Annotated in this window: 60 protein-coding genes and 1 tRNA gene (1 of these 61 only partly in view); 18 read left to right on the forward strand and 43 right to left on the reverse strand. The window is 60.4% G+C overall.

All coding sequences use genetic code 11. The features are described from left to right. The 21 genes from V8J81_RS15075 to secE form a co-directional block, all read right to left on the reverse strand. Positions 1–219, reverse strand: a 219-nt coding sequence (locus tag V8J81_RS15075; protein ID WP_368476568.1) for a GTP-binding protein, incomplete at its 3' end; no start/stop codon positions are given. A gap of 74 nt (positions 220–293) precedes the next feature. Beyond that, complete coding sequence (fusA, locus tag V8J81_RS15080) at positions 294–2,411, reverse strand: elongation factor G (RefSeq protein ID WP_368476569.1); 2,118 nt, start codon at positions 2,409–2,411, stop codon at positions 294–296. Between the two features lie 66 nt (positions 2,412–2,477). After that, positions 2,478–2,948, reverse strand: coding sequence for a 30S ribosomal protein S7 (gene rpsG, locus V8J81_RS15085; protein ID WP_368476570.1), 471 nt, complete (start codon positions 2,946–2,948; stop codon positions 2,478–2,480). Between the two features lie 12 nt (positions 2,949–2,960). After that, the gene (gene rpsL / locus V8J81_RS15090; RefSeq protein WP_339978186.1) at positions 2,961–3,332 is read right to left on the reverse strand and encodes a 30S ribosomal protein S12; all 372 of its coding nucleotides are present in this window, start codon (positions 3,330–3,332) and stop codon (positions 2,961–2,963) included. Positions 3,333–3,607: 275 nt separating this feature from the next. Beyond that, entirely contained in the window at positions 3,608–4,438 is an 831-nt protein-coding gene (locus V8J81_RS15095; protein ID WP_368476571.1) for a putative rhamnosyl transferase, read from the reverse strand. Continuing rightward, on the reverse strand, positions 4,431–5,297 hold the full coding sequence (locus V8J81_RS15100) for a DMT family transporter (RefSeq protein WP_368476572.1): 867 nt from the start codon (positions 5,295–5,297) through the stop codon (positions 4,431–4,433). The genes V8J81_RS15095 and V8J81_RS15100 overlap by 8 nt, the downstream gene beginning before the upstream one ends. Beyond that, positions 5,294–6,193, reverse strand: coding sequence for a putative rhamnosyl transferase (locus V8J81_RS15105; protein WP_368476573.1), 900 nt, complete (start codon positions 6,191–6,193; stop codon positions 5,294–5,296). The genes V8J81_RS15100 and V8J81_RS15105 overlap by 4 nt, the downstream gene beginning before the upstream one ends. Before the next feature lie 71 nt (positions 6,194–6,264). Beyond that, entirely contained in the window at positions 6,265–6,582 is a 318-nt protein-coding gene (locus V8J81_RS15110; protein WP_368476574.1) for a DUF1801 domain-containing protein, read from the reverse strand. Then, positions 6,575–6,934, reverse strand: a complete 360-nt coding sequence (locus tag V8J81_RS15115; RefSeq protein WP_368476575.1) for a VOC family protein — start codon at positions 6,932–6,934, stop codon at positions 6,575–6,577. Before V8J81_RS15115 ends, V8J81_RS15110 begins: the two co-directional genes overlap by 8 nt. Positions 6,935–7,043: 109 nt before the next feature. Next, positions 7,044–11,267, reverse strand: a complete 4,224-nt coding sequence (gene rpoC, locus V8J81_RS15120) for a DNA-directed RNA polymerase subunit beta' (protein ID WP_368476576.1) — start codon at positions 11,265–11,267, stop codon at positions 7,044–7,046. A 14-nt stretch (positions 11,268–11,281) separates the two neighbouring features. Continuing rightward, positions 11,282–11,539, reverse strand: a complete 258-nt coding sequence (locus tag V8J81_RS15125; RefSeq protein WP_368476577.1) for a hypothetical protein — start codon at positions 11,537–11,539, stop codon at positions 11,282–11,284. An 11-nt stretch (positions 11,540–11,550) separates the two neighbouring features. Then, positions 11,551–15,708, reverse strand: coding sequence for a DNA-directed RNA polymerase subunit beta (gene rpoB, locus V8J81_RS15130; protein WP_368476578.1), 4,158 nt, complete (start codon positions 15,706–15,708; stop codon positions 11,551–11,553). Between the two features lie 243 nt (positions 15,709–15,951). Further along, positions 15,952–16,326: a 50S ribosomal protein L7/L12 gene (gene rplL / locus V8J81_RS15135; protein WP_368476579.1), complete on the reverse strand. Its 375-nt coding sequence runs from the start codon at positions 16,324–16,326 to the stop codon at positions 15,952–15,954. A 64-nt stretch (positions 16,327–16,390) separates the two neighbouring features. Then, positions 16,391–16,903, reverse strand: coding sequence for a 50S ribosomal protein L10 (gene rplJ / locus V8J81_RS15140; RefSeq protein ID WP_368476580.1), 513 nt, complete (start codon positions 16,901–16,903; stop codon positions 16,391–16,393). A gap of 294 nt (positions 16,904–17,197) precedes the next feature. Then, positions 17,198–17,968, reverse strand: a complete 771-nt coding sequence (locus V8J81_RS15145; RefSeq protein ID WP_368476581.1) for a hypothetical protein — start codon at positions 17,966–17,968, stop codon at positions 17,198–17,200. A gap of 53 nt (positions 17,969–18,021) precedes the next feature. Then, on the reverse strand, positions 18,022–18,450 hold the full coding sequence (locus V8J81_RS15150; protein ID WP_368476582.1) for a hypothetical protein: 429 nt from the start codon (positions 18,448–18,450) through the stop codon (positions 18,022–18,024). A gap of 93 nt (positions 18,451–18,543) precedes the next feature. Next, entirely contained in the window at positions 18,544–19,242 is a 699-nt protein-coding gene (rplA, locus tag V8J81_RS15155) for a 50S ribosomal protein L1 (RefSeq protein WP_368476583.1), read from the reverse strand. Between the two features lie 4 nt (positions 19,243–19,246). After that, positions 19,247–19,699, reverse strand: a complete 453-nt coding sequence (rplK, locus tag V8J81_RS15160) for a 50S ribosomal protein L11 (protein WP_368476584.1) — start codon at positions 19,697–19,699, stop codon at positions 19,247–19,249. Between the two features lie 169 nt (positions 19,700–19,868). After that, a complete protein-coding gene (locus tag V8J81_RS15165; protein ID WP_368476585.1) occupies positions 19,869–21,053 on the reverse strand; it encodes a hypothetical protein in 1,185 nt (394 codons plus the stop codon). Between the two features lie 6 nt (positions 21,054–21,059). Continuing rightward, entirely contained in the window at positions 21,060–21,593 is a 534-nt protein-coding gene (gene nusG / locus V8J81_RS15170; protein WP_368476586.1) for a transcription termination/antitermination protein NusG, read from the reverse strand. A gap of 140 nt (positions 21,594–21,733) precedes the next feature. Then, complete coding sequence (gene secE, locus V8J81_RS15175) at positions 21,734–21,958, reverse strand: preprotein translocase subunit SecE (RefSeq protein WP_439649901.1); 225 nt, start codon at positions 21,956–21,958, stop codon at positions 21,734–21,736. 35 nt (positions 21,959–21,993) lie between these two features. Here secE and V8J81_RS15180 point away from each other — a divergent pair, with 35 nt between their 5' ends. Further along, on the forward strand, positions 21,994–22,461 hold the full coding sequence (locus V8J81_RS15180; RefSeq protein ID WP_368476587.1) for a YdcF family protein: 468 nt from the start codon (positions 21,994–21,996) through the stop codon (positions 22,459–22,461). Positions 22,462–22,465: 4 nt separating this feature from the next. On the opposite strand, the gene V8J81_RS15185 is transcribed toward V8J81_RS15180, so the two are convergent. Then, on the reverse strand, positions 22,466–23,278 hold the full coding sequence (locus V8J81_RS15185) for an alpha/beta hydrolase (RefSeq protein ID WP_368476588.1): 813 nt from the start codon (positions 23,276–23,278) through the stop codon (positions 22,466–22,468). A gap of 104 nt (positions 23,279–23,382) precedes the next feature. On the opposite strand from V8J81_RS15185, the gene V8J81_RS15190 reads away from it, so the two are divergent. Continuing rightward, complete coding sequence (locus V8J81_RS15190; protein WP_368476589.1) at positions 23,383–24,360, forward strand: hypothetical protein; 978 nt, start codon at positions 23,383–23,385, stop codon at positions 24,358–24,360. A 19-nt stretch (positions 24,361–24,379) separates the two neighbouring features. Here the strand turns inward: V8J81_RS15190 and V8J81_RS15195 are convergent. After that, a tRNA-Trp gene (locus V8J81_RS15195) sits at positions 24,380–24,455 on the reverse strand. Between the two features lie 127 nt (positions 24,456–24,582). Here V8J81_RS15195 and V8J81_RS15200 point away from each other — a divergent pair. Together V8J81_RS15200 and V8J81_RS15205 are read left to right on the forward strand one after the other, a co-directional pair. Beyond that, positions 24,583–24,852 carry a hypothetical protein gene (locus V8J81_RS15200; protein WP_368476590.1) on the forward strand — a complete coding sequence of 90 codons (270 nt, stop codon included), beginning with the start codon at positions 24,583–24,585 and terminating at the stop codon, positions 24,850–24,852. Between the two features lie 168 nt (positions 24,853–25,020). Further along, entirely contained in the window at positions 25,021–25,647 is a 627-nt protein-coding gene (locus tag V8J81_RS15205) for a hypothetical protein (protein WP_368476591.1), read from the forward strand. 61 nt (positions 25,648–25,708) lie between these two features. On the opposite strand, the gene V8J81_RS15210 is transcribed toward V8J81_RS15205, so the two are convergent. From V8J81_RS15210 to parC, 5 genes are all read right to left on the reverse strand, one after another. Next, the gene (locus tag V8J81_RS15210) at positions 25,709–26,395 is read right to left on the reverse strand and encodes a hypothetical protein (protein ID WP_368476592.1); all 687 of its coding nucleotides are present in this window, start codon (positions 26,393–26,395) and stop codon (positions 25,709–25,711) included. A gap of 341 nt (positions 26,396–26,736) precedes the next feature. Continuing rightward, positions 26,737–27,912: an elongation factor Tu gene (gene tuf / locus V8J81_RS15215; RefSeq protein WP_368476593.1), complete on the reverse strand. Its 1,176-nt coding sequence runs from the start codon at positions 27,910–27,912 to the stop codon at positions 26,737–26,739. 122 nt (positions 27,913–28,034) lie between these two features. Beyond that, positions 28,035–28,682 (reverse strand): hypothetical protein, encoded by a 648-nt coding sequence (locus V8J81_RS15220; protein ID WP_368476594.1) that lies wholly within the window; start codon positions 28,680–28,682, stop codon positions 28,035–28,037. A gap of 194 nt (positions 28,683–28,876) precedes the next feature. Further along, a complete protein-coding gene (locus V8J81_RS15225; protein ID WP_368476595.1) occupies positions 28,877–29,548 on the reverse strand; it encodes a hypothetical protein in 672 nt (223 codons plus the stop codon). A 57-nt stretch (positions 29,549–29,605) separates the two neighbouring features. Further along, positions 29,606–31,909, reverse strand: a complete 2,304-nt coding sequence (gene parC / locus V8J81_RS15230) for a DNA topoisomerase IV subunit A (protein WP_368476596.1) — start codon at positions 31,907–31,909, stop codon at positions 29,606–29,608. Between the two features lie 149 nt (positions 31,910–32,058). Between parC and V8J81_RS15235 the strand changes: the two genes are divergently transcribed. Genes V8J81_RS15235 through V8J81_RS15250 form a run of 4 tightly spaced genes read left to right on the forward strand, consistent with a single transcriptional unit; the run spans position 32,059 to position 34,378 of the window. Continuing rightward, positions 32,059–32,652, forward strand: coding sequence for an SH3 domain-containing protein (locus V8J81_RS15235; RefSeq protein ID WP_368476597.1), 594 nt, complete (start codon positions 32,059–32,061; stop codon positions 32,650–32,652). 60 nt (positions 32,653–32,712) lie between these two features. After that, on the forward strand, positions 32,713–33,540 hold the full coding sequence (locus V8J81_RS15240; protein WP_368476598.1) for an SDR family NAD(P)-dependent oxidoreductase: 828 nt from the start codon (positions 32,713–32,715) through the stop codon (positions 33,538–33,540). Between the two features lie 52 nt (positions 33,541–33,592). After that, entirely contained in the window at positions 33,593–33,802 is a 210-nt protein-coding gene (locus tag V8J81_RS15245; RefSeq protein WP_368476599.1) for a twin transmembrane helix small protein, read from the forward strand. A 3-nt stretch (positions 33,803–33,805) separates the two neighbouring features. Further along, positions 33,806–34,378 (forward strand): cob(I)yrinic acid a,c-diamide adenosyltransferase, encoded by a 573-nt coding sequence (locus V8J81_RS15250; protein ID WP_368476600.1) that lies wholly within the window; start codon positions 33,806–33,808, stop codon positions 34,376–34,378. A 113-nt stretch (positions 34,379–34,491) separates the two neighbouring features. Here V8J81_RS15250 and V8J81_RS15255 read toward each other — a convergent pair whose 3' ends face one another. After that, on the reverse strand, positions 34,492–35,322 hold the full coding sequence (locus V8J81_RS15255; RefSeq protein ID WP_368476601.1) for a hypothetical protein: 831 nt from the start codon (positions 35,320–35,322) through the stop codon (positions 34,492–34,494). A 113-nt stretch (positions 35,323–35,435) separates the two neighbouring features. Here V8J81_RS15255 and trhA point away from each other — a divergent pair, with 113 nt between their 5' ends. The 3 genes from trhA to V8J81_RS15270 all read left to right on the forward strand — a co-directional run bounded on the left by trhA (position 35,436) and on the right by V8J81_RS15270 (position 37,961). Continuing rightward, a complete protein-coding gene (gene trhA / locus V8J81_RS15260) occupies positions 35,436–36,086 on the forward strand; it encodes a PAQR family membrane homeostasis protein TrhA (RefSeq protein ID WP_368476602.1) in 651 nt (216 codons plus the stop codon). Between the two features lie 187 nt (positions 36,087–36,273). Next, the gene (locus tag V8J81_RS15265) at positions 36,274–37,035 is read left to right on the forward strand and encodes an electron transfer flavoprotein subunit beta/FixA family protein (protein WP_368476603.1); all 762 of its coding nucleotides are present in this window, start codon (positions 36,274–36,276) and stop codon (positions 37,033–37,035) included. Continuing rightward, positions 37,035–37,961: an electron transfer flavoprotein subunit alpha/FixB family protein gene (locus tag V8J81_RS15270; RefSeq protein WP_368476604.1), complete on the forward strand. Its 927-nt coding sequence runs from the start codon at positions 37,035–37,037 to the stop codon at positions 37,959–37,961. The genes V8J81_RS15265 and V8J81_RS15270 overlap by 1 nt, the downstream gene beginning before the upstream one ends. Before the next feature lie 67 nt (positions 37,962–38,028). Here the strand turns inward: V8J81_RS15270 and V8J81_RS15275 are convergent, their stop codons facing one another. Then, a complete protein-coding gene (locus V8J81_RS15275) occupies positions 38,029–38,841 on the reverse strand; it encodes a DUF6473 family protein (RefSeq protein WP_368476605.1) in 813 nt (270 codons plus the stop codon). A 206-nt stretch (positions 38,842–39,047) separates the two neighbouring features. On the opposite strand from V8J81_RS15275, the gene V8J81_RS15280 reads away from it, so the two are divergent. Beyond that, on the forward strand, positions 39,048–39,923 hold the full coding sequence (locus V8J81_RS15280; protein ID WP_368476606.1) for a 3-hydroxybutyryl-CoA dehydrogenase: 876 nt from the start codon (positions 39,048–39,050) through the stop codon (positions 39,921–39,923). A 7-nt stretch (positions 39,924–39,930) separates the two neighbouring features. Here V8J81_RS15280 and V8J81_RS15285 read toward each other — a convergent pair whose 3' ends face one another. The 7 genes from V8J81_RS15285 to V8J81_RS15315 all read right to left on the reverse strand — a co-directional run bounded on the left by V8J81_RS15285 (position 39,931) and on the right by V8J81_RS15315 (position 45,391). Next, positions 39,931–40,818, reverse strand: coding sequence for a lysophospholipid acyltransferase family protein (locus tag V8J81_RS15285; RefSeq protein WP_368477660.1), 888 nt, complete (start codon positions 40,816–40,818; stop codon positions 39,931–39,933). Between the two features lie 66 nt (positions 40,819–40,884). Beyond that, positions 40,885–41,169: an HPr family phosphocarrier protein gene (locus tag V8J81_RS15290; protein WP_368476607.1), complete on the reverse strand. Its 285-nt coding sequence runs from the start codon at positions 41,167–41,169 to the stop codon at positions 40,885–40,887. Between the two features lie 15 nt (positions 41,170–41,184). Further along, the gene (locus tag V8J81_RS15295) at positions 41,185–41,577 is read right to left on the reverse strand and encodes a PTS sugar transporter subunit IIA (RefSeq protein ID WP_368476608.1); all 393 of its coding nucleotides are present in this window, start codon (positions 41,575–41,577) and stop codon (positions 41,185–41,187) included. Then, complete coding sequence (rapZ, locus tag V8J81_RS15300) at positions 41,574–42,479, reverse strand: RNase adapter RapZ (RefSeq protein WP_368476609.1); 906 nt, start codon at positions 42,477–42,479, stop codon at positions 41,574–41,576. The genes V8J81_RS15295 and rapZ overlap by 4 nt, the downstream gene beginning before the upstream one ends. Positions 42,480–42,493: 14 nt before the next feature. Beyond that, positions 42,494–42,952 (reverse strand): serine kinase, encoded by a 459-nt coding sequence (locus V8J81_RS15305; RefSeq protein WP_368476610.1) that lies wholly within the window; start codon positions 42,950–42,952, stop codon positions 42,494–42,496. A 3-nt stretch (positions 42,953–42,955) separates the two neighbouring features. Next, the gene (locus V8J81_RS15310; RefSeq protein WP_368477661.1) at positions 42,956–44,659 is read right to left on the reverse strand and encodes a sensor N-terminal transmembrane domain-containing protein; all 1,704 of its coding nucleotides are present in this window, start codon (positions 44,657–44,659) and stop codon (positions 42,956–42,958) included. Positions 44,660–44,689: 30 nt separating this feature from the next. Then, positions 44,690–45,391: a response regulator gene (locus V8J81_RS15315; protein WP_368476611.1), complete on the reverse strand. Its 702-nt coding sequence runs from the start codon at positions 45,389–45,391 to the stop codon at positions 44,690–44,692. A 369-nt stretch (positions 45,392–45,760) separates the two neighbouring features. Between V8J81_RS15315 and V8J81_RS15320 the strand changes: the two genes are divergently transcribed. Next, complete coding sequence (locus V8J81_RS15320; protein WP_368476612.1) at positions 45,761–47,356, forward strand: phosphoenolpyruvate carboxykinase; 1,596 nt, start codon at positions 45,761–45,763, stop codon at positions 47,354–47,356. Positions 47,357–47,438: 82 nt separating this feature from the next. Next, positions 47,439–47,987: a DUF3859 domain-containing protein gene (locus V8J81_RS15325; RefSeq protein ID WP_368476613.1), complete on the forward strand. Its 549-nt coding sequence runs from the start codon at positions 47,439–47,441 to the stop codon at positions 47,985–47,987. A gap of 51 nt (positions 47,988–48,038) precedes the next feature. Here V8J81_RS15325 and V8J81_RS15330 read toward each other — a convergent pair whose 3' ends face one another. Beyond that, on the reverse strand, positions 48,039–48,812 hold the full coding sequence (locus tag V8J81_RS15330) for a sulfite exporter TauE/SafE family protein (RefSeq protein ID WP_368476614.1): 774 nt from the start codon (positions 48,810–48,812) through the stop codon (positions 48,039–48,041). A 172-nt stretch (positions 48,813–48,984) separates the two neighbouring features. On the opposite strand from V8J81_RS15330, the gene V8J81_RS15335 reads away from it, so the two are divergent. From V8J81_RS15335 to thpR, 3 genes are all read left to right on the forward strand, one after another. Beyond that, positions 48,985–50,670 (forward strand): acyl-CoA dehydrogenase family protein, encoded by a 1,686-nt coding sequence (locus V8J81_RS15335; protein WP_368476615.1) that lies wholly within the window; start codon positions 48,985–48,987, stop codon positions 50,668–50,670. A gap of 76 nt (positions 50,671–50,746) precedes the next feature. Beyond that, positions 50,747–51,745, forward strand: coding sequence for an NAD-dependent epimerase/dehydratase family protein (locus V8J81_RS15340; protein ID WP_368476616.1), 999 nt, complete (start codon positions 50,747–50,749; stop codon positions 51,743–51,745). Further along, on the forward strand, positions 51,745–52,281 hold the full coding sequence (thpR, locus tag V8J81_RS15345) for an RNA 2',3'-cyclic phosphodiesterase (protein ID WP_368476617.1): 537 nt from the start codon (positions 51,745–51,747) through the stop codon (positions 52,279–52,281). Before V8J81_RS15340 ends, thpR begins: the two co-directional genes overlap by 1 nt. Here the strand turns inward: thpR and recO are convergent. Further along, complete coding sequence (gene recO / locus V8J81_RS15350) at positions 52,229–52,984, reverse strand: DNA repair protein RecO (RefSeq protein ID WP_368476618.1); 756 nt, start codon at positions 52,982–52,984, stop codon at positions 52,229–52,231. The genes thpR and recO overlap by 53 nt on opposite strands. Positions 52,985–53,088: 104 nt before the next feature. Here recO and V8J81_RS15355 point away from each other — a divergent pair, with 104 nt between their 5' ends. Continuing rightward, positions 53,089–53,706: a Pr6Pr family membrane protein gene (locus tag V8J81_RS15355; RefSeq protein ID WP_368476619.1), complete on the forward strand. Its 618-nt coding sequence runs from the start codon at positions 53,089–53,091 to the stop codon at positions 53,704–53,706. Between the two features lie 112 nt (positions 53,707–53,818). Here V8J81_RS15355 and V8J81_RS15360 read toward each other — a convergent pair whose 3' ends face one another. The 4 genes from V8J81_RS15360 to lepB all read right to left on the reverse strand — a co-directional run. Next, entirely contained in the window at positions 53,819–54,154 is a 336-nt protein-coding gene (locus V8J81_RS15360) for a DUF1491 family protein (protein ID WP_368476620.1), read from the reverse strand. Continuing rightward, positions 54,151–55,059 (reverse strand): GTPase Era, encoded by a 909-nt coding sequence (gene era / locus V8J81_RS15365; protein WP_368476621.1) that lies wholly within the window; start codon positions 55,057–55,059, stop codon positions 54,151–54,153. The genes V8J81_RS15360 and era overlap by 4 nt, the downstream gene beginning before the upstream one ends. A 66-nt stretch (positions 55,060–55,125) precedes the next feature. After that, positions 55,126–55,803, reverse strand: a complete 678-nt coding sequence (rnc, locus tag V8J81_RS15370) for a ribonuclease III (RefSeq protein ID WP_368476622.1) — start codon at positions 55,801–55,803, stop codon at positions 55,126–55,128. Then, positions 55,800–56,227, reverse strand: the 3' portion of a protein-coding gene (gene lepB / locus V8J81_RS15375) for a signal peptidase I (RefSeq protein ID WP_368476623.1). 352 nt of this gene lie beyond the right edge of the window; the window shows 428 of its 780 coding nt (coding positions 353–780); its start codon lies beyond the right edge, outside the window; it ends in the stop codon at positions 55,800–55,802. The genes rnc and lepB overlap by 4 nt, the downstream gene beginning before the upstream one ends.

Raw genomic sequence — 56,227 nt, forward strand, 5'->3', positions numbered from 1 at the left:
CGCGTAGTGGCGGTTGTCGGTCTCGTATTCCACGTGTGCCGTCGAGATCGTGATCCCGCGCGCTTTCTCTTCCGGCGCGCCGTCAATCTCGTCATACGCCTTGAAGTCGCCAAACTGCTTCGTAATCGCAGCCGTCAGCGTCGTCTTGCCGTGGTCAACGTGACCAATCGTGCCGATGTTCACATGCGGCTTCGTACGTTCAAACTTTTCCTTTGCCATGATGGCCTCCTTGAAGTTCTTCGGCACCCAAACGGATGCCTATGGGTGGGGCGGGCGGCGCGACCGCCCCGCCGTTATGCGTATTTCGCCTGGATCTCGTCCGAGATGTTGTTCGGAACCGGCTCGTAATGGTCGAACTGCATCGTGAACTGCGCGCGGCCCGAAGACATGGAACGCAGCGTGTTGATGTAGCCGAACATGTTCGCCAGCGGCACGAAGGCGTCGATCGCGATGGCGTTGCCGCGCGTATCCTGTCCCTGCACCTGACCGCGACGCGAGGTCAGATCGCCGATGATGCCACCCGTATACTCTTCGGGGGTGATCACCTCGACCTTCATGATCGGTTCCAGCAGCTTGGCACCAGCTTTCTTCATGCCTTCACGCATGCCCATGCGAGCTGCAATTTCAAAGGCCAGAACGCTGGAGTCCACGTCGTGGAACTTACCGTCAACCAGAGCCACCTTGAAGTCGATCACAGGGAAGCCAGCCAGCGGGCCGCTATCCATGACCGAGTTGATGCCCTTTTCCACACCGGGGATGTATTCCTTCGGAACGGCACCACCAACGATGCGGCTCTCGAACGAATAGCCTTCGCCAGGCTCGGTCGGGCTGATCTCCAGCTTGACCTCGGCGTACTGACCAGACCCACCCGACTGCTTCTTGTGGGTATAGGTGTGCTCAACCGCGTGAGAGATTGTCTCACGGTAAGCCACCTGAGGTGCACCGATATTGGCTTCGACCTTGAACTCGCGCTTCAGGCGATCGACGAGGATGTCGAGGTGAAGTTCGCCCATGCCCTTCATGATGGTCTGACCGGACTCAAGGTCGGTCTCCACACGGAAGGACGGGTCTTCGGCGGCAAGCCGCGCGAGGCCCTGGGACATCTTCTCCTGGTCGCCCTTCGTCTTGGGCTCAACCGCGATCTCGATCACCGGATCGGGGAAGGTCATCGTTTCCAGCACAACCGGATCGGACTTGTCGCAAAGCGTGTCACCGGTCGTGGTGTTCTTCAGACCACCCAGCGCGATGATGTCGCCGGCAAATGCCTCTTCGATCTCTTCGCGGTTGTTGGAGTGCATCATCATCATGCGGCCCACACGCTCGTTGTTCTCCTTGGTGGAGTTGAGCATGGAGTCACCCTTGGACAGGGTGCCGGAATAGATGCGCACGAAGGTCAGCGAACCAACGAACGGGTCGTTCATGATCTTGAACGCAAGGCCCGAGAACGCCATGGCGTCGTCGGCACGGCGGGCAATGTCGCGGGTTTCCGTCTCATCGCCGGGCTTGAAGCCCATGTAGTCGACCACATCGAGCGGGCTCGGCAGATAGTCGATCACAGCGTTGAGCAGCGGCTGAACACCTTTGTTCTTGAACGCAGAGCCGCCCAGAACCGGAACGAATGCCATTTCAAGCGTGCCCTTGCGCAGCAATGCGCGCAGGGTCGGCACGTCAGGCTCGTTGCCTTCGAGGTATTCCATCATTGCGTCGTCGTCCATTTCGACGGCCGCTTCGATCATCTTACCACGCCATTCGTCAGCCATGTCCTTGAGGTCAGCGCGGATCGGCGCTTTCACCCAGGAGGCACCAAGGTCTTCGCCCTGCCACAGCCACTCTTCCATGGTCACGAGGTCGATCAGACCTTCAAGCTCGGTCTCGGCACCGATCGGAATGCCAACAGGCACCGCGCGGGCGCCGGTGCGGTCTTCGATCATGTGGACGCAGTTGAAGAAGTCCGCGCCGATCTTGTCCATCTTGTTGACGAACACGATGCGCGGAACCTTGTAACGGTCGGCCTGACGCCAAACGGTTTCGGTCTGCGGCTCAACACCAGCGTTGGCGTCGAGAACACAAACGGCACCATCGAGAACCGCCAGCGAACGCTCAACTTCAATGGTGAAGTCCACGTGGCCGGGGGTGTCGATGATGTTCAGGCGGTGCTTTTCGGTGTCGGCAGTCTGGCCGTCCTCAGTGCGCTCCCAGAAGGTGGTCGTCGCAGCGGAGGTGATGGTGATGCCGCGTTCCTGCTCCTGCTCCATCCAGTCCATGGTGGCTGCACCATCGTGCACCTCACCGATGTTGTGGGATTTGCCGGTGTAATACAGGATGCGTTCGGAACAGGTGGTCTTGCCCGCGTCGATGTGGGCCATGATCCCGAAGTTGCGGTAACGCTCCAGCGGATATTCGCGTGCCATGTGAGGTATCCTCAGGCTTGAGTTTGAAAACGGATGGAGCCCCGGGGATGCGGGGCCGCCAAGGTCTTACCAGCGGTAGTGGCTGAACGCGCGGTTGGCGTCGGCCATCTTGTGGGTGTCTTCGCGCTTTTTGACGGCCGCACCACGGGAGTTCACGGCGTCGATCAGCTCACCGGCCAGACGCTCTTCCATGGTGTTTTCGTTGCGCGCGCGGCTGGCGTTGATCAACCAGCGGATCGCCAGCGCTTCGCGGCGCTCAGGGCGGACGTCGACGGGCACCTGATAGGTGGCACCACCCACGCGGCGCGAGCGAACCTCAACGGCGGGCTTCACGTTGTCGAGCGCTTCGTGGAACACTTCCACAGGCGCACGCTTCAGCTTGGCCTCGACGCGGTCAAACGCGTTGTAGACGATCTTTTCTGCGACCGACTTCTTACCGTCGATCATCAGGTTGTTCATGAACTTGGTCAAAACGGTGTCACCGAACTTGGCGTCGGGCAGCACCTGGCGCTTTTCAGCGGCGTGACGGCGGGACATAGATAAATCCTCTTACTTCGGACGCTTGGCGCCGTATTTCGAACGACGCTGGCGACGATCCTTGACGCCCTGCGTATCGAGAACACCCCGCAGGATGTGGTAGCGCACACCGGGAAGGTCTTTCACACGACCGCCGCGGATCAGGACCACCGAGTGCTCCTGAAGGTTGTGGCTTTCACCGGGGATGTAGCTGATCACCTCGTAGCCGTTGGTCAGGCGCACCTTCGCAACTTTCCGCATAGCGGAGTTCGGCTTCTTCGGCGTCGTCGTATACACGCGGGTGCACACGCCACGCTTTTGCGGGCAGCTCTCGAGGTGCAGCGACTTCGAGCGTTTCACTTTGGGCTGCCGCGGCTTGCGGATCAGCTGTTGAATAGTTGGCATTCGGGGTCCCCGTCTTGCTCTCTCATCATGTCGGCGGTGTTTCCTGCGGTGCGTGGCCATGGCACGCAACAAACACCAAAACCGCATGCATCCTTTCCCTACCTGGAGGACGCTGCGGAGGAATTTCCAGAGGATCGGGGCTGCAAAATCGCCCGGATCGTGGCCACTCAGATCTGTATTTCGGCCACGATGGCTGCGCAGGGGCAGCCGGGCCAAGTGGCGCGGGGTATAGGGGGTCGCTGATTGGCTGTCAACAGCGCCGGTATGGGGATCGCTTACGTTCGCGTCAAGGTCCGCCACTCAGCCTGAAATGCCGGCAGATCAATGCCGAAACGCCTTTGGATCATGGGTGCGATTTCCGCGTCCGGCACAGGCACCGGTTGGCCTGCCCCAAAGGGCGTGCGCGCGTCGTTATGGTCATGGTCGCCGCGGACGAACATGACCGAGTCGGTCAGGTTTACAAACGGCACCCGTGCCCAGATCTTGTGATGCGGGAAGTCCATCACGATCGCCTCGTCATCGGGCTTGAGGTAAATCGCCAGCCCCGCCGACCAGCAATGGGTATTCAGAACATGCGGCTTGATTGCGCCGCCTTCGACAGCCTCCAACACCACGCCCTTGCCATGGTCCAGCGCCACCCGGCCCGCGAAGTTGGCCAACCGCCCGACCCTGTTCCAACTGCGCCGAAGCTGTTGCATGTAATCGACGGCAACAGCGTCATCGTCATCCAACCGAAACTCCGCCACCACGGCCCGCGTTCCATCTCGCCCTCCCCACATCACATCGCGGCAGATCGCACGGTGATCGCCCGGTTCACGCCAATGGGCCTGCACCTGCGGACAATCCTTGATCGCAGCTTCAACACGGGCCCGCCACGGTTCGGGAAAATCCTCGCCCAACAGCAGATGCATGATGAAATCGCCATCGGACTGCGCGCGCAGGGGCGGCATGAACACATGCTCGAACCAGAGCGTTCGTTCATCGAGCCGCTTCGGTGCGTACAGCGCGGCACGGCGTTCCTTCAGGCTCTCATGGTACTTCTTGAAGCCACCCGTGCAAGGGAACGAAAACCGGCACAGCCCCTGGATCTGCACGCCCTCAGCCACGGGCCACCTGCCGTTCGCGGATCAGCGTGAACACGCCCGTCGCCACGACGATGGCCGCACCTGTCAGGGCCAGAGCGTTTGGGAATTCTGCAAACACGACCACTCCGAGGATCAAGGCAAAGACCAAAGCCGTATAGCGGAACGGAGACGTCACCGCGACATCGCCCACCCGCATGACGAAGATTGACAGAACATAGCCCCCAATGATGAACAGCGCGCTACCCGCGAGATAGGCGATTTCCCGGCCCGTCATCGGCACCCACTCGATGGTCAGCGACATGATCCCGCCGAACGCGCCGACGGACGCCGCCGTGAGAACCGCAATCGACATCAAGGGCACTTGGTTGGAAAACGCCCGCGTGGACAGGTCGCGCCCCGCCACGAGGAACACAGCCACCAAGGCCAGCAAGGAATAGGCGTTGAACCCGGCCGTCCCCGGCTGAACGATCAGAAACACGCCCGAGGCCCCGACCGCAATCGCGGTCCAGCGCCGCCAGCCCACGGGTTCCTTGAACAACAAAGCCGCACCAAGCGTCACCACAAGCGGCAATGCCGCGAGGATCGCTGTCGCATTCGCAAGCTCCATGTTCACCAGTGCGGTCAGGAAGGTCACGACCGTCAGCACCTCGAATACCGTTCGCAAGGCCACCTTCGCGCGGTCGCCGCGCGGGATGCGAAACGTCAGCTTGCCAAACGCCGCAACCGTCGCCGCCAGCAAGACCGTGGTCATAACCCCTCGCAAGAAGACGATCTGGAACAGCGGAACCGTCTCGGCCAACAGCTTCACGAACACATCGTTCATCGTGAACGCCGCCATCGAGCCCATCATCAGCAGTGCACCCTGAAGGTTCGGATTCATTCCTCGCCTTTGCTTTCCGCGATATCGGCCCGCGCCTCATCCGCCAGCTTGCGCGCCATGCCCGAGCCCTCTTCCTGCAGCTTCTCCATCATCGGTAAAAGGCGCTTGGGGTTCAGGCCAAACCGTTCGCGGAACAATTTCCGCGCCTGCCACAAAGGCAATTGGCGTGACCCCGGCGGGATGGACCGGTCGCTGTCATTATGACCATGCAACGTGCGGACAAACATGTATTCGTGTGGATCAATCCAGCACCGCGCATGGCAGGCGAGCTTTCGGTGGTTCCAGCGGTAGATGTTATGCTGGCTGTCGGGGTGATGGATCATCGCGGAGGCCAGCCCCAATGGCTGCGGCTCGGAATAATCCCAGAACTGATCGTCGTCGCGCTTCATGTCCCAGTAGATGCCGCGGTGAAAACAGACGGCGGCAGGCGTCTCTTTCGTCGCCCAGTTCAGCTTGATCAGGTTGTCGGAGACCTCGCGCGTGCGCTCGATATAGTCGCACCCCACGGCATCATCGTCATCGAGCCGGAAGCCGGTGATGAAATCCGCCTCTTCATCCAGACCGCGCCGGAACGCACGGCGGGTGGAGTTCAACGGCCCCGCCGCCTCCAACGTGCAGATGCGCAAGTAAGGGTGCTTTTCCGCCAGCCGTTTCAGGCGCTTGCGGAAGTGAAAGGGCATCGTGTCGCCGATCAGGGCAACCAGCACGAAATCAGGGTCCGTCTGCGCATCCAGCGACGGCAGGCAAATGTTCTCAAAATAAGCAAAGCGGCGCTGCATCCGGCCGGGTGCATAAAGCTCTGCCGCTGCCTCCTCCGGGCCCTTGTTCAGCGTGCGAAATCCGGCATCCCCAAGGTAGGAGAACCGACACACGCCTATGATCTTGTTCACTGCCATGGAGCTGCCCTTACCCGGCCCATGGGGCAGAAGTTAGGCCAAATCCTCGGGTTGGGGAATCCCCTTGGGGCTCAGGACAGGGCCTGACGAAGAAAGCCTTCGACAGACTTTGCATCGAGGTCCGCTGCGGATTCAAGCTTCACATGCCGACGCGCCTTGCCTTTCCCAGCCAGCAAGCCCCCCGGGTCATCGAAGGTCGCGCCATGCGAAAACTCGACTGAGACGTGGTCTTTGTAGATGAAGACACCACCAACGAATGCCTTTGGCTGATTGGGATCGGGCACGAAGACCTCGCCGCCATATTTGCTTTGAAAGGTGACGGTTGGCGCGATTTCTTGCGCAAGCCTCTTCACCCGGTCGGCAATGTCCAGCAACGTCGCATCAGCCATGATCTTGGTCCGCCACCGGCGTCCACACGGCCATTTCCGTTCCGCCGGGTTCGCGAAACTGGAACCTGCGCCCGCCGGGAAATTCGAAAATCTCCTGCGTGATCTCTGCCCCGGCGGCCTTCACCCGGTCCAGCATCGCCTCAAGATCATCCGCTTTCAAAACCGGCAGAGGCGGACGCAGCGCGCCCCGCTCGATCCCGCCGCCAAGCCCGGCACCCTGCACGTCGCGGTAATCGGGGCCGTAGTCGATGAAACTCCACCCGAAAGCTTCGGCGAAGAAGGCCTGCGTCTCTTCCAGCTTGGGGGATGTGAATTCGAGGTAGTCGAGCGGGGGGCGGGTGTCATTTGACATAGCGGTCTCCAAAGGGCTGAGAACATAACGTAAACAAATTATTGGAAAGCGCAAAAGAAAACGCCCCGCCGTTTCCAGCGGGGCGTTCCTATTTCAATCGGACGAAGGCTTACTCCGCCGCATCCCCTTCGGGCGCTTCGGCTTCGGCCTCGAACACCTCGGGCGCTGCAAGGGCGGCTGCTTCCGCTGCCGCGGCCTGCTGCTCCTCGATCACCACCATATCGCGCGACTTGGCGATGCGCTCCACCTTCTGGGTCGCGCCACCGGTCCCCGCCGGGATCAGACGGCCCACGATGACGTTCTCTTTCAGGCCAACAAGCTTGTCCTTCTTGCCCTGAACCGAAGCCTCCGTAAGGACGCGTGTGGTCTCTTGGAACGACGCTGCCGAGATGAACGACCGGGTCTGGAGCGAGGCCTTGGTGATCCCCAGAAGGATCGGCTCACCCTGTGCCGGACGACGACCATCTGCGATGGCCTTCTCGTTGGCCGCATCGAACTCGGCCTTATCGACATGCTCACCTTTCAGAAGCGTGGTTTCACCAGAATCCTGGATCTCCCACTTCTGCAGCATTTGCCGAACGATAACCTCGATGTGCTTGTCGTTAATCTTCACACCCTGAAGGCGATAAACGTCCTGCACCTCGTCGATCATGTAGTCAGCCAGCGCTTCCACACCCATGACCGCAAGAATGTCATGCGGGGCCGGGTTGCCGTCCATGATGTATTCACCCTTCTGGATGAAATCACCTTCGGCGACTGGGATGTGCTTGCCCTTGGGCACCATGTATTCCACCGGCTCCAAGCTCTCGTCCGCGGGCACGATGCCGATGCGGCGCTTGTTCTTGAAGTCGCGGCCGAATTTCACGTAGCCGTCGATCTCGGCGATGATGGCGTGGTCCTTCGGACGACGCGCCTCGAAGAGTTCGGCCACACGCGGCAAACCACCGGTAATGTCCTTCGTCTTCGCACCCTCACGCGGGATACGCGCGATCACGTCACCGGCTTCGACCGTCTGGCCATCTTCGATGGACAGGATGGCGTCGACCGACATCGTGTAGGTGACCGGGTTGCCCTGATCGTTGCGCATCGGCTCACCGTCTTCACCCGCGATGATGATCTCGGGCTTCAGCTCATTGCCTTTGGGGGCCGTGCGCCAATCCGAGACGATCTTCTGGGTCATGCCGGTGGCATCGTCGGTCTCATCCCTGAGCGAGATGCCCACGGTCAGATCAACGAACTTCGCGTTACCGGCGGCCTCGGCGATGATCGGCAAGGTATACGGGTCCCATTCGAACAGGCGGTCGCCGCGGGCGATATCAGCCCCGTCTTCCACCAGCACGTTGGTGCCGTATCCCAGCTTGAACGAGGCGCGTTCCGCACCCTGATCATCCACGATGGCCAGCTGCATGTTGCGCCCCATGACAACGGTCTGGCCGTCACGGTTCTTCAGCAGGTTGGCATTGCGGAACTCGATCTTGCCTTCGACATTGGCTTCCTGGAACGACTGCTGGCCACCCTGGGCAACACCGCCGATGTGGAACGTCCGCATCGTCAGCTGTGTGCCCGGCTCACCAATCGACTGCGCCGCGATGATGCCCACGGCTTCGCCTGTGTTCACTTTCGTGCCGCGCGCGAGGTCACGACCATAGCAGGTCGCGCAAACACCCTCTTCCGCTTCACATGTCAGCGGGGAGCGCATCTGCATCGTGGTCACACCAGCCGCTTCCACGGCGTCAGCCTTACGTTCGTCGATCAGCTCGCCCTTGGCGACGATCACCTCATCGGTGCCCGGCACAAGCACGTCTTCCCCGGCCGTCCGGCCAAGGATGCGCTCTGCCAGCGAGGCCACGACTTCGCCGTCATTGACGGCAGCCTCGGCTTTGATCGTCTTCTCGGTGCCACAATCGTCCATGCGCACGATGCAATCCTGCGCCACGTCCACAAGACGACGGGTCAGGTAGCCCGAGTTCGCCGTCTTCAAGGCCGTATCCGACAGACCCTTCCGGGCACCGTGGGTTGAGTTGAAGTACTCAAGAACGGTCAGACCTTCCTTGAAGTTCGAGATGATCGGCGTCTCGATGATTTCGCCGTTCGGCTTGGCCATCAGGCCGCGCATGCCGCCCAACTGCTTCATCTGCGTGACCGAGCCACGCGCACCAGAGTGGGCCATCATGTAGACCGAGTTCGGCTCCATCTCGGACCCATCGTCAGCGCGCTTGGCGGCCGAGATCGTGCCCATCATGGCGTCGGTGACCTTGTCGTTGGCTTTCGACCAGGCATCGATGACCTTGTTGTACTTCTCACCCTGGGTGATCAATCCATCCATGTACTGCTGTTCGAATTCCTTCACCTGACCACGGGTATCCTCAACGAGGTGCCACTTGTCATCAGGAATGACCATGTCGTCCTTGCCGAACGAAATGCCCGCCTTGAAGGCCTCTTTGAAGCCCATCGACATGATCTGGTCGCAGAAGATAACCGACTCTTTCTGACCGCAATAACGGTAGACGGTGTCGATGACCTGCTGCACTTCCTTCTTCCGCAGAAGACGGTTCACCAGATCGAACGGCGCTTTCGCGTTCAGCGGCAGAAGCGCACCCAGCAACACGCGGCCCGGCGTGGTTTCGAACCGCGTCAGAACCTCGTTGCCTTCCTCATCAATCTGAGGAAGGCGCGCGTGGATCTTGGCGTGCAGATGCACCTCGCCCGCGTCGAGCGCATGGCGAACTTCATCCACGTCCGAGAAGATCATGCCTTCCCCGACCATGCCCTCACGCTGAAGCGTGACGTAATAGAGACCCAGGATCATATCCTGCGACGGAACGATGATCGGCGCGCCGTTTGCTGGCGACAGAACGTTGTTCGTCGACATCATCAACACGCGGGCTTCAAGCTGTGCTTCCAGCGAAAGCGGCACGTGCACGGCCATCTGGTCACCGTCGAAGTCGGCGTTAAACGCGGAACAGACCAGCGGGTGAAGCTGGATCGCCTTGCCTTCGATCAAAACCGGCTCAAACGCCTGAATGCCAAGACGGTGCAACGTGGGCGCGCGGTTCAGAAGAACCGGATGCTCACGGATCACCTCGTCGAGGATATCCCACACTTCGGGACGCTCTTTTTCGACCAGCTTCTTGGCCTGCTTCACGGTCGAAGACAGACCCTTCGCCTCAAGCCGCGAGTAGATGAACGGCTTGAACAGCTCCAACGCCATCTTCTTCGGCAAGCCACATTGATGCAGCTTTAGCTCCGGACCGGTCACAATCACCGAACGACCCGAGAAGTCGACGCGCTTACCCAGAAGGTTCTGGCGGAAGCGACCCTGCTTACCCTTCAGCATGTCCGACAGCGATTTCAGCGGGCGCTTGTTGGCACCCGTGATCACGCGGCCACGACGGCCGTTGTCGAACAGAGCGTCGACGGATTCCTGCAACATCCGCTTCTCGTTACGGATGATGATGTCCGGCGCGCGCAGTTCAATCAGGCGCTTCAGGCGGTTGTTCCGGTTGATCACGCGGCGATAGAGGTCGTTGAGGTCCGACGTTGCGAACCGGCCACCATCCAGCGGCACCAGCGGGCGCAGCTCTGGCGGGATAACCGGAACAACGGTCAGAACCATCCACTCGGGCCGGTTGCCGGACTCGAGGAACGATTCAACGATCTTCAGACGCTTGATGATCTTCTTCGGCTTCAGCTCACCCGTCGCTTCCTTGAGGTCTTCACGCAGGTTCTGCGCTTCGGACTCGAGGTCAATCTGGGAAAGCATCTCGCGGATGGCTTCCGCACCGATGTTCGCCTGGAACGCGTCGGCGCCGTAAGCATCCTGCGCGTCCATGAACTCCTCTTCCGACATCAACTGACCGTATTGCAGGTCGGTGAGGCCAGGTTCGATCACCACGTAGTTTTCGAAGTAGAGGATCCGCTCAAGATCGCGCAGCGTCATATCCAGCATCAGGCCGATGCGGGACGGCAGCGACTTGAGGAACCAGATGTGCGCAACGGGTGCGGCCAGTTCGATGTGGCCCATCCGCTCACGGCGGACTTTCTGCAGCGTGACTTCCACACCGCATTTCTCGCAGACAACGCCGCGATACTTCATCCGCTTATACTTGCCGCACAGGCATTCGTAATCTTTGATCGGCCCGAAAATACGGGCACAGAACAGGCCGTCACGCTCGGGCTTGAACGTACGGTAGTTGATCGTTTCGGGCTTTTTGATTTCCCCATACGACCACGACAGGATGCGCTCGGGCGAAGCGAGCGAGACCTTGATCTCATCAAACGCCTTGGGCGGCGTCAGAGGGTTGAACGGGTTGTTGGTCAGTTCCTGGTTCATGGGAAGACCTTTCCTTAATTAGCGCATTCGAAGCGCACAAAATCGGCTCCACCGGCGACGGTGATGTTCTCTTCATAGACGGCGAGTTCACCGCCGTTGCAGATCGCAGTGGCAATCGCGAAATTATCGCGATTACCGAAGTGCTGAGGGATCACGCCTGACACGACGCCGTCGATCCATTCCATCCGAATGCTCGAATAGAACGTGCTGAGTTCGCTCCACAAGAAACCTCCTGCGGTGCAAATCGCCCCGAACAAAAGCGTTAGTGCCACACGCAGCCACCTCACTCTGCTGCGATCCCGCCTTCGTCTTCTTCGGCGTCGAGAAGCTCCATGTTGAGGCCCAGGCCGCGGACCTCTTTGACGAGAACGTTGAACGATTCCGGCACGCCGGCCTCGAAATTGTCCTCACCCTTCACGATCGACTCGTAGACCTTGGTCCGGCCAGCCACGTCATCCGACTTCACCGTCAGCATTTCCTGCAAGGTGTAGGCGGCGCCGTACGCTTCCAGCGCCCAGACCTCCATCTCACCGAAGCGCTGACCACCGAACTGCGCCTTACCACCCAGCGGCTGCTGCGTGACAAGCGAGTACGGCCCCGTCGAACGGGCGTGGATCTTGTCGTCGACCAAGTGGTGCAGTTTCAGCAGGTACTTCACACCCACCGTCACCTGACGGGCGAACTTCTCACCGGTGCGGCCGTCGAACAGGTCCGACTGCCCGGATTCCGAGAACCCGGCCCGCATCAGCGCGTCATTCACATCCGCCTCTTTCGCACCGTCGAAGACCGGGGTTGCGATCGGGACACCTTTGGTCACGTTGCCCGCAGCTTCCAGCAACGAGTCCTCGTCACGGTCCGCAAAGGCTTCACCGTAGACCTCGTCGCCATAAGCGATTTTCAGAGCGTCGCGCACCGGGGTCATGTCGCCCGAGCGGCGATATTCATCCAGCGCATCGTCGATCTTCAGGCCAAGGCCACGTGCCGCCCAACCCATATGGGTCTCAAGGATCTGACCCACGTTCATGCGCGACGGCACACCCAGCGGGTTCAGTACGAAATCAACCGGCGTACCATCCGCAAGGAACGGCATGTCCTCCATCGGAACCACCTTCGAGATCACACCCTTGTTGCCGTGACGGCCGGCCATCTTGTCGCCCGGCTGAAGCTTGCGCTTCACGGCGATGAAGACCTTGACCATCTTCATCACACCCGGGGGCAGATCGTCGCCGCGACGGACCTTCTCGACCTTGTCCTCAAAGCGGTGATCGAGCGCGCGTTTCTGCGCGTCAAACTGCTCGTTGAGGGCTTCGACCTGGGCTGCGTCCTGCTCATCTTCGAGGGCAAGCTGCCACCACTGGCCGCGCGACAGCTGCTCGTCGAGCAACTCTGCCGTGATCGGTGCGTTGGATTTAACACCTTTCGGACCCTTAACAGCGACCTTGCCTTCGATCATGCCGCGCAGACGGGCGTAGATGTTCCGCTCAAGGATCACCAACTCGTCGTCACGGTCACGGGCGAGGCGCTCCACCTCTTCCCGCTCGATCTGCAGAGCACGTTCGTCTTTTTCGACGCCGTGGCGGTTGAAGACACGCACTTCCACAACAGTTCCGAAATCACCGGGCGGCAGGCGAAGCGAGGTATCCCGCACGTCGGAAGCCTTCTCACCAAAGATGGCGCGCAGAAGCTTTTCTTCCGGCGTCATCGGGCTTTCACCCTTCGGCGTGATCTTACCCACAAGGATGTCTGCCGGGCCAACTTCCGCACCGATATAGACAATGCCCGCCTCGTCGAGGTTGCGAAGCGCTTCCTCACCGACATTCGGGATGTCGCGGGTGATCTCTTCCGGCCCAAGCTTCGTGTCACGGGCGGCGACTTCGAATTCCTCGATGTGGATCGAGGTGAAGACGTCATCCTTCACGATGCGCTCGGAGATCAGGATCGAGTCCTCGTAGTTGTAGCCATTCCACGGCATGAAGGCGACGATGACGTTCTTGCCGAGCGCCAGTTCACCGATATCCGTGGACGGGCCGTCTGCGATGACTTCACCCTTGCCAACCTTGTCGCCCACCTTCACCAGCGGACGCTGGTTGATGCAGGTGTTCTGGTTCGAGCGCTGGAATTTCCGCAGACGGTAGATGTCCACGCCCGCGTCACCCAGCTCGAGATCCTCGGTGGCACGCACAACGATACGCTGAGCATCGACCTGGTCGATGACGCCGCCACGCTTGGCCATGATCGCAGCGCCGGAATCCTGCGCCACGATGCTCTCAATCCCGGTGCCCACGAACGGAGCATCGGCCTGCAAGAGCGGCACAGCCTGACGTTGCATGTTCGACCCCATCAGCGCGCGGTTCGCGTCGTCGTTCTCAAGGAACGGGATCAGCGATGCGGCCACGGAGACCAACTGCTTCGGCGACACGTCGATCAGGTCAACGCTTTCACGGGCGTTCAGCGTGTATTCGCCGGACATCCGCGTGTTGACCATGTCGTTCACGAACTTGCCGTTTTCATCGAGGTTCGCGTTCGCCTGCGCCACGGTGTGACGCATCTCTTCCGTCGCGGACATGTAGACCACGTCATCAGAGACCACCGCGTCATTCACACGGCGATAGGGCGTTTCGATGAAGCCGTACTTGTTCACGCGCGCATAAGTAGCGAGCGAGTTGATCAGACCAATGTTCGGACCTTCCGGTGTCTCAATCGGGCACATCCGACCGTAATGGGTCGGGTGCACGTCGCGCACCTCAAAGCCCGCACGCTCACGCGTCAGACCGCCCGGCCCAAGCGCGGAAAGACGACGCTTGTGCGTCACTTCCGACAGCGGGTTCGTCTGGTCCATGAACTGCGACAGCTGCGAGGAGCCAAAGAATTCACGCACAGCCGCCGCAGCAGGCTTCGCGTTGATCAGGTCCTGCGGCATCACCGTGTCGATCTCGACCGACGACATACGCTCCTTGATGGCGCGCTCCATACGCAGCAGGCCAACGCGGTACTGGTTCTCCATCAACTCACCAACCGAACGCACACGGCGGTTGCCGAGGTGGTCGATGTCGTCGATGTCGCCACGTCCGTCGCGCAGTTCCACCAGCGCCTTGATGCAGGCGATGATGTCTTCCTTGCGCAGGGTGCGCATGGTGTCTTCTGCATCCAGATCGAGGCGCATGTTCATCTTCACACGGCCAACAGCCGAGAGGTCATAGCGCTCGCTGTCGAAGAACAGCTGGTCGAACAGGGTCGACGCCGCTTCAACGGTGGGCGGCTCGCCCGGACGCATGACGCGGTAGATGTCCATCAGCGCGGTTTCACGGTTCAGGTTCTTATCTGTCGCCATCGTGTTGCGCATGTACGGGCCGACCGTGACGTTATCGATGTCGAGCACCGGGATCTCGGTGATACCAGCATCCAGCAGCTCTTTCAGCGTGCCGCCGGTGACTTCACCGTCCTTGTCGACTTCCCACGTCAGCTCATCCCCGGCCTCGACGTAGATCGCGCCGTTTTCTTCGTTGATGATGTCCTTGGCGGCAAAGCGGCCCACGATACCGTCGAACGGCACCAGCAGGTTTTCGATCTCGCCCTCGTCGATCCACTTCTTGACCGCGCGTGGGGTGACCTTCTTGCCAGCCTCGGCAATGACTTCACCGGTCTTCGCGTCCACCAGATCAGCGGTCGGGCGGGTGCCGCGCACACGCTCGGGGAAAAACTTCGTGGCCCAACCCTTGTTCTTGACCATCTTGAAGGTGACGGTGTCGTAATAGGCATCCATGATGCCTTCCTGATCCAGACCCAGCGCATAAAGCAGGGTGGTCACAGGCAGCTTACGACGGCGGTCGATACGCGCGAAGACGATGTCCTTGGCGTCGAACTCAAAGTCCAGCCAGGAGCCGCGGTACGGGATGATCCGGCAGGCAAACAGCAGCTTGCCTGAGGAATGGGTCTTGCCCTTGTCGTGGTCAAAGAAAACGCCTGGCGAGCGGTGCATCTGGGATACGATCACACGCTCGGTGCCGTTCACGATGAACGTGCCGTTCGGCGTCATCAGGGGCATGTCGCCCATGAACACGTCCTGTTCCTTGATGTCCTTGACGGACTTCGCGCCTGTATCTTCGTCGATATCGAACACGATCAGGCGCAGCGTCACCTTCAGCGGCGCTGCGTATGTCAGGTCGCGTTGCTGACATTCCTCAACGTCGAACTTGGGCTGTTCCAGCTCATACTTGACGAATTCGAGGATCGCGGTCTCGTTGAAGTCCTTGATCGGGAAAACCGACTGGAACACGCCTTTGATGCCTTCGCCATCGCTCGGGTCGGGCTGATCACCTGATTTCAGGAACAGGTCATAAGACGACTTCTGAACCTCAATCAGGTTCGGCATTGCGAGGACTTCCTCGATTTTACCGTAAAATTTGCGGATACGTTTCTGGCCTGCGTAGGTCTGAGCCATGGTTGTCGCGCACCTTTCTGTCTCGCGCGGCACCCACGCCGCCGGGGCTCGGCGGGCTGCTCGCAAGAAAATAGACGTAACGGATCAATCTGTTTGCCGTCCCACCGACAAAGCCCGACCCTCTTGTCACCGTCTAAGAAAAAGCCTTTTCACCAAAGGCGCTTTCTAAGACGACGATAGCTGGACCCGGAATTCTCCGGATCCAGCCATATCTGATACGTCCGATTGGACGCTTTGGACCAATCAGGCCAGCTCGACCTCGGCGCCAGCTGCTTCCAGCTTGCCCTTGATCTCTTCTGCTTCTGCCTTGTCCACGCCTTCTTTGATCTTGCCGCCGGCTTCGACCAGGTCCTTGGCTTCTTTCAGGCCAAGACCGGTGATGCCACGCACTTCTTTGATCACGTTGATCTTCTGTGCGCCGGCGTTCTTCAGAACGACGTCGAATTCGGTCTTCTCTTCAGCTGCACCGCCGGCATCGCCAGCAGGTCCAGCCATCATCACGGCACCGCCAGCGGCGGGCTCGATGCCGTATTCGTCTTTCAGGATGGTCTTGAGTTCCTGGGCTTCCAGGAGGGTCAGACCAACGATCTCTTCTGCGAGTTTCTTAAGATCAGCCATTTTTCAGGTTCCGTATGTAGGTATGGGTTCCAACGCCGCAAGGGGCGGGTTCTCAACGGGTGCTTTACGCCGCCTTCTCTTCGATGGTCGAAAGGACGGAGGCGATGTTCGAAGCAGGCGCGCCAATGGCACCGGCGATGTTGGAGGCGGGTGCACCAATGCAGCCAGCGATGGAGGCAATAAGCTCCTCGCGGGACGGCAGCTTGGCGACAGCCTTAACACCATCAGTATCCAGAACGTTTCCGCCCATCGCACCGCCGAGGATGACGTATTTGTCATTCTCTTTGGCAAACTCGTCCGCGGCCTTAGCGGCTGCGACCGGGTCTTCCGAATAGGCAAGAACGGTCATGCCATCCATCAGGTCAGCGATGCCAGCGGCAGGCGTTCCATCAAGGGCAATCTTGGCGAGCTTGTTCTTGGCGACACGCACAGATCCACCGGCCTCGCGAACGCGACCACGCAGATCCTGCATCTCTGCAACCGTGAGGCCCTGGTAGTGTGCAACCACCACGACGCCAGAGCTTTCAAAGATCTGGCCGAGTTCCTCGACCACTTTCTCTTTCTGGGCTCTATCCACAGGTTTTCTCCAAATTGGAGGGTTTCCCCTCCGGCTCAGTTTCTACCGGATCGCTCCGGCGGTTTTTGGTCCGTATCGCAACGGAACCGAAACACCGCCAAGCGCTCAAACGGATCTGAGCCCTCAAACACATGTCTGATCCCGTCTCAGGCAGGATTTATTGGGGTTTTGAGGCCCCCACCCACCGTCTCGGACGAAACGCAAAAGAGCGTCCGACGAATCGCACGCTCTGCTGCATGGGCGTCCCTAAACGGATCAGTCCAATTTGCCAAGGGGGAACGCCAGATCTCGCGCCTAACCCGACGGGTGGATGACGTCTCCGAGATAGGTCAAAGACAGGCCATCGGCGACAAGATCGCGCGGCGCTTGGATCTGGCGGCGCGGTGTGCCCCCCGATGTCTCGTGTCCCATCATGATGAACGCATTGGCATCAAGCCAAACCGCCTCCGGCACAGTCTCGCGCACCACGGGGGCCCAATGGCCCACCCAGGAATGCCCTTCAAACTTGGTCTCCAACGCATCGCCCGGTTTCGCAAAGCCGTACTCAACAAAATCATGGTCGTACCATGCCCCGCCCATCAAATCGGCGAATTCGGACAATTCGATATAGGCATCCGTGCCCTCGGCCTCTTCGTTTTCCTCCGAATAATAGGCCGCGCGTTCGGCCATTACACGGTTCAAGGCCTCGGCACTCTCGGCGCGCCCCATCCACATCTGCTGCGTGATATTCTCTTTCAGCGTCGGCTCCGGCGGCGGCAGAGGTTTGCGACGCTCCTCGATAAGGTGCACCTGCGCCGCCTTGAACATCGCGAAAAGGCCGCGCGGGGCCACACTCTGCATCGACAGGCTCAGCACGTGATCATGCGGCAGCGTCACCTTGGTCTCCAACAAAGACGCATAGCCTTGGCGCAGCTCGATCCTGACGTCGGCCTGATCCCAAAACACCGATTTCAATTCATCGGGTGCCAGATCAAACACCTTCCGTTCGCCCATGATGACATCCACCGGCTGACCCGCATCGCCTACACCAGGCTCACGAATGATCTGCACCTTGCATCGGCTCATCTAGGGCCCCTCCAATAACACCACCTCCGGCAAGGCCAGCGTAACAGGGTGGTTCACTGAAACAGAACCCGCCCTTCAAATTCTTCGCCGCTTTGTTCATGCAGAACGACAATGTCGACCCCGTCCATCTCGACCCGATCGCACGCGCCTCTGAGATACAATTCTCGCAAATAGACCCGGGACAGCCGAAGGGCATCCGCGCCCTGATATTCCACCCCACAACTCCGGTCGTAGTTCTCGATGAAGGGAATGAACCAAACGCGAACCAGAGTTCCGTCTGGGTTTTGCACCCCAACTTGAACGCGCCAAGTCTGGTTCAGGCGCAAAACACGGCCCGCCTCACCCAAGGCGTCCAAATCCGAAAAGATCAGACCGCCAACTTCGATCGATGGGGCGTCGACCGTTTGTGCTTGAGCCCCAAACACTGCACTCAGCATCAGGATCACTGCGATCACGGCAGACCTCAGCATCGAAAATCTCATCACGCACGGTCTCCCAATAAGCTTAAGCAAGGTGTCAAAACACAAAGGGCAGGTCAAAGACCCGCCCTTCGCAAAACGTCATTTCACGCAGGCCTAGTTGCCCGTCGCGTTTTCCACGTTGATCGTCACGCCCGGACCCATGGTCGAGGAGATGGCGATCTTTTTCATGTAGGTGCCTTTGGCGCCCGACGGCTTGGCCTTGTTCACCGACTCGACGAACGCGCGGACGTTCTCGACCAGCTTGGCCTCATCAAACGACGCCTTCCCGATGCCTGCGTGCACAACACCGGCTTTCTCGGCCTTGTACTGCACCTGACCACCTTTGGCGGCTTCCACGGCTTCTTTGACGTCCATCGTCACCGTGCCGATCTTCGGGTTCGGCATCAGGTTACGCGGGCCAAGCACCTTACCCAGACGGCCGACGATCGGCATCATGTCAGGGGTGGCGATGCAGCGATCAAACTCGATGGTGCCGCCCTGGACGGTTTCCATCAGGTCTTCTGCACCCACGATATCCGCACCAGCCGCTTCGGCCTCTTCGGCCTTCGGGCCACGGGCGAACACGGCCACGCGGACCGATTTGCCTGTGCCGTTGGGCAGGTCGACCGTGCCGCGGACCATCTGGTCGGCGTGGCGCGGATCGACGCCAAGCGTCATCGCGATTTCAATGGACTCGTCGAACTTGGCGGTCGCGTTGGTCTTTACCAGTGCAACAGCTTCTTCAACCGTGACGTCTTCTTTGCCTTCGAACGCTGCGCGGGCTGCGGTCAGGCGTTTTCCCATCTTACCCATGGTCTTACCCCTTTACCTCGATACCCATCGACTTGGCGGAACCAAGGATGATCTGCATTGCGGCTTCCACGTCGTTGGCCGACAGGTCCACCATCTTGGCTTCTGCAATCTCGCGCAGCTGCTTGGCGGTGATCGTCGCGACGGTCTCGCGGCCCGGATTCTCGGCACCACGGGGACGGTTGCGCTTGCCCACGTTCTTCAGGCCAGCGGCCTTCTTGAGGTAGTAGGACGCAGGCGGCGTCTTGATGTCCATGGCGAAGGACTTGTCCTGGTAATACGTGATCACCGTGGGGCAAGGCGCGCCCTGTTCCATCTCCTGCGTCTTGGCGTTGAACGCCTTGCAGAATTCCATGATGTTGATGCCGCGCTGACCCAGCGCAGGGCCCACAGGGGGGCTTGGGTTGGCTTGACCTGCAGGGATCTGCAGCTTCATCGTGCCAGCAAGTTTCTTGGCCATGAGGCCTCTCCTTTATACCAACAGCCCGTCATCGCGTTTCAGGGCCTTTGTGGCCGTGGTCTGGTCCAGCAATCGCGATTGCTTCGCCTCCCACGGTTCGCGGTGCGCCTTGGCGCGCCCTATCGAAGGCCGCCGTATAGGACGAGATCGGGAAGGGCGCAAATGGATTCTACGCGCTGGCCTCAGCGCGTGCGATGAACGCCTTAGCGCCCTTTGCCAACTCCGCGGAACTCTCCGCCACGATCCGCTCCAGCACCGGGCGCACCAAGGCCAACTCCGCCCCCTCGGTCGCACACATGTAAGCGACCCAATCATGACCCGCATCCAGCAGACGATGCATGAAATCGACATCGCGCCAGTAGTATTCATGCAGGTAGAACCAGAACGCCTGCGCGCCGGGCACATAGGGCTCCCCCATCGGATGCGCGAGGATCGCCAGAACCCAGCCATCCAAGTCAAAATCCTTGCCCGCCTCCTCAAGAAAGATCCCGAACTCATCGAACCCGGCCACAAATCCGCCCGCCGCCGCCCGGCGGCACGATTGCAACCCGGTCAGATGCTCCAACATCTGCGCAAGCGACTTCGCCCCTTTCCCGCGCAGCCGCTCCGCGCCGTCGGAATAAGTCGCCCCCAATAGCTTGCCCGCACAGGCCGCAATCATCGGATGCGGGTCGTCCAGCTTCGGCAATATCTCCGCCTCCACGGTCTCCCACGACAAGACCTGCCGACCTCCATCCGCAATCTGCGCCAAAGCCTGAGAGACCGTCAGCGCGTGTAGGCTGTTCCCCGTTCCAATCCCCCGCGCGTCCAGATCAGCCAGCCAATTCTCGAAAACCGTATCAAACGGCGTCACCGGACGTTTCAGCACGTCCCATGACAGCTTGAGGTGGGAATACGGAGCCTTGGCAATGCCTGCCTCCAACCGCGCCAGATAGGGTGCCGCGAGGGCTGTCGCCTCCTCCAGATCAAGCGGCACATGCGGAAGCGGAGGGGCCGGTTTTGGCGGCTTGTCACCATGCATCAGGCCAAAGGCCAAATGCCGCGCCACACTCGTATTCATGAATGACCTGTGACGCGCGGCCTCGTCCGTAACGGTCCGCTCAATAAGTTCGACGCAGATCCAATGGGCCCGCCACCCGGGCCCCGGCGGAATTTCGATACGGGCCTCGGCAAAATGCTCCAACGCCCAATTGCAATTGGCAAACAACCGAACAAGATCATCACGTGTCGGGAGGGAGGGCCGGTGGTGCTTCAGCTCAGCCAGCGCGGCAACCACCTTGTCGCCATCGGGGGTGTCAGACGCCCTGAGGGCGTCCAACTCATCAAGCAGGGTACGGAACGTCGCCACACCCATTGCAGATCAAATCTGCTTGGACACCTGCGTGTATTCCAACTCCACAGGCGTTGCGCGGCCGAAAATCGACACCGTCACCTTCAGGCGCTGGTTGTCGTCGTCCACTTCCTCGACCATGCCGTCGAAATCCTCGAACGGGCCGTCGTTGACCTTGACCTTCTCGCCCACCTCGAAGGTGATGGTCGAACGTGGCGCGGCCTCGCCCTCTTCCACGCGGTTGAGGATCGAGTTCACCTCTTCGTCGCGCATTGGCATCGGGCGGCCCTGCGGCCCAAGGAAGCCGGTCACACGCTGGATCGAGTTGATGACATGATAGCCTTCGTCGGTCATCTCCATGCGCACCAGCACATAGCCGGGCATGAAGCGGCGGGGCACGGTGACTTTCTTACCGCGGCGGATTTCGATGACATCCTCTTCGGGAACCAGTACCTCTTCGATGACGTCCTGAAGGCCCTTCTCCTCGACCGCCGTGCGAATCTGCTCCGCGATGCGCTTCTCGAAGTTGGACAGCACTGAAACCGAATACCAACGCTTTGCCATGGCCTAATCCCCTTTGGCGGGCCGCCTGGGCCCTCAGATGGTCCCTGAACATCGGGTAGAGACCCTTCGGGCCGGTTCTACCATCATCATGTCAGGAAAGTTGAGGGTGCGTATCGCCCGCGCCCTCAAAAGGCAAGCAATTACCCGAACGAGGTCAGGATCAGCTCAAGGCCAGTGCGGATCAACCAATCCACACCGAAAAAGAAGATCGCGGCAAGAACGGCCATCACAAAGACCATACCCGTCGTCACAAGAACCTCGCGCCGCGTTGGCCAAACGACCTTCGCAATTTCAGAGCGGGTCTGCTGGAGGAACTGGAACGGATTGGTCATGATGCTGCCATTCGGGTTTGGATGAAGGGGCATATACGCATGGGGCTGGCAGCTTGCAAGGCGGCAACGTGACCGCAATCGTCATCCTCGGCGCAGCGGTCTGGCCTAATGGCCCCTCCCCCACGCTCCGGCGGCGCGTGCTGCACGGCGCGGCCCTCTATCATGCCGGGCGCGGAGCGTGCGTTGTCGTGTGCGGCGGGCTGGGGCGGCATCCCCCGACTGAGGCCGAGGCGATGGCCGCCCTATTGCGAGACGAGGGCGTGCCGGAGACGGCCATCCACCTCGAAGATCGCTCCACCAATACGTCTGAAAACCTGCGCTTCGCCCTGCCGATTCTGGAACGTCTTGGGCAGGATCATATCCTGGTCGTCTCCGACGCCTACCACCTGCCCCGGGCCAGCATGATCGCCCGCCGCCTTGGCCTGCACGTCACCGGCAGTGCGCCACCGATGCAGACCGCCCGCCTCTGGCCGCAGGTGAAGGGATGGCTCCGCGAAGGGCCGGGCCTTGTAGCGGTGCTGTTGCGCATCAGATAAGCTCCTATCGCGCCGCGCGCAGCTCCTGAATAAAGGCAATCTCGCCCTGCCACAGCATTGGGTCGAACAGCACCTCGTGCCCCGCCCCCTCAATCGCAACAAAGCGCGCCCCGTCAGGTGCCGCCCGGTGCAACAACTGGCCCGAGGCGAAGGGCACAACACGATCCTCCGTCCCGTGTTGGATCAGGATCGGAGCCTCAACCACACCGATATGGTCCACACTGCGGAACCGGTCTCGCATCAACAGGCGCACCGGCAACCAAGGATAAACATCCGCCGCCACATCATCCGTCGCCGAGTAGGGCGCGCCCAGAACCAACGCGCCCGCCTCTGCCCGCGCGGCCAGTTGAACCGCCACGCCTGTGCCAAGCGATCCGCCCACAATCACGATATCCTCAGGCGCGATCCCCTGATCCCGCAGCCATCCATATGCGGCATCGGCATCCATATGCAGCCCGGTCTCACTCGGCGCCCCCGTGCTACCACCATAGCCGCGATAGGACAGGAACGCGGCTCCAAACCCGGCCTCCTGATAGGCCGCCAACCGGTCCCACCGATGCGCCATCTCCCCGCCATTGCCATGGAAGAACAGAAGCGTGGGCTGGTCCGGTGCGGCCTCCGCATACCACATCACAAGCGCTTCGCCGTCTGCTGTCTCAACCAGTTCGACTGACACATCGGCCAGCCCAAACGCGGCAGGAGGCGGATTGTCGTTCGACGGAAAATACATCAACCGCCGTTGGCCGAAGTACATGGCCGCAACCACAAGCGCGTAAACAGCGACGGCCAGGATCGCCGTGATGACCAAAAACCGCATGGATGCCTTTCCCGAAGTTCAAGCCCCTGTACGAACGAGCCCTTGGCCCGGATATGTGGCTCCGCTAGCGTGAGCGCAACGTCTCATAACGGAATACAGGTCCCATGCTCAAATGCCTCATCCACGCGTGTTTCGCGCTTGCCCTGTCTGCCGGCCTTGTCTCAGCCCAAACCATCCCCGGTGGTACCGATCCGGCATTCCGATCCGCAGTGGCTGACTGGCTTACCGGTGAGGATGACCGCGCCGCCCTTCAAGCCCTAAGTGAGCTGGCGCAGGCCGACAATGCCGCCGCCCAAATCCTGCTCGCCCGCCTAGAGCGCGCTCCGCACCTGACCGCGCACGTTACCGAAGGCATGGCCCGTGCCGAGCGCATCGCCCTGCTACGGATGCCCGGAGGCCTATCGGGGCGCAGCTGGATGACCGCAGCAGCCGAAACCGTTCCACTGGCGCAAGCGTTCCTCGACAATGCCGGACAGAACACCCGGGTCGAAAGCCTGCGCTTCCTGTTCGAGGCTGGCGAACCCGCAGCCGCAATCCGCAGCCTGCCCGGCGCGCTCTCCTATGGAACGGAGGATCTCGTGCAGATCATGCAAGATCTCGACGCGATGCCGGATGAAGCACGTGTTTTGATCGCATCCCATGCCGCCAACGAACTCTACTGGCAAAGCGGCGCGGCCATTCAGATCACCAATCCCGTCTCAGAAAGACGCCCTCCGGAACTCGCGCTGATCTGGCGCCCGGTCTATCCGGCGGAATGGGCCGCAAACCCCGAGGCGCGCGAACTCGCGCTCGCCCATAGCATCAACATCGAAAGCCTGACGCCGCTGCGCACCTTCTGCAGCGCTGAATGCGGCGATCAGCTCAACGCCTGCATGGCCACCGGGGCTGCCCTTCTGAACGCCTTTGCGGCCACCCTGCCCTTCGCAAGCCCATCCGAGGCTTTGATCCCAACAACGGACTACTGGCAAAGTCCACGCATCGACACCGACGTCCGCCGTCTTCTCAACAGCATCGCAGACCCCGAGGAGCAATCAGGTTTCGTCGCGATGAACGCCTGCTTCATGCAAGCCGCCAGCAACTGAGGTTTGGAAGGTTTGGTCGTGGCAGGGGCGGAGAGACTCGAACTCCCGACCGTCGGATTTGGAATCCGGTGCTCTACCAACTGAGCTACACCCCTACGACCACGCGAGGGCTTAGGATGATTTCAAAACCGTGTCCAGACGTGAGCTACGGAAATCCCCACCGTGGATTAGCATAAGGATGTGATAAACCTGATTCATGACCCCTTCTGGAGACCCCTAACCATGCGTTCCCTTATTCTGACCCTCTCCCTTGCCATGGCCCTGCCGATGATCCCGTCCATCGCGTCGGCCGACAGCCATTCGTGCAACCAACTGCGCCAGACAATCTTCAACCAGGCCCCCGCGACCACGCGCAACCTGCCCTACGGCGCGCTGACCTGCGCAGGCGTCAGCGAAATCCATCTGCTGATCATCCGTCGCGCCACTTATTCCGGCACCCAGCTGGAATCACGCATCGAAGCCGTGTTTCGCGGCGAAGGCCTGATCCGCTAACCGGCCTCACACGCCTGTGACCAATAAATAAATCGTATTTTATCAATGCGTTAATGGCGATCCAGTGGCGGGTCGCCCTTTTTCTTGGAACTCCGGACGGGGGCTTTGCGTCGTCTCCCCGACCGCCGCGAAGACGTGGTGGAAACGGAAAAATGAAGGAGAATTCCTATGAAACGCCTGATGCTTGCCACAACCGCAGCCCTTGCTATCGCTGCCCCCGTCGCAGCTCAGACGAGCGCCGAAGCACGCGTCGAAAGTGAGTTGATGACGATGGGCTATGATGCAGCCACCATCGACATGCTAACCGATGCACAGGTGACCGAGCTGTTTGTCGCCATCTCTTCGGAAGATGAAAGCGCCGTGATGGAACTGCTGCGCGGCTATGAAGCCACGCAAAGCGATGGTCCCGATTTCCTCTACGACACGGCACGTGACGATGACACACGCGCCATCGTGGTGGAAGCTCTTGCCGAAAACGGCATGGCGCCGGGTGTCGCAGACCTTCTGTCGGACGGTGAATATACCGAGCTCTACCTGGCTGCATCTGGTGAAGACCAGACCGCCGTTGAGCAGGTCATCGCCAGCTTCGATTTCGGCAAAAACGACGATGGCGTGATGGAAATCGCGCAGTCGAGCGCCGAACGCCGCGTGATGTCTGCCCTCGAAGCCCGTGGTTACACGAGCGCCGAGCTGGCCGAAATCGAAGGCGCAGAGGTGACTGAGATCTTTATCGCAATGGTCTCCGGTGATGAAACCGAGATCGACAATGCGATCGAAAGCGCCCTGAACTCGTAAGAGCGTACTGGTCCGAACTGCAGCCCGGGGGAAACCCCGGGCTTTTTTCGTTGCAGCGGCCCTATGACCCGCCGCTGTCTATCGGCCCACTATCAAGCTTCGCATCCCGCGCCGCCTGTTGCTTCGCGGCCCGGCGCCGGCGCCAGCCTACGAACTTCAAAACCGTTACAAGGCCAAGCACGCCGGTCAGACCCCATGCGATCAGCACAACAATCCGATTGCCAGCGACCCAATCCGTCAGCGCCGCGTCGCGCTCCCCTTCCAGAAATTCCGCCATCAAGATCGGCCCTTGGGGGAAATTCGGGTCCTCTTCGCTCAGAAACGCGATCAGATCGTCCCGGTATGAGGTCGAATTGGTCAAAAGCCCGCGCACGACGCGGTTCTCCCAATCCTGCTCCAGCAACAACGCTTCGCGCTCGAACATCGTCTCCTCGAACGTCGCGGCGGTGAAGGCGATATAGACCGGCGGGGTGGAGAAGGACTCGATCACCAGGAACGAACGGCCACTGCGCCCCGCGTCGACCACGCCCACGTAATAACCTGCGAAATCACGCACCGCGAATTCGGAAAAGGGCGGATGGTCCGGCGCGTCAGGCAGCTCGCTCAACAAGATCGTCTCAGGTGGAGAGGCCAAAGCAGCGTCCAGATCGGCACGATCCGCGAGATAATCGCGGGTCATGCTGACGGCGACAGCCCCGAAGAGAAGCCCGGCGAGAAGGAAGACCCACCATGGAAGAAACCTCAACATCTCACTCTCCTGAACGTCGCTTTGCTCAACGCACCCGAACGGATTGAGGCGCGAAGCACAAGGGGGCGGGCGAAGAGAAGAGCGTCAAACCGTAGACCGGGCTTCAGCCCGGCGCACCGATGCGTGATGACCTGAATGCGCTTTCAGTAAGGCGGCACTTGTCCCGCGGTCCCCCCGATCATGGTTAAGCGTTCGTTACCAATATCGGGTTTTTCGTTTTGGATCAGAGGGATGACCCCTCTGCTCACGCGTGAGCAGCCATGGCCCGGACGCAAAAAGGCCCCGCCGGTGGGGCGGGGCCTTTCTTTGGCTCGGAGCGGTGGGGTTAGCCACCCATCCGATTATTCAATGATCTTCGACACAACACCTGCGCCAACGGTGCGGCCGCCTTCGCGGATGGCGAAGCGGAGGCCGTTTTCCATGGCGATCGGCGCGATCAGTTCCACGTTGAACTTCAGGTTGTCGCCCGGCATCACCATCTCGGTGCCCGACGGCAGCTCAACCGTGCCCGTCACGTCCGTCGTGCGGAAGTAGAACTGCGGGCGGTAGTTGGCGAAGAACGGCGTGTGACGGCCACCCTCTTCCTTGGTCAGGATGTAGGCTTCCGCCTCAAACTTCGTGTGCGGCGTCACCGAGCCGGGCTTGCAGAGCACCTGACCACGCTCAACGCCGTCACGGTCCACACCACGCAGCAGCGCGCCGATATTGTCGCCCGCTTCACCGCGGTCGAGCAGCTTGCGGAACATCTCAACGCCCGTGCAGGTCGTCTTCGACGTGTCGCGGATGCCGACGATTTCGATCTCGTCGCCCACGTTGATCACGCCACGCTCCACACGGCCGGTCACAACCGTACCGCGGCCGGAGATCGAGAACACGTCTTCGATCGGCATCAGGAAGGGCTGGTCCACCGCGCGCTCGGGCGTGTCGATGTACTCGTCGACAGCCGCCATCAGCTCGGCGATTTTCTCTTCGCCGATGTTCGCGTCACGGCCTTCCAGAGCGGCCAGAGCCGAGCCTGCAACGATCGGAATGTCGTCGCCCGGGTAGTCGTAGGAGGACAGCAGTTCGCGGATCTCCATCTCGACGAGCTCCAGCAGCTCTTCGTCGTCGACCTGGTCCACCTTGTTCATGAACACGACCATCTTCGGGATGCCAACCTGGCGGCCCAGAAGGATGTGCTCACGCGTCTGCGGCATCGGGCCATCGGCGGCGTTCACCACCAGGATCGCGCCGTCCATCTGAGCGGCACCGGTGATCATGTTCTTCACGTAGTCGGCGTGGCCGGGGCAGTCGACGTGCGCGTAGTGGCGGTTGTCGGTCTCGTATTCCACGTGTGCCGTCGAGATCGTGATCCCGCGCGCTTTCTCTTCCGGCGCGCCGTCAATCTCGTCATACGCCTTGAAGTCGCCAAACTGCTTCGTGATCGCAGCCGTCAGCGTCGTCTTGCCGTGGTCAACGTGACCAATCGTGCCGATGTTCACATGCGGCTTCGTACGTTCAAACTTTTCCTTTGCCATGCGTTGGCACCCCATAAGTTAGGGGCCTTGCACCGGGGAGCGGTGAAGGCCCGTTTTGCATTGCGCGCCACCTATTCGGGCGGCGCGGAAAAATCAAGTCATGTTGGTGGTCAGGCTGTCGATCAGTTGCCCAATGCGGCTTCATCCACAGCCTCTTCGACTGCGGCGGCTTCCTCGGCGGCCTCAGCCAGCGCTTCCACGCTGCCAAGTGCTTCGGCGGCTTCTGCATCGGAAATGTTGAACCATTCCGGGTTCTCCAGCATGAACAACTGCACGCGGCGCGCGGCGTTGCGGGCCAGAATCGCCATCTGTTCGTTGCGATTGCGCGCAATGCCGGAGCCGACCAAGAGCGTCTCAGGTGAGGCGCCTTCGAAGACGATGATCTGCTCAGGCTCTTCATGCAGCTTCCGACCGAGTGCGTCGTCCCAGATGTTCACGGACAAAACCAGCACCGAACGCGGGCTCAACACAATCGGAATGCCCGGAGGGGCCAGCGAATAGCCATCAACTGCAATACCGATGTGATACAGTCGGTCGCCTTCATACCCGCCGAAACGGCGATCGATTTCGGCCACCAAGATTTCTTCCCACTCTTCCGGCGTCGCATTCCGCGACGGGGGAACCTGCTGCATGTTGTCTGCGACCACGATGTTGTGGGCGAGGCGGAAGTCACCCATCGGGGGCAATTCTTCATCAAGCGGATCACCTGCGGCACAGGCCATAAGGGCGAGGGCTGGGGCAAGCGCGGCGAAGCGGGCTAGTCGAAGCATCTTGCGGACTCCTGAAATCAGCGTTTGAGGGAAGGTAAGGAAGGCAGGGGCGCGGGTAAAGGGGCGTTGAAAAGACTGGCGCGACTGCTGCGCGACACGTGGCCTGTGAGCGCCTAAATCGTTATTTTATAATGATTTTAGCACTCGGCACCCTCGCGCTTTAAAGGTTCTTTCCAATATCTCAGCAAGTGCGCTCAACGGACGCGGTCCGTGAATGATGCGACGCAAGCCTGTGCGAGCACGCCCATTTGGCGCGAGACGAACCCATTTGGTGCGGCCTCAACCTCGGCGCGGCGTGTACGGGTGTTCTCGCGGCATGTGGAGCGGGCTAAGACCTCGCCGGTGCTCACATCAATGAGAGAGAGGGTGGAGGTCAGCGCAACGACGACGCGGTTTCCGCCGACCTGGGTGGCGGCCCCGCTGCCGTAGATGCGCATTTCTGTCCCGCTGACCTCGACCACTACGCCGGATAGGCCCGCAGCGCGCGCGCGCGCCGCCGCGTCGCCTGATCCGGTTCCGAGTGTGCGGCCCGAGGATGCATTTGCGCCCGCGGCCAATGCTTGCTGTGCTGCACCAGCCAGTTGACGGGCGGGGTCGGTGGAAGGATTGGGCAATTGTTCCGCCAAGCGCTGCACGGCGGAGTTGGCTTGGGCAAGATCACCCAGACCACTTCCCAAAGCGATAGCTGGATCGGCGGAGACAAAGGTAGAGCCCCCTTGTGAGCGGCTATAGCCGGTTTGCCCTGTTACAACGGTGTGAACCGCACCACCCGCGAACGTTCCCCCAGAAACGTCAGAGGACGTTGGCGCACAGGCCGAAAGAAGCAAAACCGCAGCGAATGTAATGATCAAATGCAGGCGCAGCATAGCATTGCTTCCTTGTCTGTATTTCTGGGCGTGAAACACCGTTTACCAATTTAGGGTCTATGTGAACCGATTGTCCCGCGGAAACCCGCGCGGGGCCATGCGACCGGCGGAAGCGCGCTTTGCACTCCATTCGGCCAGTTCAGTCTCGGTCCGGGTGCGGCCCGCCGGATCCAGCCATGTGAGACCCTCTGCCAGATTGAAGGTGCGCGCGTCGCTGAGGCCCCCATCCTTGAACTTCTGCAGGCGCACGCCTTTCCCGCGTCCCATCTCGGGCAGTTCTTCCAGCGGGAAGATCAGTAATTTGCGATTCTCGCCTACGGTCGTCACATGGGTGTCGCCTTCGGCAATGGCGCGGCAGACAAGGGCGGTGACACCGTCCTTCACGTTCAGCACCTGTTTACCTGAGCGGGTTTGGGCGAGGATTTCTTCCTCAGCCACCACAAAGCCGTCGCCCGCACTGGACGCCATAAGGCGCTTGGTGCCAGGGGTGTGGGTGAACAGATCGACGATCTGCACCTCGTTCGGCAGGTCAACCATCAGGCGCACAGGCTCACCCAATCCGCGCCCACCGGGCAGGCCACTTGCACCCAGAGTGTAGACGCGTCCTTGGCTGCCGAGGATCAGGAGTTTGTCCGTGGTCTGTGCGTGGAAGGCGAAACGCGGGCCATCGCCATCGCGGAACTTCATTTCGCCCGACAGGTCCACATGGCCCTTCATCGCCCGAATCCAGCCCATCTGAGAACAGACGACGGTGATCGGCTCTTTCTCGATCATCGCCTCAAGGGGCACGTCTTCGACTTCGCCCGCTTCCGCAAAGATCGTACGGCGTGCGCCACCTTCGACCTTGGCACCGAACTTTCCACGAACTTCGCGCAGCTCTTCAGCGATCTTGTTCCATTGCAAACCTTCTTCGGCCAGCAGGTCGTCCAGATCGGCACGCTCTTCCATCAGGCGGTCGCGTTCGGCCTGAAGCTCCATCTCTTCCAGACGGCGCAAGGAGCGCAGGCGCATGTTGAGGATGGCCTCGGCCTGCACCTCGGTCAATTCGCCCTCACCCTCAGCGGGGCTGCGATAGTCGGCCTCGGACGTGGCGCGGACGAAATCCTGATCCCAGGTTTCGCGCATCAACGCGGCCTTGGGGGCATCATCGTAGCGGATAATGTCGATCACGCGATCGAGGTTGAGGAAGGCGATCAGGAAGCCTTCAAGGACCTCAAGCCGATGGTCGATCTGCGCCATGCGGTGTTTGGAGCGGCGGATCAGCACGACGCGGCGGTGATCGAGGAAGGCGCGCAGAACCTCTTTCAGCGAACAAACCTTGGGCGTGCGTCCGTCGATCAGCACGTTCATGTTGAGGCTGAAGCGGTTTTCCAGATCGGATTGTCGGAACAGCGTCCCCATCAGGACTTCGGGATCGACCGTCTTGGCGCGGGGCTCCAGTACGATGCGGATGTCATCGGCGGATTCATCCCGCACATCGGCGAGGATCGGAACTTTCTTCAGCTGGATCAGCTCAGCCAGTTTCTCGATCAGCTTAGACTTCTGCACCTGGTAAGGAATTTCGGTGACAACGATCTGCCATTGCCCGCGACCCAGGTCTTCGATCTCGTACCTCGCACGAACACGGAAGCCGCCTTTGCCTGTGCGATAGGTCTCGGCGATGGATTCCGGCGGCTCAACAATCACGCCACCGGTCGGGAAGTCGGGGCCCTGCACATAGTTCAGCAGCGTGTCATCGCGGGCATCGGGCGTTTTGATCAGGTGCAGGCAGGCGGCGATCAACTCGTCGAGGTTGTGGGGCGGTATATTCGTCGCCATGCCCACGGCAATCCCGGAGGACCCATTGGCCAGCAGGTTTGGCACCTGCGCAGGCAGAACCTCAGGCTCCGTCAGGGTACCATCGTAATTGTCACGGAAATTGACGGCGTCCTCGGACAAACCCTCAAGCAGCGCTTCGGCCATCGGCGTCATGCGCGCTTCGGTGTAGCGGGAGGCAGCCGGGTTATCGCCGTCGATGTTTCCGAAGTTTCCCTGCCCATCGACGAGCGGATAGCGGATCACGAAATCCTGCGCCAAACGCGCCATCGCATCGTAGATCGCGGCATCGCCGTGCGGGTGGTAATTGCCCATTACGTCGCCGGAGATTTTGGCCGATTTGCGGAAACCACCGTTTGAGGCCAACCGCAATTCACGCATCGCATAGAGAATCCGGCGATGAACCGGCTTCAGCCCATCGCGCGCGTCCGGAAGGGCGCGGTGCATGATCGTCGACAGGGCGTATTGCAGGTAGCGCGAGCCAATTGCACGGCTCAGCGATTCCTGTTCCTGCCGGTCATCTTGTGTGTCGTTATCACTGCTCATCTAGATCATGTGCATATCCTGCGGGCGCTTGCATCGGCAAGGGAACAAAGCCGCCCGATCAAGTTTTTCCCCCGAAGAATCACTATTTTCGAATCGGCAGAAGGCTTATCCACAGATTCTCCGGGGCAAATTGAAATGAGGGGCGCGGTATGATCCGCATGACCGTCACGTTGATCGTGGCCATCTATATCGTTTTGATTGTAGTTCCGGGTGAGGACCACGGTGCGCAGGTCGAAGTGACTCGCAGCGAGGGACAGAATTGGCTCGTAGCAATAATCAGTGACGCACAGGCCGGTGCACAGCGCCCGCCCCGTGTCGCCCCGCCCGATGCGTCGCGCACGCTGCGGCATGAGTTGACCGACGATCTTCTGGAAACCGATGATGGCTATGCGCTTGAGCGCGCCGATGGCGAGTTGCTAGAGATCACTGCCGTGATCGACCCGGTTGATCTAATGCCTGATGATGGAAGCAGCGCCGTAGCTGCCGTGTCCGTCGTGGACCCCGGCGCCGTCGAGATTGCGCAGGCACAAGCACGGGCAGAGCGTGTCATCTGGCGCGTCACGGGCAACAACGTAAACTTCCGTGCGGGCCCCTCGACCAACACCGCCGTTCTGGCCGGACTGGTACGCGGGGATGAGGTTGAATTCCTCGCCGACGCGCCCGACGGGTGGGCGCATTTGCGCGTGCTCAGCAGCGGTTTGGAAGGGTACATGGCGGCGCGGTTCCTTGAACCCGTGAACTGACTTGCGCGCCTTGCACGCTGTGCCTATCCCGTAAAGGCACGGAAAACGCGGGCAGGACCTTTGACAAAAAGCATATTGATTACAGGATCCTCCAGCGGGATCGGCTATGCAGCGGCCCACACATTGCAAGGGCGTGGCTGGCGCGTTTTCGCAAGTGTCCGCAAACCGGAAGACAAGGCCCGGCTGGAACAGGAAGGCTTTGAAAGTGTCCTTTTGAACTGTGCCGATACGACCAGCATCGACGGCGGGTTGGCCGAAGTGCTGGAACGCACTGGCGGAAGGCTGGACGCACTCTTCAACAATGCAGGCTTTGGGCTGCCGGGCGCTGTGGAAGACCTGCCCACCGACGGTCTGCGCGAAACGTTTGAGACCAACGTCTTCGGCCTGCACCATCTGACCCGCGCCGTGATACCGACGATGCGCGCGCAAGGGCATGGGCGCATCGTGCAGCATTCGTCGGGCTTCGGACGCCACGTGATGAAATGGCGGGGGGCCTACAATGCCTCCAAACACGCGGTTGAGGGGCTGACGGACACTTTGCGTTTGGAAATGCGTGGCACGGGCATTTTCATCTCGACCCTCAACACGGGGCCGGTGACATCCAAGTTCCGCATCAACTCCATCCCGCATTTTGAGCGCTGGATTGATTGGGAGAATTCAGCCGACCCGGACCGTTACAAGCGCGAGCTGTTCCATCACCTGTATGAAGACACCGGGCGCGCACCGTTTCAAAAGGAACCCGATGCCGTGGTGCGCCGGTTGATCCACGCCATCGAGTCGCCGAACCCGCGCCCGCGCTATCACATCACGGGCGCCACCCACATTGCCGAAGGCCTGCGCCGCTTTCTGCCGCAGCGCGCGCTGGACGCAATCGCGGCACGCCTCTAGCCTTTTGCGCCTGAGCCGCTAGGTAGGGCGCGAGGTATCGAGCGGAGAGACCATGACAGACGACCCCCTACTGATTGCGGCACTGGTGGCTTGCGCCGCCGTGTTGATCATCCTGCTTCTGGGCATCAACTCGTTCCGTAAGGGCGGGCAAGAGGCATCGAAGGAATCCAACAAGTTCATGCGCTGGCGGCTTGCGGCGCAGTTTGTGGCGATCCTGCTTATCCTCGCCTTCGTTTATTTCCGTCGCCAATCGGGGGGCTGATCCATGGTGGTACTGAACAAGATTTACACGCGCACGGGCGATGCCGGTGAAACAGCATTGGGCGATGGCAGCCGTGTGGCGAAGCATTCCGCGCGGGTCACGGCCTACGGCACCGTTGATGAGCTGAACGCGACGCTTGGCGTGGCCAAGTTGCATGCAGACGGGCAAATGGCCGAACGTCTGGCGATGATCCAGAACGATCTTTTCGATCTGGGCGCAGACCTTTGCACACCGAACATGGAAATGGACGGCGAACGCGAATACCCGCCACTGCGTATCGCAGACGCGCAGGTCGACCGGCTTGAGGCGGAAATTGACGAGATGAACGGCGCGCTGGAGCCTTTGCGTTCTTTCATTCTGCCCGGTGGATCAGCGCTTGCCGCGCATCTGCACATCTGCCGAACGGTCGCCCGTCGGGCAGAGCGTTTGAGTGTTGAACTTGGCGGAGTGGAATCGATCAATCCGGCGGGCGTGAAATACCTCAACCGCCTGTCCGACTGGTTCTTCGTTGCCGGGCGCATTGCCAACAACAACGGCAAGGATGACGTTTTATGGGTCCCCGGAGCGAACCGCTGAAGGCGGCGAAATCACTGATTTCGGCGGAGGGGAGAGCGAACCGCTGAAAGCGGCGAAGTAACCGATCGCGGCGGAGTGGAGAGCGGGCCGCTGATGACGGCGTTGTGCTCCCGTTAGAACTTCCCGTCTTTGTACGAGGAATAGCGGGTGGATAGGATCGTCGCTTCGCGCCACTCCATCAGGTTCGAGAGGTACTGCAACCACTCCTCATCTTTGGCGTGCACAGCATAGCGTTCCAATAAATCGCCGACCGTCTTCGACTCCAATGTCGCCAGCAACAGGTCCCGGTCGGATCGGGGCATCCCGCGGTAAAACAGATGAATGTCTTTGCCCCGGTGCATGGTGTTCGCCTCTTTCGTGGCAAAGCCACGCGCTAGAGCGGTCCACAAACGCAAGTGTTTTCGCTGCGGCCCTGATTGGTAACTTTCCAGAAAGCCGGGAAACCTATCGGTGAAAATCGTGAGGTAAGTGAGCGCCGTATCCACGAAACGAGAACCGGACGCGACGGCGTAATGTGCAACGTCCAACAAATAATCGTCGATCTGTGCACGCTGCTCCTGCGGCAGGTGGGAAAGCACATTGGTGGCCAACAGATCGGGCAGAAGGTAATCGGCATCGAAGTAAGACATGCTGCGCCGCGCGTTGTTCGGGTCGTCTGAAGGGCGCGCGACTGTCTTTCCAAATAGCGCGATCACGTGGGTCAGAATGACACGTGCCTCATTGCGCGTCTCGTCGTTTGCCTCGACCAGAACCGCGCCCACACCTCCGAAATACTGGCTGATGACACGCTCGGTCAGGTTCGGCGGTGACACGCGACGAAGCTGTTGGAGCGCGTCCGCGTTAATGCAATTGTCGCAATTGCAGGCCAGATAGATGGTGCCAAGTGGGGCAGTCGGAAGGTCAGCGACAAGCGCGGTCGACTGGGCCCGGATCCGGTCGACCAAGCCCCTTAATTCTCCTTTCGTGTACCCTGTTTTGACGGCCATGACGCAACGACACCAAATTGTTTACCAATCTTTACATGGTTGTTAACCGATCTTGGTCTACAGTTAATCTCATGTCGCACGTCAAACCGAACCGCGAGTACAGCAGGGCCGAATATATATCGGACGCTATCGTGCACGGTATTGGGATTGGCGGCACACTGATTGCCGGGCCCGTTCTCGTGACCCTCGTCGCCGTATGGATCGGCGACGCAGGCAGTGTCACCGCCGCCGTGATCTACGCCGTGACGATGCTGGCAATGTGGATCTGCTCCGCCCTCTACAATCTGGTGCAGCGGGAAGACCTGGTGCCGCGCCTGCGTCGGTTGGATCAATCGGCCATATCGTTGAAGATCGCGGGGACCTACACGCCGTTCATTGCATTGGCGTCAGGCTCACTTGGATTTCTCGCCGGCATTTGGGCTGTGGCTTTGGCGGGCGCGACCCTCATCTTGGTGTCGCGCCGTCAGTTTAGCGTTTTGACCATCCTTCTCTACCTCGGCCTAGGATGGGCCGGCGCCGTGCTAGGCGGCCCGCTTGTCAGCACCCTGTCGCCGGTAGCCTTCTGGCTTTTGGTTGCGGGCGGGCTGACCTACTCCGCAGGTGTCGTGTTCAACGTCTGGGACAGCCTACCCTTTCACAACACGATCTGGCACATCTTTGTGCTCGCGGGGACCGGCCTCTGCTACGCCGCCATCGCAGCCGAAGTCGCCTTCATAGCCTAAAAATCGCCGCGACAGATTCGCCTTTGATCGGCGTCTTGCGCCGTCATTCACGTTGACGCTCGCGTAACGCGGCGTCGGAACGCAGCCTCGTGTCGATTTTGGCCTATTTTCCCGCGCCGCTTGGGTCTATCTCTCCCAGCAAGATTATTGCTTGGGTCCGCCCCGGCTTGTGACAGAGGAGAACGCCATGAAGGTCCTGGTGCCTGTAAAGCGCGTGATCGACTACAACGTGAAGGTTCGCGTGAAAGCGGACGGTTCGGGCGTCGATCTTGCCAACGTGAAAATGTCGATGAACCCCTTTGACGAAATCGCCGTCGAAGAGGCCATCCGCCTGAAAGAAGCCGGAAAAGCCGACGAAGTCGTCGCGGTTTCCATCGGCGTGAAGCAAAGCCAGGAAACCCTGCGCACCGCTTTGGCCATGGGCGCTGATCGCGCGATCCTTGTGGTCGCTGCTGACGATGTGCACACCGACATCGAGCCGCTGGCCGTCGCCAAGATCCTTAAGGCTGTCATCGATGAAGAGCAGCCCGGCCTCGTTCTGGCGGGCAAGCAAGCCATCGACAATGACATGAACGCCACTGGCCAGATGCTGTCTGCGCTTCTGGGCTGGTCGCAAGGTACCTTTGCCTCCGAAGTTGATATCGACGGCGACACCGCAAAGGTGACGCGCGAGGTCGATGGAGGTCTGCAGACCATCGAAGTGAAGATGCCCGCCATCATCACCGTCGACCTGCGCCTGAACGAGCCGCGCTATGCCTCGCTGCCGAACATCATGAAGGCCAAGAAAAAGCCGCTGGATGAGAAAACGGCCACCGATTACGGCGTCGACGTCACTCCGCGCCTTGCGGTCGTCTCCACGACGGAGCCTGAGGCCCGCGCCGCTGGCGTCAAGGTTGGTTCGGTCGACGAACTTCTCACGAAACTCAAAGACGAAGCGGGGGTCATCTGATGGCTGTTCTTCTCCTTGCCGAAGTGAATTCGGGCGAACTGGCGATGGACGCCACCGCCAAGGCTGTCACGGCCGCCAAGATGTTGGGCGATGTGACCGTGCTGTGTGCCGGAGCCTCCGCGAAGGCGGCTGCTGACGAAGCGGCCACCATCGACGGCGTCGCCAAGGTGCTGTGCGCCGAAGACGACACGCTTGGCCACCGTTTGGCCGAACCCACCGCAGCGCTGATCGTTGCGCTGGCTGGCGATTACGACCACATCGTTGCCCCCGCCACGACCGACGCCAAGAACGTCATGCCGCGTGTGGCCGCGCTGCTGGACGTCATGGTGATCTCGGACGCCTCCGCCGTTGTGGATGCCGACACGTTCGAACGCCCGATCTACGCGGGCAACGCGATCCAGACCGTGAAGTCCTCGGACGCCAAGAAAGTCGTAACCTTCCGCACCTCCACCTTCGACGCCGCCCCCACCGGTGGGTCCGCAGCGGTCGAGATGATCGACGCAGCCGGCAATCCCGGCCTCTCGAGCTGGATTGAGGACAAGGTTGCGGCGTCGGATCGCCCGGAACTGACCTCCGCCGGTATCGTTGTCTCCGGCGGTCGTGGCGTCGGCTCGGAAGAGCAGTTCGCCCTGATCGAAGGCCTCGCCGATAAGCTTGGTGCCGCTGTTGGCGCCTCCCGCGCTGCGGTCGACTCGGGCTATGCTCCGAACGATTGGCAGGTGGGCCAGACCGGTAAGGTTGTGGCACCTGAACTGTACGTCGCAGTGGGCATTTCGGGGGCCATTCAGCACCTTGCAGGTATGAAGGACTCCAAGGTGATCGTCGCGATCAACAAGGACGAAGAGGCCCCGATTTTCCAGGTTGCCGATTATGGTCTGGTTGCGGACCTCTTCGATGCTGTGCCGGAGCTGACGGGCAAGCTCTGATCGCAAAGCCGTTCAATCACAAAAGGCCCCGCCCGGATCGCCGGTGCGGGGCTTTTTTTAAGCTCAATCAGAGCTTTCGTAACAATTCCTCGGTGGCCAACGCGTGCAATTTTGGGCCGGGCAAAAGGCGCGCGGCGGCTTCCTCCTTCGGGCCGAAGAACTTTCCCTGCAGGTCATCAGGCGCTTGGACCGCATCGGGCGTAACAACCGTCAGGCTGTTGGCATAGCGCGCGACGCTGTCCAGCATTTTGGGTGACACAAAAAGCGGGTCCGTCGACATATCGCCACTCTCTTCAGCATCTGGGGATCGGTTGGACAGCCATAGTAGGTGCACAGGGGCCGATACCTGACCCAGAAACCGGATCATGCGCGCGGTCCACGCAGCCTCAAGTTCGTTGCGAACGATCTCAAACCGGTCTGGTGACAATTCGTGAAGCTGGGTCAGCATGTGGCGGGTAAAGTTGAACTCGGTGAAATCCACCTGCGGATAGATCGTGCGCAACATGGTGCTGGCCTTCAAAAACCGGTCATTGCGGCGCGGATGCACTGTGTAAAACCGGTTCGACATGTTGTGCGCCGAGATGATTTGCAGGATCACGGCCTCCGCATCATCCAACGCTCCAAGAATGGCATGGTCTGTCATCAGGACATCCAAGCCCGCATTCATCACCCCAAGGTTGATGACAGGCTGATCGCTGTGTTCGTTCAACTGCGCCGGGAAGGGCGCATCTATGAACCGCCCAAAAGTTTCCGACCCGCCAATACAGACAATCGACGGCTGCCGATCCGTTGCCAGTGGCCCACGAAATCGCAGGGCCGAGCCCGGCAGGACCACAGGATTATAGTCGAGGGGCATACGCCCTCGTTGTTCAATGCTCATCAATCTCGCTCCGACTCATAGGAGACTCACCCAGAGATAGATTTGACCGACAATCGTTGACATTTCTCTAAATGATTGTTTTGCCTATAATTTTACGACATTCTGACAAAACTGGCGCGCCAATATGCGCGGCCTTGATGGCTTGTCCTTACCTGCCCTGCGCGCATAGTCTGCGCCCAACACACGGGAACACAAAGGGGCCGGGTATGGGCATCCAAAGCATCGGAATTGTCGGCGCCGGCCAAATGGGCAACGGGATCGCGCATGTTTGTGCGCTGGCCGGCTACGACGTCATCATGTCTGATGTCAGTCAGGATGCATTGAACGCGGCCACGGCACTGATCGACAAGAACCTTGAGCGTCAGGTCAGTCGGGAAAAGATCGCGGCGGCCGAGAAAGACGCCGCAATGGGCCGCATCCGGACGACGCTTCAACTGTCGGACGTGGGGCCAACGGACCTGATCATCGAGGCCGCGACTGAGCGAGAAACTGTCAAACAGGCGATATTCGAAGATCTTCTGCCGCATCTGAAACCGAACACGATCCTGACGTCGAACACCTCTTCCATCTCAATCACGCGGCTGGCCAGCCGCACAGATCGGCCAGAGAAGTTCATGGGATTTCATTTCATGAACCCCGTGCCAGTGATGCAGTTAGTCGAATTGATCCGCGGCATTGCAACGGACGAGGATACCTTCAAGGCGTGTAAATCCGTGGTCGACGCACTCGGCAAGACCGCGGCCACAGCAGAGGATTTCCCAGCCTTCATCGTGAACCGCATCCTGATGCCGATGATCAATGAGGCGGTCTACACTCTGTATGAGGGGGTCGGCAACGTGACCTCCATCGACATGGCAATGAAGCTGGGCACGAACCATCCGATGGGTCCGCTGGAACTGGCCGATTTTATTGGATTGGACACATGCCTCGCGATCATGAATGTCTTGCATGACGGTTTGGCCGACACGAAATATCGGCCCTGCCCGCTTCTGACGAAATATGTGGAAGCTGGCTGGTTGGGCCGGAAGACGGAACGTGGGTTCTACGATTATCGCGGCGAAACCCCGGTTCCGACACGGTGATCAACGGCTACTGATCGGGGTTGTCCCGAAGCGACAAGGTCCGCTCACGTAACCAGGCCATGAACTCCCTCGGCTTGCCAATCCGGTCCTTCCACTCATCCGGCGTGATCGGGTTGCCGATGATCGGGGCCTGAGGTTTGTCGAAGCTGCGCACAACCTCATGGATCAGCAGGCCCTGACGGATCACCGGGCTGATGCGGTTCGCAATCTGGTATGCGCGGCTGTTCTGGCCGGTGAAGAAACACGGCACGATCGTCGCGCCCGAGGTGCGGATCATCTTGGCTGTAAACACGTTCCACTCGCCCTCAATGGGTTGCCCCATCATCCGGTCCGACGCCGCAACGGCGCCTGAGGGGAACAGGGCAATCAGCCCATTCTCTTTCAGATGCGTCATGGCCTGCGCGCGCATATCCAGCATCTTCTGCTGCGCATCGGCTTCGTGCGGAAAGGGCACGGAGATCATGTAGCTCGACGCGGATTCGTCGATGCCCGTGAGCAAAGCGCGCGTCAGGATGCGGTAGTCATTGCGGCGACGGCCGATCAGATCCGCCAGGATCATGCCATCAACCAGACCGTGCGGATGGTTGGCCACAAACACCACCGGGCCTTCCGCCGGAATGCGCGCAAGCTGGCTTTCGGGCGTCTGCAATTCAATGCCCATCACCTTCATCGTCGCGGGCCAGAACGCCTGGCCTTTGAACTCGCCCAGGCTCTCAAACTTGCGCACCCGGTTGATGATGGTGATTTTTCCAGTCATCCACTCGATCGCCTTGATCGTGAAGCGAACCAGCGGGTTGGGGAACGAATTTGCATAGGTGAGCGAACGGCGGTCATAGGTTCCGTCCGGCCCGGGGGTCCGGGTCGGCGCAGGTGCCGAAATGTTTCGGGAACCCAAATCCGTCAACTGCTCTTGTCCCTTCCAAACTGCCCGATCAACCCGCGCGGCAGAGCGCCGATATGATCAGCTGTCTTCGCCGAACCGGTCGGCGACCAGAGCTTCCAAAGCGTCTGCCAAGGCGTCTGCCTCGGCCCCAATGGTTTCGACTTCAATAAAGGTTCCCTTGGATGCTGCCAACATTAAAAGGCCCATAATGCTGTCCCCGGCGGCGCTCAGCCCATCCTTGCGGACCTCGGCAGAGGCGTTGTGATCTTCTACAACTTCCACAAAACGCGCAGATGCGCGGGCGTGCAGACCCTTGGTATTCACGATTTCCAGGGTGCGTGTGGTGGTGGCAGTGTCGTTCATGAAATCACATATTTCCTATTCAGGCGTGCCATCGAAGCTGTTGATGTAACGCCGCCCTGCCTCCGCCGCTCGGCTGACGGCCTCCTCCACCGGCAACTGCCGCGATTTGGCCAGTTTAACCAGCATGGGCAAGTTCATTCCTGTCAGGATCTTGCGATTGGCCGGACGGCACGCGCGCAAAGACAGGTTCGAAGGACTGCCTCCATACATATCCGTCACCACAACCACACCGTCGCCCTGATCCACAGCGTCCGCTGCATCGCAGATTTCGCGGGTTCGCATGGTGCGATCATCTTCAGGACCGATGGAGATGGCGACCATTGCATGTTGTGCACCCACAACATGTTCTGTTGCGCGTTTCAGCTCTTTCGCTAGGCCACCATGGGCAACGATGACGACGCCAATCACGGTTTGGCAGCCTCTTCCGGTTTGATCGCAGTACGGGCGCGATCGTTCTCAACATCTCGGTGCCGTATAGACACCTGCCAGCCCTGTTCCGCAAGCGCCTGTCCCGTAATCTCGGTCATCGCAACAGACCGGTGCTTGCCGCCCGTGCAGCCAAACGCCACGGTCAGGTGGCTTTTCCCCTCCTCCTTGAAGGCTGGAAGGAGGAGTTCAAGCATTCCCAAAACCTGCTCTCGAAACGATGCGAAACGCGCATCTTCCCCGATATAGGCACGCACCTCGTCGGAGCGCCCATCCTTAGGGCGCAAATGGGCATCCCAATGCGGATTTCGCAGAAAGCGGCAATCAAACACCATGTCTGAGGCTTGCGGCACACCGCGCCGGTACGAGAAGGACGTCAACTGAACCGCCATCCGCACCCCATCACCCGGGGCGAAAACATGTTCGATCCGGGCGCGCGTATCATGAACGCTCAAGGTGGTTGTATCGATCAGCACATCCGCCCTGTCCCGAAGCGGTGCAAGCATTTGCCGTTCCAACGCAATCCCGTCCGCCGGATCCGCGTCCGGGGCAAGTGGGTGGCGCCGGCGGGTTTCCGAATAACGGCGCAAAAGCGTGCCAGGTTCGCAATCAAGGTATACGAGATCAATCGTGTATGCCGCATCCGCCCGCAGGCCATCATAGGCCTCCAATAGCTCGGACGCCCCGAAATCGCGGGTGCGCGGGTCAATCCCCAAAGCAAGAGGGCGGTCCGGCGGCGTGCCTTTCAGAAGGCGTGGAAGCAGGCGCAGCGGCAGATTGTCGATGGCCTCAAACCCTAAATCCTCCAACGCGTTGATCGCAGTACTGCGCCCGGCACCAGAGGGACCAGTAACGATGACAACATGGGCAGTCGGGCCGGGCATTCGTGGCTTTCAGGTCAAGTGTCGCTGCGTCCGTGACGCAGGATTTGCAGGATCGCTGGAACAAGGGTGGGCCTGTGTTCGGTCCGGATCAACGGAACATTTTCGTCATCGACGGCGACGAACCGTCGCGGAGGCAGGCGCTGAGACTCGTCCTCGCCAAGCACCACCACCAGCGACAGCGGGGCAGAAGGACAAAGTGTGGCGGTCTTCAAAAGCCCGATACCGCGCGCTTCTATGAGACACGGCGCGCTGTGTGGCGGCACAAGCGATCCGTCCCTCAGCCATACCCCATCATCTGAGATCAACGCGGCCCCATAGGCCATAAGCCCAAGCGCAGTAGAGGATTTACCACTGCCCGAGGACCCCAAAAGCAGAACGCCGCGACCCTGAAGGGCAACGGCGCTTGCGTTGAAGTAACAGCCTTCCCCGTCGCGCGCAGCAATCCAAGGATCGAGCGGTTCGACTATATCCACGCCTCAGATCGGCAAGCCGACAACAAAGCGCGCGCCAAGCGGCTCGGATGTCACGTCGGCCTCGGTCGGGCGAATATTCTCGGCCCAGATCACACCGCCATGGGCTTCCACGATCTGCTTCGAAATAGCGAGGCCCAGGCCGGAGTGATTGCCGAACTGCTGCACCGGGCGTTCAGAGTAGAAGCGATTGAACACCTTTGTCAGCGCCTCTTCCGGGATGCCGGGGCCTGTATCCTCAACCACGATGAGCACACGATTTTCGCGCTGCCGGGTCCAAAGGCGGACGGCATCACCTTCCTCACAGAAGGAAATCGCGTTGCCGATCAGGTTGACGAAGACCTGCGCAAGACGCCCTTCCAAACCAGCGATGCTGATCGAGCGGTCCGGCAGGTCTGTGATGAACTCAACGCCCTTCTTGGCCGCTTCTTCCGAGTGATAATGGCTAATATTGTCGAGTGTACGGACGAGGTCGAATTCCTCTTCCTCTTCCTTCACCAGCTCAGAATCGAGGCGCGACGCGTTTGAGATGTCGCTGACCAACCGGTCCAGGCGCTGAACGTCGTGTTCAATCACCTCGACCAAGCGCGCGCGCTGTTCATCCGTTTTCGCCACGTTCAAGGTCCCAACCGCAGAGCGCAGCGAGGCCAGTGGATTCTTGATCTCATGGCTCACGTCGGCAGCGAACTGTTCGTTGCTGTCAATGCGGTCATAGAGTGCCGCAACCATGCCCCTGAGCGCGCCAGACAGCCGCCCGATCTCATCCGGCCGTCCTGTCAGGTCAGGAATGCGGACACGCGTGGGCGACATCTTGCGCGCGTTCTTGTCACGCCCAAGCTCTGCGGCCGCCGAAAGGTCAGCAAGGGGGTTCGCAATGGTCGATGCCAAAACCAGCGACAGGGCAATCGACACGATCAAGGCGACCACGAAGACCTGCATGGCCTGTTCCTGGTTCACGCGCACAAGCTGGTCAATTTCGCCCGCAGCCGTTGTCACAACCAGAACGCCCAATGGTCCGGACGCCCCATCAATCGGTGTAGCTGCAGCGAACAAGGTGCCGGTTGCATCCTCGCCCCTTTGCAGGATTGTTGCACCGCCAAGGGCCGCTTCAACCATCGCCACATGCGCTTCGGGGCCAGCCGGCACAGCGGCAGTTTCCGACCGCCCCAGGATGCCGGAAAGGCCGTTCCAGATCGAATTCAGGAAGTCCGTGATCAGAAGCGTCTCACCGGCCTGTGGCTCCAACCCACGCACCGGGCGCGCCACGCTGCGGCCCACTTCCTGCGTCGATGTCACCAACGTGCCATCCGCCGCGAAAACGAAGATATCAACGCCTTCCGTCAGCCCGATCCGCGACAATACGGCTTCCGCATCTACGCCGTCACCTGTCACAAGATCGGCAGGTGCTGCTTCGGGCAGGTTCGCCTCGAACACATCTGCGATCAGTTGTGCTTCCACGGCGAGCGCGCGCTCACGCTGCGCGACAAGGGAGTCGCGGAACGGGTTCAGCCACATGAACCCGATCCCGAGGATCAGGATCGCGAGCAGGTTGAACAGAATGATCTTGCGCGCAAGCGGTGATGAATTCAGCGAAATCAGCGACCGGCGCGCGCGCGCGGCCCTGAGTTCGCTTTCCAGGTTCGCCTGCGGGCGATCCCAATCCTCACCCAACACAATGTCCGCCCGCTCTGCGGCGCGGCGGTTGGTCATCGAGACGTCGGCTGGCACGAGAGGCGCCCCTTATTCTTCGTTGTAGCGATAACCAATGCCGTAGAGCGTCTCGATGGCCGAGAACTCATCGTCAACCGAGCGCATCTTCTTGCGCAGGCGCTTGATGTGGCTGTCGATGGTACGGTCGTCGACATAGACCTGCTCATCATAGGCCACGTCCATCAGCTGATCGCGCGACTTCACGAAACCGGGCCGTTGCGCCAGTGCCTGAAGCAGCAGGAATTCCGTGACCGTCAGCGTCACATCCTTGCCCTTCCAGCTTACGGCGTGGCGCAGCGGATCCATCTGCAGATCGCCACGGTCCAGAACCGTACTTTCCTCGGGCGCGCCGGTAGCATCGGACGCAATCGCATCCTGACGACGCAGGATCGAACGGATGCGTTCCACCAAAAGGCGCTGCGAGAACGGTTTTTTCACGTAGTCGTCCGCGCCCATGCGCAGGCCCATCAACTCGTCGATCTCATCGTCTTTTGACGTTAGGAAGATCACGGGCATCTGGGATTTCTGGCGCAGGCGTTGGAGCAAATCCATGCCATCCATGCGCGGCATCTTGATGTCGAAGACACCTAGATCCGGCAATTTGCGGTTGAAGGCGTCCAGCGCGGACTGACCATCGTTGTAAGTTTCTACGTCAAAACCCTCTGCCTCAAGGGTCATCGACACAGACGTCAGGATATTCCTGTCGTCATCGACAAGTGCGATGCGGGCCATACTTTCATGTCCTCGATTACTGCTCGGTACATTTATTTTTTCGGGCAGCTTCCAGTTTTCGCGCTTGAGAATCAATCGGAAATCTCCCGCACGACTCACCAGCACGCCGGAAGTGTGGCCATTTTGCGTTAATGCAGGGTGAAGGCACGGCCAGTTCGCAGTCATTTGCGCAGGAAACAGGCGATTTCGGCATAAGCCCGCCACGCGCAACATTATTTCGCGCTGATTGCGCTAATGGTTGCGCTAACTGTGCGCTCGCGTCCTGTTCAGGCCGAAAAACGTCATGTTATAGCTCGGATCAGGCGGCGCAATTCTGCGCTCCGGCAAAACGGACCCGGGCAAATTCAGCCCTTCAGGAGCATTCCAGCCATGACCAATGGACGCGTGAACCCCGCACACACGCTTGATCAACACGGCATTACGGGGCTCGGATCGGTCTATTATAACTTGTTGGAGCCCGCCTTGATGCAAGCTGCAGTTGAGCGCGGCGAAGGTCGGATCGGGAAAGGCGGCACCTTCCTCGTGTCGACAGGCCAATTCACCGGACGCTCCCCCAACGACAAATTCGTTGTGCGCACACCCGCCGTTGAAGACACCATCTGGTGGGACAACAACGCCCCCATGGCGCCCGAGGCCTTCGATGTGCTCCACGCTGATATGCTGGAGCATATGAAGGGCAATGATTACTACGTTCAGGACCTCTACGCAGGCGCCGACCCCGAGCATCGCCTCGATGTGCGCGTCGTCAGCGAGCTTGCCTGGCACAACCTCTTCATCCGCCACCTTCTGCGCCGCCCCGAGGCCAGCGAGCTGGCATCGTTCATCCCCGAATTCACCATCATCAACTGCCCGACCTTCAAGGCAGACCCGGCGCGCCACGGCTGCCGCTCGGAAACGGTGATCGCACTGAATTTCGAGAGGAAGCTGATCCTGATCGGCAACACGGAGTATGCCGGCGAGAACAAGAAGTCCGTCTTCACCCTTCTCAACTACATGCTGCCTGAAAAAGGCGTCATGGCCATGCACTGCTCGGCCAACCACGCCATTGGCGACCCGGATGATGCGGCCGTCTTCTTTGGCCTCAGCGGCACTGGCAAAACCACGCTCTCTGCTGACCCGTCGCGCACGCTCATCGGCGACGATGAACATGGCTGGTCTGACAATGGCACCTTCAACTTCGAAGGCGGTTGCTACGCGAAGACGATCAACCTCCGCGAAGAGGCCGAGCCTGAGATTTACGCAACCACTCAGAAGTTCGGCACCGTGATCGAGAACATGGTCTACAACGAAGACACGCTGGAACTTGATTTCGACGATGACAGCCTGACCGCCAACATGCGCTGCGCCTACCCGCTCGACATGATCTCGAACGCGTCGGACACGGGGCTTGCGGGCCACCCCAAGAACATCGTGATGCTGACCTGCGATGCGTTCGGCGTCCTGCCGCCCATTGCACGCCTGACGCCCGCGCAAGCCATGTACCACTTCCTCAGCGGCTTTACCGCCAAAGTCGCCGGAACCGAACGTGGCGTGACCGAGCCTACGCCAACCTTCTCCACCTGCTTCGGCGCACCCTTCATGCCGCGCCGGCCAGAGGTCTACGGCGACCTGCTGCGCGAGAAGATTGCCGAACATGGCGCTACATGCTGGTTGGTCAACACGGGTTGGACCGGTGGTGCGTTCGGCACCGGCTCCCGCATGCCGATCAAAGCCACCCGCGCCCTGCTGACCGCAGCCCTTGATGGCACGCTCAACCGCGGCAAGTTCCGCAAGGATCCACACTTCGGGTTTGAAGTGCCGACCACTTGCCCCGGCTGTGAAGACGATTTGCTCGATCCGCGTGGCACATGGGCCGATGGCGCGGCTTACGACAAACAGGCACAGAAACTGGTGCAGATGTTTGCCGACAATTTCGCGCAATACGTCGCCCATATCGACGAAGATGTGCGGGCCGCCGCCATCTAGGACAGGCGCAAGAGCCTTACCTTGAGAAACAGGGGCTGGTGGTTATCTAACCTCCAGCCCTTTTTTGTGTTCCGGAGGCACCATGCTGGCCCGTATTCTTCTCGCCCTTGCATTGATCTTGCCCGCATCCGCGTTTGCGCAGTCGGAAACCGCGAACCCTCGCATCAGCGACCGCATCGGCGAATTGATCTACGGCATATATTGCGCGCAAGAGCCTGAGCGCCGTGACCCAGCCCCCGATACTGCGTCCGGCCATCTCAACATCGTTCCAATCATTCCGGATTTCCAATTCCGCCAGAAACTCGTCCCCGCAGAAATCGGCATCGGGTTCGGCGTCTTGGCCACCGCCACACCGGGTATGCTGCATGACCCGGTCACAGTGACGGTCACGCACCCGCCCTACCCCGACAGCGGGATTGAAGTGGAACGCTGGATCACGGATGTCGATGATTTGGGCCCCAGCCTGATGGGCTTCAGCTTCGATACCGCCAATGAGCTCCTCCTGGGCGAATGGACCTTCTCTGCGCATACGCTCGATGGAGAAGAGCTCTTCCATATCGCGTTCGAAGTCGTACAGCCCGAGCTCATGCCGCAGGTCGTCAGCACCTGTTTCGGATCTTTCATGTCCTGATCCGCCGGTCAGCGGCCCTCGCCCCCGCGACCGCGTAAGCGGGCGCAATCCCTAGCCCATCAAACCGCGCCGGATCAGGTTTGCGCCGGCAACCACCAGAACGATCAAGATAACCTTTCGGATGCGCTCACCATCCATCCGATCGCCAATCCGAAACCCGATCTGCATCCCGATAAAGGTCGGGATAAGCAGCAGCGCCGAAAACCAGAACGTCACCCCGTTCAGAACGCCCGATTGAACATGGCCCGCCACCAGCGCAACGGCGCCGATCGAGTAGATAACGCCCTGCACCAGCATTTGACGCGCCTTGGGCGTCTCCAGCGCCATCAAGTACAGGACAGTGGGCGGCCCCCAACTGCCGGTGATCCCGCCAGTGCATCCGGCCAACCCACCGATGACCCATTCTGCAACCCGCCGCCGATGAGCCGGTATCGCCAGCCGCAAACCGAACAGCTGCACCATGGACAGGCCGATCACTGGAACGCCGAGGATGAGATAGAACGCCCGCTGCGGCAACAGCACAACGATCTGCGCCACGATCAGGATCATCACGCACACCATCAAGATGAAACGCCAATGCTCCCGAATGGCATCCTTGATCTCGGACACCGGATGGCGTCCCGCTTGCAGGACATTGGAAAACAGCGCGGGTAGGATCACGCCCGCCAGCGCAAGCAGCGGGTCGAGGACCAAGGACAATCCCGACACGATGATCAAGGGCAGTGCAAAGCCAATCGCTCCCTTCACCAGCCCGGCCAGCAAGGTGATCCCAAGCACGACTAAAAGGGTCCAAAGGGGCATCAGAGACATCAATTCAGCCAGCATGAATTCCTTCTATGCCCTGCACTCACCCACCGCACCCCAATTTCCGCTGCGACATTTTCATGCGCATTATGATGCAATGCAGCATTTTTGTTGCGCTGCACCTGCAAACAAACTAGGTAGGTCCGAACGTGCTATTCTGCCATGACACCCGCTTTTGCTGAGAGGTGATTCCATGCCCCGTGACGGCCAATTCGAAGCTGACCAAACCATCATCTTGCCCGACCTTCTGTCCCTGACAGGCGCTGCAGTTGCCCCGGCTGAGGCGCTTCTGGCCGCGGCAAAAGACCGGGTCCGCGCATTGGTCAGCGATGGCGACCGCGTCTCGAATGCTTTGATCGAAGCGAACCAGACCGCCGCCCATGGCCTCGCTTGGCTGGCTACTTACGTCGAAGCGCTGCGCCAGATGCACAAATGGGCCGAGCGGCTGGGGGCGGACGGCAAGTTCGGCGAGGTTGAGCAGCTGATCCTGCAAATCACCTTCGGTGAATACCTCTGGCAGATGTACGGCGGCCTTCAGATGAACCAAGGCGAGATGCTGCGCCCGCAGGATATGGGTCTCACGCAAGACGACCAGCGCGCCATGATGGACAGCGCCGTCATGACGCTCACCCAAAGCGGCAACACTCAAGATGCCCGCACCCGTCTGGTTGAACTGATGCGCGAACGTTCCGCTGAGATCACTGTGGGCAATTGCGGCCTCGATGACGAGCTCGAAATGATCCGCGAGCAATTCCGCCGCTACTCCGTCGACCGCGTCATCCCCGAGGCCCATGAATGGCACCTGAAGGACGAACTCATCCCGATGGACGTCATCAACGAACTGGCCGAGATGGGCGTGTTCGGCCTGACGATCCCTGAAGAATTTGGTGGCTTCGGCCTGTCGAAGGCGTCGATGTGCGTCGTCTCCGAAGAACTCAGTCGCGGCTATATCGGTGTGGGTTCGCTTGGCACGCGCTCGGAAATCGCCGCTGAACTCATCCTTGCCGGTGGCACCGACGCGCAGAAGGAAAAGTGGCTGCCCGGCCTCGCCTCGGGGGAAATTCTGCCCACAGCCGTCTTCACCGAACCCAACACCGGCTCCGACCTCGGGTCGCTCCGCACAAAGGCTGTGCAGGACGACAACGGCGACTGGACAATCAACGGCAACAAGACGTGGATCACCCACGCCGCCCGCACCCATGTGATGACCGTTCTCGCCCGCACCGTGCCCGACACCGACAATTACAAAGGGCTGTCGATGTTCCTTGCCGAAAAGACCCCCGGCACAGATGAGGCCCCGTGGCAGGACCCCGGTATCTCGGGCGGCGAGATCGAGGTGCTCGGCTATCGCGGCATGAAGGAATACACGGTCAATTTCGACGATTTCAAAGTGAAGGGCGAAAACCTTCTGGGCGGCAAGGAAGGCGAAGGCTTCAAGCAGTTGATGCAAACCTTCGAATCTGCCCGCATCCAGACTGCGGCTCGCGCCGTTGGCGTTGCTTGCTCCGCGCTCGATGCAGGCATGGCCTATGCCGAAGACCGCAAGCAATTCGGCAAAGCGCTGATCGAATTCCCGCGTGTATCTGGCAAGCTAGCGATGATGGCGGTCGAGATCATGGTGGCACGGCAGCTCACCTACTTCTCCGCTTGGGAAAAAGACAATGACCGCCGCTGCGATGTAGAGGCCGGCATGGCCAAACTCCTCGGCGCGCGCGTCGCTTGGGCCTGCGCCGACAATGCGCTGCAAATCCACGGCGGCAACGGCTTTGCGTTGGAATACGGCATTAGCCGCATCCTGTGTGACGCCCGTATCCTCAACATCTTTGAAGGCGCTGCCGAGATTCAGGCGCAAGTGATCGCGCGCCGTTTGCTTGGTTGATCTTCCTTGATCAACCGCCAATGGCCCCTACATCGCAAGTGAACTAAACAGTTCACTTGCGATGAGCGGAGCCAACATGTCCCAAACAATCTTTCTGACCGGTGTGACCGGCTTCATTGCCAAACGCATCGCACTCGACTTGCTGGAAGCAGGACATACCGTCACCGGCTCCCTTCGCAGCATGGCGCGGGCCGCCGAAGTCCAGGACGCCATTCGCCCCCATTTGACCGATCCGGGCGCGCTGGACCGGCTCTCATTCACTGAGCTTGACCTGACTCGCGACGATGGCTGGCCTGAGGCCCTCACCGGCCATGATGTGCTGATGCACACGGCCTCCCCCTTCCCGATGGCGCAACCAAAGAACGAAGACGATGTGATCCGCCCCGCCGTAGACGGCACGCTGCGCGCCCTCAAGGCGGCCCACGCAGCAGGTGTAACGCGCGTGATCCTGACCTCCTCGGTCGTTGCGATCGAGGCCAACGACAAACCCAATCCCAAGACCCCAGCAGATTGGACGGATGTGACCCACCCCAAGGCCAACGCCTACTACAAATCCAAAACATTGGCCGAACGCGCCGCCTGGGATTTTGTCGAAGAAACGCCGGTGATGAAGCTGACAACGATCAATCCAGCCCTGGTGCTCGGCGCGCCGCTGGACGGGAATTACGGCACGTCGCTCTCACTGATCGAGCGTGTGATGGGCGGCAAGGACCCCGCCCTGCCCGACCTCGGCTTTGGCGCTGTGGATGTCGCCGACATCTCAGCCATGCACATCGCAGCGATGGATCGGCCAGAGGCGATTGGCAATCGCTACATCGGGTCCGCCGGGTCCATCACCATGCCGGAGATCGCGAAGCATCTGAAAGCCAAGTACCCCGACCGCAAGATCGCAACCGCAACCGCTCCGAAATTCCTTCTGCGGGTCATGTCCTTGTTCGACCCGTCGATCAAATCCGTCCTGCCCGGCATCGGCAACACGCCCGAATTCGATGCCTCCGCGACCGAGCGGGATCTTGGGCTGACCTTCACGCCAGTGAATACAGCCATCGACCGGGCGGCTGCCGCAATCGCCTGATGCGCAGTTTCGTTGCCCTGCCGATGGAGGAGGTGGCAGTTGCCCGCCTCATCGAAGCACAGGCCGATCTGCCCTTTGGCAAACCTGTCCCGGAAGAGAACCTGCACCTGACCCTCGCCTATCTGGGCGAGGTGTCCGAGACGGTGCTGGAAACCCTTCATGATTTGCTTGGCAGCGCCCGCCTGCCCGCGCCGGAGATCACCTTCGGCGCGCTTGGTACGTTTGCGGAGATGGAGCGCGGCCTTGTCTTTGCCGAAGTCCATCCGAACGAGGCCCTCACAGCGCTGCATGCCAAGGTCGCCCAGTGCGCGCGCCAAGCCGGGGCAGACCTGCCGCGCCGCCGGTTTCGGCCCCATGTCACCCTGATGCGCGCCAACCGGCAGCCCGTCGGCCCGGCCCGCGACCGGCTGGCCGCCGTCATTGGCCAGCCTTGCGCCATACCGAGCTACACCGCGCGGCGCATGTGCCTTTACCAATCCACACTCACACCCCATGGCGCGGTGCACGAGGTTTTGGCTGACTATCCGCTCGGCTGATCAGATCGACATAACGTTGACGTGCCGCAGGCAGGGGGCGGTCCCCGAGGCTCTTCGCAAGCTGATGAGTCAAGAAGTATCCGGTCGTTTGCAGCGCCAGGGACACATCCCTTGGTGTCGACGGCTCGCCGCGCAACACCGGAGGCAGTGGCAAAAGGCGATCCACCCACTCTCCTGCTGCGCCGCGCGACACCGCTCGGCCCGACTTGGGCGACACATAGACAAGCTCTTCGGTGGATCCGGTCACCGCACAGGCGCTGAGATCCAACCCGAACCCCATCTCCTCCAACAGCGCCATTTCCCATCCTAGATAGGCTTCCGCCCATTTCTCCGCCCCCAATCCGTCGAGCAGAGCAACGGAGCGCGCATAAAGCGCTGGATAGGGCGCGCGTTCAGGCAGGGTGAAGGACAGAAGCGCGCAAACAGCCGTCATGCCTGCCAGCGCGGTGCGATCATCAAGAACCTCGGCCGCACGGCTTTGCCTGAGTTCAACCGTGAAGCTGCCGATATGCTCGGACAAGCGCGCCTTCCACGTGGCATCGAGCTGCGCCCCGACCTGTAATAGTGGGGCCATCTTGCGCGACGCCCCACCGCGTACAACGCCCAAATGCCGCCCATGCTCAGCTGTGAACAGCTCCACAATCGCCGCGGATTCTCCGTGGCGGCGCAGTGCAATCAAGATGCCATCGGCACGCCACTCCATGCGTGCAACTATCCGGCAGTCGGGTGCTGTTGTCGATCCACACCCTGTGGATAAAATTTTGCAGGCTGCTGGAAACGCGCTCAGACAAATGGCATGGATCACCCATGTTTCCCGCACTCCCCCTTCGCGCCCGTATTTCGGCCTTTCTGATCGCCAGCGTCTCGGTGGCGTCACTGGTGGGGATTTACGCGTTTAATCTGCAAACAGACCGCTATGGGTCTGAATGGGCCACCATCTGGGGCATGGCCCGATTCTTCACAATCCTCAGCCACGTTCTGATCGTGCTGACGTTTCTGGCGGCGACCTTCCGCCGCGAAGGCATCGGCGCGCCATGGGTTGCCGCACTGACACTGACAATCGTTTTGGTCGGGGCCGTTTATCATGCACTTCTGCGCGGGATCACTGAGTTTACCGGGATCGGATACTGGGCAGATATCGGTCTGCACACCGTGGTCCCAATCGCGGTTTTGCTCTGGTGGCTGGCCTTCGCACCCAAGGGCCGGCTGCGCTATGGGGATCTGCCGATGTTCATCATGTGGCCCTGCGTCTACGTCGCCTATGCCTTGGGGCGTGGTGCTTCAGATGGGATATATCCCTATCCGTTCATGAACGTCGCCGAGATTGGCCCACTTGCCGTGGCCACGAATCTGGCGGGCCTTCTGCTGGCGCTTTTGCTTGGTGGCGTGATCTTCGTGATGATCGGGCGCTTCGCAGACAGGTGAGACGTGGCGCCGCGCTATGCGCGCATCCGGTCTCTTATCTGGCGCAAAGCCAGAGACCGAAACGAGGCGCGTCCGCGACGGTTTTGCATTTTCAGAAAGAAGTTGGGGGGAGTCACTCCAGACCGGGCGCATCCAACAAATGGCGACCGGCTCGATCTTCGACTTCGATCACCCACAGGTCTGGGTCAAAGTCACGTTGCCGGGCAACGGCTGCATCAACGTCTGCCTCCGGCCCTTCGGCAAGAACCATCCACTGCCGCGCACCGGTGAGCGGGTCAAAACTGCGTTGATGCAAAGTGGCCGTGCCATCCAGCGGCGATTGTTTGACAAGGATCGCACCAGCCGTGCCATCCCCCCGCGCCACCACAAAGGCTGGAATATCCTCGAGCCTCAGTCGCGCCAGATAGGCCGCAACCCAAAGATCTGCTGTCAGGCGCGGGCCGCTCATGCGTTTCCGTCTTTGAAATCCAGCCCCATTTCGGAATAACGCTCCGCCTCGTCCAGCCAGTTCGGGCGCACCTTCACTTGCAGAAACAGGTGCACCGGATGGCCCGCAAACTCCGCAATCTCTTCACGCGCGGCTTTCGAGACCGCCTTGATCGTCTCACCGCCCTTGCCCAACACGATGCCCTTATGGCCGTCCCGCGCGACGTAGATGATCTGCTCGATCCGGGCCGAGCCGTCTTTCTTGGCCTCCCAACTCTCCGTCTCCACGGTCAGCTGATAGGGCAGCTCCTGATGCAGGCGCAGCGTCAGCTTCTCGCGCGTCATCTCGGCGGCGATCATGCGCATCGGAAGATCGGCAATCTGATCCTCAGGGTACAGAAAAGGCCCTTCCGGCACTTCACCGGCCAGCCATTTGCGCAAATCCTCCACGCCGTGACCCTTCTCTGCCGAGATCATGAAGGTCTCTGCAAACTCAAACGCGCCGTTAAGGTCCTCGGTCAGCTTCAGTAGCGCCTTGGCCTCCACCCGGTCGATCTTGTTGATCGCCAGCGCGATATTGCTAGCCTGCGTCCGCTCCGCCAGACCATCCAGAATGGCCCGCACCCCTTCGGTCAACCCGCGATGGGCCTCAACCAGCACAACAACCACATCGGCATCCGCCGCCCCCGTCCACGCCGCCGCGACCATGGCCCGATCCAGCCGCCGCTTTGGGCGGAACAGGCCCGGCGTATCGACGAAAATCAGCTGGCTCTCCCCCTCCATCGCGACACCGCGAATGCGCGCGCGCGTGGTCTGCACCTTGTGCGTCACGATGGAGACTTTCGCCCCCACCATGCGGTTCAGTAGCGTGGATTTGCCCGCATTGGGCTCTCCGATCAGGGCAACGAAACCGGCGCGGGTGGTCATGGGCGATCCTTGGCAAGTTGGGGTCGAGGCGGCATAGCCGGATTCAGCTCGCGACGTAAGGGGCGACTAGTCCAAGCGTCCCAGCAGGTCTTTGGCCGCCGCCTGTTCGGCCTGCCGCTTGGCCTTGGCCTCGGCCTCGGCACTTTCACCACTGGGCAGGGTCACACGAATGCGAAAGATCGGTGCATGATCGGGGCCGGAGCGGGCCACCTCTTCATAGACCGGCGGCGTCATCCGCCGCGCCTGCGCCCATTCCTGAAGCGCCGTCTTCGCATCCCGCGCATCTTCCTCAACCGAGGCGATGCGATCCCCCCACAGCCGCAGGATAAGCGCCTTTGCATCCGCAAAACCGGCATCCAGATAGACGGCCGCAATAACGGCCTCCATCGCATCGCCAAGCAAAGCCATACGGCGACGCCCGCCCGCACTCATCTCGGATTTACCAAGGCGCATGGCAGCACCCAGATCAATCTCGCGCGCGACGTCCGCGCAGGTCTCCTTGCGGACAAGCGCGTTGAAGCGCGGGGCCAGCTGGCCTTCCTTGGCCTCAACATCTGCGGCCAGAACCGCCTCAGCCATCACAAGGCCCAACACACGGTCGCCCAAAAATTCCATGCGCTGATTGTCGGGCCGTGTCGGCGAAGACAGCGAGGAATGCGTCAGCGCGCGTTGCAACAGGGCCGGGTCCGCGAAATCGTGTCCCAGCCGCCCCATGAACGCAACGAGATCCTTACCTGGCTTCACTCGATCTCCCGGAAGAAGCGATCCGATCGCCAGGTCCAGAAATAGACCATGCGCGCCCCGGCGGAGGAGAAGATGACACGATCCGCCCGACCCAGAAGGTTCTCGAACGGCACGAACCCAACACCACCGATGCTCTGCGGGAAGCGCGAGTCAATGGAATTGTCGCGGTTGTCACCCATGACAAAGTAATGCCCTTCAGGCACCACGAATTCCGGCGTGTTGTCGCCACGGGTCCCATCTTCGATGTTGAGGATCGAATGGGTCACACCGCCGGGCAAAGTCTCTGTCGCGCGCTCCTTCGTGCAAAGCGCGCCTTCACCCACAGGCGCGTTGCTGCACCGTGGCTGATGACCCTGCGGGCCTTGCGGGCCAACGACTTCCTCAAAATCAGGCTGCGGCGTGATTTCCACTGGCTCACCGTTCA

The sequence above is a fragment of the Gymnodinialimonas sp. 202GB13-11 genome (assembly GCF_040932485.1).
Classification (GTDB): Bacteria; Pseudomonadota; Alphaproteobacteria; order Rhodobacterales; family Rhodobacteraceae; genus Gymnodinialimonas; species Gymnodinialimonas hymeniacidonis.

Bases quoted from the DNA above. Each gene is read 5' to 3' on its own strand.
- rpoC (WP_368476576.1), bottom strand. From the start codon at position 11,267: ATGAACCAGGAACTGACCAACAACCCGTTCAACCCTCTGACGCCGCCC.
- V8J81_RS15210 (WP_368476592.1), bottom strand. From the start codon at position 26,395: ATGTTGAGGTTTCTTCCATGGTGGGTCTTCCTTCTCGCCGGGCTTCTC.
- era (WP_368476621.1), bottom strand. From the start codon at position 55,059: ATGACCACCCGCGCCGGTTTCGTTGCCCTGATCGGAGAGCCCAATGCG.
- rplK (WP_368476584.1), bottom strand. From the start codon at position 19,699: ATGGCCAAGAAACTTGCTGGCACGATGAAGCTGCAGATCCCTGCAGGT.
- V8J81_RS15115 (WP_368476575.1), bottom strand. From the start codon at position 6,934: ATGTCAAATGACACCCGCCCCCCGCTCGACTACCTCGAATTCACATCC.
- V8J81_RS15325 (WP_368476613.1), top strand. From the start codon at position 47,439: ATGCTGGCCCGTATTCTTCTCGCCCTTGCATTGATCTTGCCCGCATCC.
- rplL (WP_368476579.1), bottom strand. From the start codon at position 16,326: ATGGCTGATCTTAAGAAACTCGCAGAAGAGATCGTTGGTCTGACCCTC.
- V8J81_RS15100 (WP_368476572.1), bottom strand. From the start codon at position 5,297: ATGAATCCGAACCTTCAGGGTGCACTGCTGATGATGGGCTCGATGGCG.
- rpsL (WP_339978186.1), bottom strand. From the start codon at position 3,332: ATGCCAACTATTCAACAGCTGATCCGCAAGCCGCGGCAGCCCAAAGTG.
- V8J81_RS15190 (WP_368476589.1), top strand. From the start codon at position 23,383: ATGCTCAAATGCCTCATCCACGCGTGTTTCGCGCTTGCCCTGTCTGCC.
- V8J81_RS15315 (WP_368476611.1), bottom strand. From the start codon at position 45,391: ATGGCCCGCATCGCACTTGTCGATGACGACAGGAATATCCTGACGTCT.
- V8J81_RS15200 (WP_368476590.1), top strand. From the start codon at position 24,583: ATGCGTTCCCTTATTCTGACCCTCTCCCTTGCCATGGCCCTGCCGATG.
- V8J81_RS15225 (WP_368476595.1), bottom strand. From the start codon at position 29,548: ATGCTGCGCCTGCATTTGATCATTACATTCGCTGCGGTTTTGCTTCTT.
- tuf (WP_368476593.1), bottom strand. From the start codon at position 27,912: ATGGCAAAGGAAAAGTTTGAACGTACGAAGCCGCATGTGAACATCGGC.
- recO (WP_368476618.1), bottom strand. From the start codon at position 52,984: ATGGAGTGGCGTGCCGATGGCATCTTGATTGCACTGCGCCGCCACGGA.
- rpoB (WP_368476578.1), bottom strand. From the start codon at position 15,708: ATGGCTCAGACCTACGCAGGCCAGAAACGTATCCGCAAATTTTACGGT.
- V8J81_RS15220 (WP_368476594.1), bottom strand. From the start codon at position 28,682: ATGCTTCGACTAGCCCGCTTCGCCGCGCTTGCCCCAGCCCTCGCCCTT.
- V8J81_RS15355 (WP_368476619.1), top strand. From the start codon at position 53,089: ATGTTTCCCGCACTCCCCCTTCGCGCCCGTATTTCGGCCTTTCTGATC.
- thpR (WP_368476617.1), top strand. From the start codon at position 51,745: ATGCGCAGTTTCGTTGCCCTGCCGATGGAGGAGGTGGCAGTTGCCCGC.
- fusA (WP_368476569.1), bottom strand. From the start codon at position 2,411: ATGGCACGCGAATATCCGCTGGAGCGTTACCGCAACTTCGGGATCATG.
- rpsG (WP_368476570.1), bottom strand. From the start codon at position 2,948: ATGTCCCGCCGTCACGCCGCTGAAAAGCGCCAGGTGCTGCCCGACGCC.
- secE (WP_439649901.1), bottom strand. From the start codon at position 21,958: ATGCCCCTTCATCCAAACCCGAATGGCAGCATCATGACCAATCCGTTC.
- V8J81_RS15105 (WP_368476573.1), bottom strand. From the start codon at position 6,193: ATGGCAGTGAACAAGATCATAGGCGTGTGTCGGTTCTCCTACCTTGGG.
- V8J81_RS15270 (WP_368476604.1), top strand. From the start codon at position 37,035: ATGGCTGTTCTTCTCCTTGCCGAAGTGAATTCGGGCGAACTGGCGATG.
- V8J81_RS15280 (WP_368476606.1), top strand. From the start codon at position 39,048: ATGGGCATCCAAAGCATCGGAATTGTCGGCGCCGGCCAAATGGGCAAC.
- trhA (WP_368476602.1), top strand. From the start codon at position 35,436: ATGTCGCACGTCAAACCGAACCGCGAGTACAGCAGGGCCGAATATATA.
- V8J81_RS15335 (WP_368476615.1), top strand. From the start codon at position 48,985: ATGCCCCGTGACGGCCAATTCGAAGCTGACCAAACCATCATCTTGCCC.
- V8J81_RS15310 (WP_368477661.1), bottom strand. From the start codon at position 44,659: ATGACCAACCGCCGCGCCGCAGAGCGGGCGGACATTGTGTTGGGTGAG.
- V8J81_RS15205 (WP_368476591.1), top strand. From the start codon at position 25,021: ATGAAACGCCTGATGCTTGCCACAACCGCAGCCCTTGCTATCGCTGCC.
- V8J81_RS15275 (WP_368476605.1), bottom strand. From the start codon at position 38,841: ATGAGCATTGAACAACGAGGGCGTATGCCCCTCGACTATAATCCTGTG.
- V8J81_RS15330 (WP_368476614.1), bottom strand. From the start codon at position 48,812: ATGCTGGCTGAATTGATGTCTCTGATGCCCCTTTGGACCCTTTTAGTC.
- parC (WP_368476596.1), bottom strand. From the start codon at position 31,909: ATGAGCAGTGATAACGACACACAAGATGACCGGCAGGAACAGGAATCG.
- V8J81_RS15110 (WP_368476574.1), bottom strand. From the start codon at position 6,582: ATGGCTGATGCGACGTTGCTGGACATTGCCGACCGGGTGAAGAGGCTT.
- V8J81_RS15150 (WP_368476582.1), bottom strand. From the start codon at position 18,450: ATGAGATTTTCGATGCTGAGGTCTGCCGTGATCGCAGTGATCCTGATG.
- V8J81_RS15250 (WP_368476600.1), top strand. From the start codon at position 33,806: ATGGTGGTACTGAACAAGATTTACACGCGCACGGGCGATGCCGGTGAA.
- V8J81_RS15235 (WP_368476597.1), top strand. From the start codon at position 32,059: ATGATCCGCATGACCGTCACGTTGATCGTGGCCATCTATATCGTTTTG.
- V8J81_RS15185 (WP_368476588.1), bottom strand. From the start codon at position 23,278: ATGCGGTTTTTGGTCATCACGGCGATCCTGGCCGTCGCTGTTTACGCG.
- rapZ (WP_368476609.1), bottom strand. From the start codon at position 42,479: ATGCCCGGCCCGACTGCCCATGTTGTCATCGTTACTGGTCCCTCTGGT.
- V8J81_RS15360 (WP_368476620.1), bottom strand. From the start codon at position 54,154: ATGAGCGGCCCGCGCCTGACAGCAGATCTTTGGGTTGCGGCCTATCTG.
- V8J81_RS15145 (WP_368476581.1), bottom strand. From the start codon at position 17,968: ATGAGCCGATGCAAGGTGCAGATCATTCGTGAGCCTGGTGTAGGCGAT.
- V8J81_RS15340 (WP_368476616.1), top strand. From the start codon at position 50,747: ATGTCCCAAACAATCTTTCTGACCGGTGTGACCGGCTTCATTGCCAAA.
- V8J81_RS15245 (WP_368476599.1), top strand. From the start codon at position 33,593: ATGACAGACGACCCCCTACTGATTGCGGCACTGGTGGCTTGCGCCGCC.
- nusG (WP_368476586.1), bottom strand. From the start codon at position 21,593: ATGGCAAAGCGTTGGTATTCGGTTTCAGTGCTGTCCAACTTCGAGAAG.
- V8J81_RS15320 (WP_368476612.1), top strand. From the start codon at position 45,761: ATGACCAATGGACGCGTGAACCCCGCACACACGCTTGATCAACACGGC.
- V8J81_RS15265 (WP_368476603.1), top strand. From the start codon at position 36,274: ATGAAGGTCCTGGTGCCTGTAAAGCGCGTGATCGACTACAACGTGAAG.
- V8J81_RS15290 (WP_368476607.1), bottom strand. From the start codon at position 41,169: ATGAACGACACTGCCACCACCACACGCACCCTGGAAATCGTGAATACC.
- V8J81_RS15165 (WP_368476585.1), bottom strand. From the start codon at position 21,053: ATGGGTGTGGCGACGTTCCGTACCCTGCTTGATGAGTTGGACGCCCTC.
- rplA (WP_368476583.1), bottom strand. From the start codon at position 19,242: ATGGGTAAGATGGGAAAACGCCTGACCGCAGCCCGCGCAGCGTTCGAA.